Annotated in this window: 55 protein-coding genes (2 of these 55 cut by a window edge); 9 read left to right on the top strand and 46 right to left on the bottom strand. The window is 52.1% G+C overall.

Going from position 1 to position 57671, the window contains the following annotated elements; all coding sequences use genetic code 11:
* From LKD70_RS06395 to LKD70_RS06365, 7 genes are all read right to left on the bottom strand, one after another.
* Positions 1-281, bottom strand: partial view of a phosphoglycerate kinase gene (locus tag LKD70_RS06395; RefSeq protein WP_227707198.1) — the 5' end (the start) only. The gene continues 919 nt to the left of window position 1, outside the view; 281 of the gene's 1200 nt are visible here — the first part of the coding sequence; it begins with the start codon at positions 279-281; its stop codon lies beyond the left edge, outside the window.
* Positions 282-477: 196 nt separating this feature from the next.
* The gene (gene gap, locus LKD70_RS06390; protein WP_227707197.1) at positions 478-1497 is read right to left on the bottom strand and encodes a type I glyceraldehyde-3-phosphate dehydrogenase; all 1020 of its coding nucleotides are present in this window, start codon (positions 1495-1497) and stop codon (positions 478-480) included.
* 195 nt (positions 1498-1692) lie between these two features.
* On the bottom strand, positions 1693-2559 hold the full coding sequence (locus tag LKD70_RS06385; RefSeq protein ID WP_227707196.1) for a histidinol-phosphatase HisJ family protein: 867 nt from the start codon (positions 2557-2559) through the stop codon (positions 1693-1695).
* Positions 2556-3626: a tRNA 2-thiouridine(34) synthase MnmA gene (gene mnmA, locus LKD70_RS06380; protein ID WP_227707195.1), complete on the bottom strand. Its 1071-nt coding sequence runs from the start codon at positions 3624-3626 to the stop codon at positions 2556-2558. Before mnmA ends, LKD70_RS06385 begins: the two co-directional genes overlap by 4 nt.
* A complete protein-coding gene (gene nifU, locus LKD70_RS06375; RefSeq protein ID WP_191415573.1) occupies positions 3626-4069 on the bottom strand; it encodes a Fe-S cluster assembly scaffold protein NifU in 444 nt (147 codons plus the stop codon). Before nifU ends, mnmA begins: the two co-directional genes overlap by 1 nt.
* Before the next feature lie 71 nt (positions 4070-4140).
* Positions 4141-5328, bottom strand: coding sequence for a cysteine desulfurase NifS (gene nifS / locus LKD70_RS06370; RefSeq protein ID WP_227707194.1), 1188 nt, complete (start codon positions 5326-5328; stop codon positions 4141-4143).
* 82 nt (positions 5329-5410) lie between these two features.
* The gene (locus tag LKD70_RS06365) at positions 5411-5866 is read right to left on the bottom strand and encodes an RrF2 family transcriptional regulator (RefSeq protein WP_227707193.1); all 456 of its coding nucleotides are present in this window, start codon (positions 5864-5866) and stop codon (positions 5411-5413) included.
* A 136-nt stretch (positions 5867-6002) separates the two neighbouring features.
* Between LKD70_RS06365 and LKD70_RS06360 the strand changes: the two genes are divergently transcribed.
* Positions 6003-7340, top strand: a complete 1338-nt coding sequence (locus LKD70_RS06360) for a putative polysaccharide biosynthesis protein (protein ID WP_227707192.1) — start codon at positions 6003-6005, stop codon at positions 7338-7340.
* Here the strand turns inward: LKD70_RS06360 and LKD70_RS06355 are convergent.
* The 8 genes from LKD70_RS06355 to LKD70_RS06320 form a co-directional block, all read right to left on the bottom strand.
* The gene (locus LKD70_RS06355) at positions 7315-7854 is read right to left on the bottom strand and encodes a stage II sporulation protein M (RefSeq protein WP_227707191.1); all 540 of its coding nucleotides are present in this window, start codon (positions 7852-7854) and stop codon (positions 7315-7317) included. The genes LKD70_RS06360 and LKD70_RS06355 overlap by 26 nt on opposite strands.
* Positions 7855-7955: 101 nt before the next feature.
* Positions 7956-8498: an NUDIX hydrolase gene (locus LKD70_RS06350; protein ID WP_227707190.1), complete on the bottom strand. Its 543-nt coding sequence runs from the start codon at positions 8496-8498 to the stop codon at positions 7956-7958.
* 204 nt (positions 8499-8702) lie between these two features.
* The gene (gene rny / locus LKD70_RS06345) at positions 8703-10262 is read right to left on the bottom strand and encodes a ribonuclease Y (RefSeq protein WP_407690918.1); all 1560 of its coding nucleotides are present in this window, start codon (positions 10260-10262) and stop codon (positions 8703-8705) included.
* 97 nt (positions 10263-10359) lie between these two features.
* Positions 10360-10974 carry a regulatory protein RecX gene (locus tag LKD70_RS06340; RefSeq protein WP_227707189.1) on the bottom strand — a complete coding sequence of 205 codons (615 nt, stop codon included), beginning with the start codon at positions 10972-10974 and terminating at the stop codon, positions 10360-10362.
* On the bottom strand, positions 10971-12116 hold the full coding sequence (gene recA / locus LKD70_RS06335; RefSeq protein ID WP_227707188.1) for a recombinase RecA: 1146 nt from the start codon (positions 12114-12116) through the stop codon (positions 10971-10973). Before recA ends, LKD70_RS06340 begins: the two co-directional genes overlap by 4 nt.
* Before the next feature lie 373 nt (positions 12117-12489).
* On the bottom strand, positions 12490-15045 hold the full coding sequence (locus LKD70_RS06330; RefSeq protein WP_227707187.1) for a heavy metal translocating P-type ATPase: 2556 nt from the start codon (positions 15043-15045) through the stop codon (positions 12490-12492).
* 15 nt (positions 15046-15060) lie between these two features.
* Entirely contained in the window at positions 15061-15375 is a 315-nt protein-coding gene (locus LKD70_RS06325; protein ID WP_227707186.1) for a metal-sensing transcriptional repressor, read from the bottom strand.
* A 127-nt stretch (positions 15376-15502) separates the two neighbouring features.
* On the bottom strand, positions 15503-15853 hold the full coding sequence (locus LKD70_RS06320; RefSeq protein WP_227707218.1) for an arsenate reductase family protein: 351 nt from the start codon (positions 15851-15853) through the stop codon (positions 15503-15505).
* Between the two features lie 203 nt (positions 15854-16056).
* Between LKD70_RS06320 and LKD70_RS06315 the strand changes: the two genes are divergently transcribed.
* A complete protein-coding gene (locus LKD70_RS06315) occupies positions 16057-17259 on the top strand; it encodes an FprA family A-type flavoprotein (RefSeq protein WP_227707185.1) in 1203 nt (400 codons plus the stop codon).
* Between the two features lie 65 nt (positions 17260-17324).
* Positions 17325-17810: a cytidylate kinase-like family protein gene (locus tag LKD70_RS06310; protein ID WP_227707184.1), complete on the top strand. Its 486-nt coding sequence runs from the start codon at positions 17325-17327 to the stop codon at positions 17808-17810.
* Between the two features lie 84 nt (positions 17811-17894).
* On the opposite strand, the gene LKD70_RS06305 is transcribed toward LKD70_RS06310, so the two are convergent.
* From LKD70_RS06305 to pth, 3 genes are all read right to left on the bottom strand, one after another.
* Complete coding sequence (locus LKD70_RS06305) at positions 17895-19025, bottom strand: SurA N-terminal domain-containing protein (RefSeq protein ID WP_227707183.1); 1131 nt, start codon at positions 19023-19025, stop codon at positions 17895-17897.
* A 181-nt stretch (positions 19026-19206) separates the two neighbouring features.
* Positions 19207-22581 (bottom strand): transcription-repair coupling factor, encoded by a 3375-nt coding sequence (mfd, locus tag LKD70_RS06300; protein WP_227707182.1) that lies wholly within the window; start codon positions 22579-22581, stop codon positions 19207-19209.
* A gap of 15 nt (positions 22582-22596) precedes the next feature.
* On the bottom strand, positions 22597-23181 hold the full coding sequence (pth, locus tag LKD70_RS06295; RefSeq protein WP_227707181.1) for an aminoacyl-tRNA hydrolase: 585 nt from the start codon (positions 23179-23181) through the stop codon (positions 22597-22599).
* Between the two features lie 171 nt (positions 23182-23352).
* Between pth and LKD70_RS06290 the strand changes: the two genes are divergently transcribed.
* Positions 23353-23787, top strand: coding sequence for a hypothetical protein (locus LKD70_RS06290; RefSeq protein ID WP_227707180.1), 435 nt, complete (start codon positions 23353-23355; stop codon positions 23785-23787).
* A 16-nt stretch (positions 23788-23803) separates the two neighbouring features.
* On the opposite strand, the gene LKD70_RS06285 is transcribed toward LKD70_RS06290, so the two are convergent.
* From LKD70_RS06285 to LKD70_RS06265, 5 genes are all read right to left on the bottom strand, one after another.
* Positions 23804-24067 carry a glyoxalase gene (locus tag LKD70_RS06285; RefSeq protein WP_227707179.1) on the bottom strand — a complete coding sequence of 88 codons (264 nt, stop codon included), beginning with the start codon at positions 24065-24067 and terminating at the stop codon, positions 23804-23806.
* Positions 24039-24734, bottom strand: a complete 696-nt coding sequence (locus LKD70_RS06280; RefSeq protein ID WP_227707178.1) for an HAD family hydrolase — start codon at positions 24732-24734, stop codon at positions 24039-24041. Before LKD70_RS06280 ends, LKD70_RS06285 begins: the two co-directional genes overlap by 29 nt.
* 61 nt (positions 24735-24795) lie before the next feature.
* A complete protein-coding gene (gene sigG, locus LKD70_RS06275) occupies positions 24796-25578 on the bottom strand; it encodes an RNA polymerase sporulation sigma factor SigG (protein WP_227707177.1) in 783 nt (260 codons plus the stop codon).
* 118 nt (positions 25579-25696) lie between these two features.
* Positions 25697-27301: an MBL fold metallo-hydrolase RNA specificity domain-containing protein gene (locus LKD70_RS06270; protein ID WP_227707176.1), complete on the bottom strand. Its 1605-nt coding sequence runs from the start codon at positions 27299-27301 to the stop codon at positions 25697-25699.
* A gap of 25 nt (positions 27302-27326) precedes the next feature.
* Positions 27327-27977: a histidine phosphatase family protein gene (locus tag LKD70_RS06265; protein WP_227707175.1), complete on the bottom strand. Its 651-nt coding sequence runs from the start codon at positions 27975-27977 to the stop codon at positions 27327-27329.
* A gap of 101 nt (positions 27978-28078) precedes the next feature.
* On the opposite strand from LKD70_RS06265, the gene LKD70_RS06260 reads away from it, so the two are divergent.
* Complete coding sequence (locus tag LKD70_RS06260) at positions 28079-28558, top strand: S-ribosylhomocysteine lyase (protein WP_227707217.1); 480 nt, start codon at positions 28079-28081, stop codon at positions 28556-28558.
* Here the strand turns inward: LKD70_RS06260 and LKD70_RS06255 are convergent.
* From LKD70_RS06255 to LKD70_RS06245, 3 genes are read right to left on the bottom strand one after another with little or no spacing between them, the layout of a single operon-like run.
* A complete protein-coding gene (locus LKD70_RS06255) occupies positions 28535-29146 on the bottom strand; it encodes a DUF5662 family protein (RefSeq protein ID WP_227707174.1) in 612 nt (203 codons plus the stop codon). The genes LKD70_RS06260 and LKD70_RS06255 overlap by 24 nt on opposite strands.
* Entirely contained in the window at positions 29143-30933 is a 1791-nt protein-coding gene (locus tag LKD70_RS06250) for an alpha-amylase family glycosyl hydrolase (protein ID WP_227707173.1), read from the bottom strand. The genes LKD70_RS06255 and LKD70_RS06250 overlap by 4 nt, the downstream gene beginning before the upstream one ends.
* A gap of 14 nt (positions 30934-30947) precedes the next feature.
* Entirely contained in the window at positions 30948-31952 is a 1005-nt protein-coding gene (locus tag LKD70_RS06245; protein ID WP_227707172.1) for a substrate-binding domain-containing protein, read from the bottom strand.
* 172 nt (positions 31953-32124) lie between these two features.
* Here LKD70_RS06245 and LKD70_RS06240 point away from each other — a divergent pair, with 172 nt between their 5' ends.
* The gene (locus LKD70_RS06240) at positions 32125-32445 is read left to right on the top strand and encodes a DUF1292 domain-containing protein (RefSeq protein ID WP_227707171.1); all 321 of its coding nucleotides are present in this window, start codon (positions 32125-32127) and stop codon (positions 32443-32445) included.
* 3 nt (positions 32446-32448) lie between these two features.
* Here LKD70_RS06240 and LKD70_RS06235 read toward each other — a convergent pair whose 3' ends face one another.
* From LKD70_RS06235 to LKD70_RS06155, 17 genes are all read right to left on the bottom strand, one after another.
* On the bottom strand, positions 32449-34287 hold the full coding sequence (locus LKD70_RS06235; protein WP_227707170.1) for an ATP-dependent helicase: 1839 nt from the start codon (positions 34285-34287) through the stop codon (positions 32449-32451).
* Complete coding sequence (gene gltX, locus LKD70_RS06230) at positions 34274-35740, bottom strand: glutamate--tRNA ligase (protein WP_227707169.1); 1467 nt, start codon at positions 35738-35740, stop codon at positions 34274-34276. Before gltX ends, LKD70_RS06235 begins: the two co-directional genes overlap by 14 nt.
* Before the next feature lie 28 nt (positions 35741-35768).
* A complete protein-coding gene (locus tag LKD70_RS06225; protein ID WP_227707168.1) occupies positions 35769-36509 on the bottom strand; it encodes an SIR2 family NAD-dependent protein deacylase in 741 nt (246 codons plus the stop codon).
* Between the two features lie 118 nt (positions 36510-36627).
* Positions 36628-37821: an ICP22 family protein gene (locus LKD70_RS06220; RefSeq protein ID WP_227707220.1), complete on the bottom strand. Its 1194-nt coding sequence runs from the start codon at positions 37819-37821 to the stop codon at positions 36628-36630.
* A gap of 151 nt (positions 37822-37972) precedes the next feature.
* Entirely contained in the window at positions 37973-39406 is a 1434-nt protein-coding gene (gene purB / locus LKD70_RS06215; protein WP_227707167.1) for an adenylosuccinate lyase, read from the bottom strand.
* 89 nt (positions 39407-39495) lie between these two features.
* Positions 39496-40923: an amidophosphoribosyltransferase gene (gene purF / locus LKD70_RS06210; RefSeq protein WP_227707166.1), complete on the bottom strand. Its 1428-nt coding sequence runs from the start codon at positions 40921-40923 to the stop codon at positions 39496-39498.
* A 133-nt stretch (positions 40924-41056) separates the two neighbouring features.
* Positions 41057-41842, bottom strand: a complete 786-nt coding sequence (locus LKD70_RS06205; RefSeq protein WP_227707165.1) for an amino acid ABC transporter ATP-binding protein — start codon at positions 41840-41842, stop codon at positions 41057-41059.
* A 12-nt stretch (positions 41843-41854) separates the two neighbouring features.
* Positions 41855-42541 (bottom strand): amino acid ABC transporter permease, encoded by a 687-nt coding sequence (locus LKD70_RS06200; RefSeq protein WP_227707164.1) that lies wholly within the window; start codon positions 42539-42541, stop codon positions 41855-41857.
* A 58-nt stretch (positions 42542-42599) separates the two neighbouring features.
* Positions 42600-43451 carry a transporter substrate-binding domain-containing protein gene (locus LKD70_RS06195; protein ID WP_227707163.1) on the bottom strand — a complete coding sequence of 284 codons (852 nt, stop codon included), beginning with the start codon at positions 43449-43451 and terminating at the stop codon, positions 42600-42602.
* Between the two features lie 164 nt (positions 43452-43615).
* On the bottom strand, positions 43616-44383 hold the full coding sequence (locus LKD70_RS06190) for a hypothetical protein (RefSeq protein ID WP_227707162.1): 768 nt from the start codon (positions 44381-44383) through the stop codon (positions 43616-43618).
* Complete coding sequence (locus tag LKD70_RS06185; protein ID WP_227707161.1) at positions 44358-45641, bottom strand: DUF5716 family protein; 1284 nt, start codon at positions 45639-45641, stop codon at positions 44358-44360. Before LKD70_RS06185 ends, LKD70_RS06190 begins: the two co-directional genes overlap by 26 nt.
* 15 nt (positions 45642-45656) lie before the next feature.
* Positions 45657-48950, bottom strand: coding sequence for a DUF5717 family protein (locus tag LKD70_RS06180; RefSeq protein ID WP_227707160.1), 3294 nt, complete (start codon positions 48948-48950; stop codon positions 45657-45659).
* A 159-nt stretch (positions 48951-49109) separates the two neighbouring features.
* Entirely contained in the window at positions 49110-49577 is a 468-nt protein-coding gene (locus LKD70_RS06175) for a GNAT family N-acetyltransferase (RefSeq protein ID WP_227707159.1), read from the bottom strand.
* 230 nt (positions 49578-49807) lie between these two features.
* A complete protein-coding gene (locus LKD70_RS06170; protein WP_227707158.1) occupies positions 49808-51808 on the bottom strand; it encodes an ABC transporter permease in 2001 nt (666 codons plus the stop codon).
* Positions 51801-52568 (bottom strand): ABC transporter ATP-binding protein, encoded by a 768-nt coding sequence (locus tag LKD70_RS06165; RefSeq protein ID WP_227707157.1) that lies wholly within the window; start codon positions 52566-52568, stop codon positions 51801-51803. The genes LKD70_RS06170 and LKD70_RS06165 overlap by 8 nt, the downstream gene beginning before the upstream one ends.
* A 156-nt stretch (positions 52569-52724) precedes the next feature.
* A complete protein-coding gene (locus LKD70_RS06160; RefSeq protein ID WP_227707156.1) occupies positions 52725-53732 on the bottom strand; it encodes a sensor histidine kinase in 1008 nt (335 codons plus the stop codon).
* Positions 53733-53745: 13 nt separating this feature from the next.
* Positions 53746-54417, bottom strand: coding sequence for a response regulator transcription factor (locus tag LKD70_RS06155; protein ID WP_227707155.1), 672 nt, complete (start codon positions 54415-54417; stop codon positions 53746-53748).
* Between the two features lie 233 nt (positions 54418-54650).
* Here LKD70_RS06155 and LKD70_RS06150 point away from each other — a divergent pair, with 233 nt between their 5' ends.
* From LKD70_RS06150 to LKD70_RS06140, 3 genes are read left to right on the top strand one after another with little or no spacing between them, the layout of a single operon-like run.
* Entirely contained in the window at positions 54651-54977 is a 327-nt protein-coding gene (locus LKD70_RS06150; protein ID WP_227707154.1) for a PadR family transcriptional regulator, read from the top strand.
* The gene (locus tag LKD70_RS06145) at positions 54964-55548 is read left to right on the top strand and encodes a DUF1700 domain-containing protein (protein WP_227707153.1); all 585 of its coding nucleotides are present in this window, start codon (positions 54964-54966) and stop codon (positions 55546-55548) included. Before LKD70_RS06150 ends, LKD70_RS06145 begins: the two co-directional genes overlap by 14 nt.
* Positions 55545-56585, top strand: a complete 1041-nt coding sequence (locus LKD70_RS06140; RefSeq protein WP_227707152.1) for a DUF4097 family beta strand repeat-containing protein — start codon at positions 55545-55547, stop codon at positions 56583-56585. The genes LKD70_RS06145 and LKD70_RS06140 overlap by 4 nt, the downstream gene beginning before the upstream one ends.
* 81 nt (positions 56586-56666) lie before the next feature.
* On the opposite strand, the gene LKD70_RS06135 is transcribed toward LKD70_RS06140, so the two are convergent.
* The 3 genes in view from LKD70_RS06135 to LKD70_RS06125 are tightly spaced (at most 53 nt apart) and all read right to left on the bottom strand, a layout consistent with a single transcriptional unit that may run on beyond the window.
* On the bottom strand, positions 56667-57038 hold the full coding sequence (locus LKD70_RS06135) for a SocA family protein (protein WP_227707216.1): 372 nt from the start codon (positions 57036-57038) through the stop codon (positions 56667-56669).
* 53 nt (positions 57039-57091) lie between these two features.
* Positions 57092-57631 (bottom strand): type II TA system antitoxin MqsA family protein, encoded by a 540-nt coding sequence (locus LKD70_RS06130; RefSeq protein ID WP_227707151.1) that lies wholly within the window; start codon positions 57629-57631, stop codon positions 57092-57094.
* 26 nt (positions 57632-57657) lie between these two features.
* Positions 57658-57671: the end of a hypothetical protein gene (locus tag LKD70_RS06125; RefSeq protein WP_227707150.1), read on the bottom strand. The gene runs 406 nt beyond the window's last position; only the last 14 of its 420 coding nucleotides appear in the window; the start codon falls outside the window, past its right edge; the stop codon is at positions 57658-57660.

Raw genomic sequence — 57671 nt, 5'->3', positions numbered from 1 at the left:
GCGAATTTTACTTCCTGTCCGAGGAGCTCGGAAAGTCTCACTGCAACCGGCGCGAGAGAAAGCTCCGGCTTCGGCTCTCCCTTCGGTTTTCCGAGGTGTGAGCAGAGGATCACCTTTCCGCCGTCAGCGATCAGTTTTTTGATCGTCGGGAGTGCTGCAACGATACGGTTCTCATCCGTGATCTTTCCGTCCTGAAGCGGTACATTGAAGTCGCATCTTACAAGGACTCTCTTGCCCTTCACATTGATATCGTCCACTGATTTTTTGTTAAGTGCTGCCATTTTCATAGCCTCCTGAAATTATTACTTACCTGCTGCAGAATGCGCGCCGCGGCGCACATTGCAGAGAGTGCTGCTTCGCGGGAATCCGGATTTCCGCGAAATGAAAAACAGGATCCGGTCCAACAATAAGACCGGACCCCATTGTGAGTCAATGATTCAGAATCATTTCCTGACTGCCTGTCCTCTATGCGGAGAATTAAGCCTCAAGAAGTTTTCCGAAGTATTTGATTGTTCTTACCATCTGGCTTGTGTAAGAGTTCTCGTTGTCATACCATGAAACAACCTGAACCTCTGTTGTGCCGTCGCCAACCGGAAGAGCCATTGTCTGTGTAGCATCGAACAGAGAACCGTATGTCATACCAACGATATCGCTGGAAACGATCTCGTCTGTGTTGTATCCATAGGACTCGTTAGCTGCTGCCTTCATAGCTGCGTTGATCTGATCAACTGTAACTTCGCCCTCAACAACTGCTGTCAGGATTGTTGTGGATCCTGTCGGAGTCGGAACACGCTGAGCAGATCCGATGAGCTTGCCGTTCAGTTCCGGGATAACAAGGCCGATAGCCTTAGCTGCTCCTGTGCTGTTCGGAACGATGTTGCATGCTGCTGCACGTGATCTTCTCAGATCGCCTTTTCTCTGCGGTCCGTCAAGTGTCATCTGATCGCCTGTGTAAGCGTGGATTGTGCACATGATACCGGATTTGATCGGTGCAAGATCATTCAGAGCCTTAGCCATCGGTGCAAGGCAGTTTGTTGTACAGGATGCTGCGGAAATAATGTCGTCATCCTTTGTCAGTGTGTCGTGGTTTACATTGTAAACGATTGTCGGAAGGTCATTTCCTGCCGGAGCGGAGATGATAACCTTCTTAGCGCCTGCCTCGATGTGAGCCTGTGCTTTTGCTTTGGATGTGTAGAATCCTGTACACTCCAGAACTACGTCAACGCCGATCTCTCCCCACGGAAGCTCTTTAGCGTCAGCTTTTGCGTAGATCTTGATCTCTTTTCCGTCAACTGTGATGGAGTCTTCTCCAGCCTCAACCTTGTCAGCCAGTGCATATTTGCCCTGTGTTGAGTCATATTTCAGTAAGTGAGCCAGCATTTTCGGGGATGTCAGGTCGTTGATAGCTACGATCTCAAATCCCTCAGCTCCAAACATCTGTCTGAAAGCGAGACGTCCGATACGTCCAAATCCATTAATCGCTACTTTTACTGCCATGATTAATTCCTCCTAAAAGTTTGAAAAAATATTTTAGCTGAAAACAGCCATAACTAATGAATCCTTATCATGGAGTTTGTTAAGGATTCATCAACTGACATAATTGTACTAAAACAGGAACAAAAATTCAAGACCCAATTATATTTTTCTCATTCCGGGCCCTTTTCATGCTCCTGGATTTCCACATTTTCAGGCTCATCCGCCGACCGGATAAAAAACCGGCCTGCGGCCCTCAAACACAGCGTAATAGCGGAACCCGCAGCTGCTTAAGATCTCCCCCGCCCGCTCATAGGCGTATGCCACATGCTCCGGACGGTGGGCATCCGCCCCAACGGTCACGATCTCTCCGCCGAGCTCCCTGTATCGTTTCAGCACGTCCGGATGGGGATTGCAGAATCCAAGTCCGTACTTGAATCCCCCCATATTCATCTCCAGTCCTTTTCCCTCTTCGATGAGCTTTTTTAAGACCGCGTCGATCTCGCCGGCGAATCTTCTGTAGGAATACTCCTGCGCCCTGTTTCTCCCGTAGCGGACTACATAGTCCAGATGTCCCAGGGAATCAAAGTCGCGGACCCGGCTGATGCACTCCAGCGTCTCCAGAAACGCATCCCGGTACACGTCCGCATCGGTTCTGCCTTCAAACGCCTTTCCGTAATAGGGATCCATGCCGTTGACAAGATGGAGAGAGCCGATGACAAAATCAAACGGCCACCGGTTCACGATCTCCTTATACGCCTCCCCCAGATGGGACTGCAGTCCGATCTCAATGCCGATCCTTACATTTAACCTTCCCCGGTACTCTTCCCGGATCCCGCTCAGTGTGCTCCAGTAGGACGCAAGATCCAGCCGGAACGGATCCGGCCCCAGCTCTTCATCCGGCGGAAAATCAAGATCCAGATGATCAGTGATGCACACCGAGTCAAGCCCTCTTCTCACCGCCTCGTCGAGCATGCTGCGCACCGGAGTGCTGCTGTCCGTGGAGAATGCGGTGTGCATGTGGGAGTCGCTTGAAACCGGAAGTTTTCCCCGCGCATTTCCCTGCACAGAACATGTATGCGTCATAGTATGGTTCCTCCTCCCAATACATAGTCTCCGTCATAGAACACCACCGCCTGTCCGGGAGTCACCGCCCGAAGGGGCTCTTCAAAGTGACAGACAACCTGATCTTCTCCCGTTTTTTCCACCGTGCACCAGGCGCCCCGGTGGTTGTAGCGGATCTTCGCGAACACCCGCTTCGGCCCGTCCAGATCTTCCACGCTCATGAAGTTGAGCCTGTCTGCGCGGACAGTGTCTGTCAGAGACTCCTCATAGGTGCCGATCACCACCTCGTTTGTCTCCGGGCGGATCTCAAGCACGAAGGCCGGATGTCCCAGGGAGAGTCCCAGCTTTTTCCGCTGTCCTACGGTGTAGTGAATAATCCCTTTATGCCGTCCGAGCACCTTTCCGTCTGCGGTGACGAAATTTCCTTCCGGGATCTCCCGGCCTGTGTTCTCCCGGATAAAGGAGGCGTAATCGCCGTCCGGCACAAAACAGATATCCTGGCTGTCCGGCTTGTCCGCCACGGCCAGACCGATCTTCTCCGCAATGGCCCGGATCTCATCCTTGGAATATGCTCCCACAGGCATGAGTGTGCGCCTTAACTGCTCCTGGGTCAGATTGTAAAGGGCATACGTCTGGTCTTTTGCCGGCGTGGCGGAGCGCTTCAGTGCGTACCGTCCGTTGGGGAGTTTCTCCACACCCGCGTAATGTCCTGTGGCGATGTAGTCCGCTCCGATTGCCAGACTCCGGTTCAGAAGTGCTTCCCACTTTACATACCGGTTGCATGCAATGCACGGGTTAGGGGTACGTCCGCTTAAATACTCGGCAGTAAAGTAGTCGATCACATTCTCGCGGAATTCTTTTTTAAAGTTCATCACATAATAGGGGATCTCAAGCGCCGCGGCCACCCTGCGCGCGTCTTCCACCGCGCTGAGTCCGCAGCATCCGCCGTTTTCCTCCACAGAACAGGCGTCCTCATCCTGCCAGATCTGCATCGTAACGCCGATCACGTCATACCTCTGCTCTTTCAGAAGGTAGGCGGCCACAGAAGAGTCCACGCCGCCCGACATTCCCACGACAACTCTGCTCATCAGTATTCCTCTTCTTCCTCTTCCTCACCCTCGTGGATATCTGATTTCGGTTTCTCAAGTCCTTCGATCTTGATGCCGTTCTTCTCGGCATAATCCCAGAGTGCGGCATGGATCGCCTCCTCGGCGAGAAGGGAGCAGTGAACCTTCACCGGCGGAAGTCCGTCGAGAGCCTCCATAACCGCCTTGTTCGTCACCTGCATTGCCTCCTGGATGTTCTTTCCCTTCACAAGCTCCGTTGCCATGCTGCTTGTTGCAACCGCCGCACCGCAGCCGAATGTCTTGAACTTCACATCCCGGATGATCTGATTTTCATCAATATCAAGATAGATTCTCATGATATCCCCGCACTTTGCGTTGCCGACCGTGCCCACACCACTGGCGTTCTCGATCTCTCCTACATTTCTCGGATGCTGAAAATGATCCATTACCTTTTCTGTATACATCTGTCGTCTCCTCCTTTTATCTCCTGACTTTTCCTACTTTTTCTGACTGTCGGTTTTCATTCCTGGTTTTCTCAGTGATTTCCCTGCTTTTTCACGAAGTCCTCGTAGAGCGGCGACATACTCCGAAGCTGTGCCACAATCTCTTTTAAGCAGTCCACTGTGTAGTCCAGATCTTCCTTTGTCGTATCCGCGCCGAGAGTCATCCTGAGCGAGCCGTGGGCGATCTCATGGGGAAGGCCGATGGCAAGCAGCACATGGGACGGGTCAAGGGAACCCGATGTGCACGCCGAGCCGCTGGATGCGCAGATTCCCTTCATATCCAGCATGATAAGAAGTGACTCTCCCTCAATAAACCGGAAGCTGAAATTCACATTGTTCGGAAGACGTTTTGTCCGGTCTCCGTTCAGTCTGCAGTACGGGATCTCGCTCTCGATCCGGCCGATCAGATAGTCTCTGAGCTTTGTCTCTTTTTCCGATCTCTCCTTCATGGACGCTGCCGCCAGTTCCACCGCTTTTCCAAGTCCCACGATGCCAGGCACGTTCTCTGTACCGGCGCGGCGTTTCCTCTCCTGGGCTCCGCCGTGGATAAAGGAACGGATCTTCACTCCTTTTCTGATATAGAGGAATCCGATCCCCTTCGGGCCGTTTAACTTGTGCCCGCTTGCGCTTAACATGTCAATGCAGCACTCGTCCACATTGATCGGCACCTGGCCGAACGCCTGCACCGCGTCTGTGTGAAACAGGACGCCGTGCTCTCTTGCGATCTTTCCGATCTCCCGGATCGGCTGGATTGTCCCGATCTCATTGTTGGCAAACATGACAGAGATGAGAATCGTATCCGGACGGATGGCAGCCTCCACTGCCTCCGGATCCACCAGTCCGTTCTCATCCACATCAAGGTACGTCACCTCACATCCCCGTTTCTCAAGATACTCACATGTGTGAAGGATGGCATGGTGCTCGATTCTGCTTGTGATGATGTGTTTTCCCTTCGATGCGTACGCCTCTGCCGCGGCAGTCAGCGCCCAGTTGTCCGACTCGGTTCCGCCCGCCGTGAAATAGATCTCATTGGTCTTTGCCCCGAGAACGCCTGCAATAATCTCCCTCTGCTGTGTGATTACTTCTTTATTCGCGGCAGCAAACCCGTAAACGCTGGACGGGTTGCCGTAATGTTCTGTAAAATACGGCAGCATCGCCTCCACAGCCTCAGGCGAAGTCTTTGTCGTCGCCGCATTGTCAAGATAAATCAGTCTGTCCATTTCTGTACCTCCATATCTGGATTTCATGCCTGTTTTCCGGATTTCCGTATCCCTGATTTCTTCATGCATGATTCCTGTATTTCTAATTTCTGCACACTCTTTTATCTGTGCCGGAACAGCAGTTTTTCCGGCTCTCCTCCACAAGCTGGTCGAGCATGATCTCGTCCACCGTGCGGCTGATGCTCTCGTTGATTCTCTGCCAGACATACTTTGTCACACAGCTGTCCGAAATGCTGCACTCGCCGTCCGGGTCAAGCCCCGCACATTCCACGGGTTCCAGACTGCCCTCCAGAGCGCGGAGAATATCTCCCACCGAGATTTCCTTCATATCTTTCGCCAGAACATATCCCCCTGACGCGCCGCGGATGCTTTTCACAAGCCCCGCTTTTTTCAGCATGGACATCAGCTGTTCCAGATAGCGCTCGGAGATATCCTGACGGGCCGAGATGCTGGCAGTCGAGACCGGAGCCTCCCCGCAGTTCCCGGCAAGATCGATCAGAGCGCGCAGACCGTATCTCCCTTTTGTAGACAGTTTCAATCTCTCACCTTCTTCGGAAGTCTATTTCCTACTTTTTTACTAGGATTTACTTTTGTAGAATATCACCCGCTCACTGTTCTGTCAAGACGTTATCCGACATATGCTGTAAAAAGTCTGCCAAAAGGTGGATGATACAATGTCTGTCAAACAAAAACTTTTCCGGGGTGCCGCAATTCTGACGGCCGCCGGACTGATCAGCCGCGGGATGGGATTCTTTTTCCGGATCTTTTTAAGCCATGCTTTCGGCGAGGAAAACGTAGGGCTCTACCAGCTGATCTTTCCCGTCTACACGCTCTGTCTCTCCGTCACAACAGGAGGCATACAGACTGCGGTATCCCGCATGGTCGCAGAAAAAGTTTCTCTCGGGAAGCAAAAAGAGGCAAAAAGCGTGCTCATCACCGCTCTTTGCCTCTCACTGGCACTGTCTGCTATCGGGCTTCTTCTGATTCAGAGAAACGCCGCGTTCATCGCGGACACCTTTCTGGGCGATCCGCGCTGCGCGGAAATGCTCCTGATCATCTCCTATGCGGTTCCCTGCGCTGCGGTTCACAGCTGTATCTGTGCCTACAGCTTCGGGCTCCAGAAGACAAGTCTGCCTGCCGCCAGCCAGCTGGTCGAGCAGACTGCCCGGATCCTGTTTGTGCTCCTTGCCTTTCTCGCCATAGACAAAAGCGGGCGTGTTCCCTCCGTCAGTCTGGCCGCAGCCGGAATCACTGCGGGAGAGTTCTTTGCCGCTCTCTTTTCCGCCCGGGCACTTTCCCGCCGCGCCTCTTTGCCGAAACCTCCTGCGCGCGGGGAAGCCCGGAAGAACTTAAATGAACTGCTCCGTCTCTCCCTTCCTCTGACTGCAAACCGGACAGCCGTCACGCTGCTTCAGAGTGTGGAGGCAGCTTCCATCCCCGCCTGCCTGAAACTCTCCGGACTGACAGGAAGCGAAGCATTAAGCCTCTACGGAGTGCTCACCGGGATGGCGCTTCCGTGCATCCTGTTTCCTTCCGCCATCACAAACTCGGTGGGTACGGTCCTCCTCCCCGCAGTGAGCGCCACGAGCGCATCCGGAAACAGAAGCGGCGTCTTCCGCCTGCTCAAAAGAGCCGCCGGAAGCTGTTTCATCCTCGGACTTGGCAGCTGTCTTTTCTTCCTCCTCTTCGGCGAACTCATCGGGACGCTTCTGTTCCACAGTGACACAGCGGGGAAATTCATACTGACACTAGCCTGGATCTGCCCGTTTCTGTACACGAATTCCGCGCTGATCAGCGCCATCAACGGACTGGGGAAAACCGGCGCCACCTTTCTGATCAACATGACCGGGCTTCTCATCCGCATCGCAGGCGTATTTCTGATGATTCCGCGTTTTGGAATCACCGGGTATCTGTGGGGGCTGCTTGCAAGCCAGTTTGTCATCACAGGACTTGCCGCGGCAGTACTGATTCTTCCAAACCGTTCTCTCACAGGGCGGACAGAAAGATCTTAAGAAGAACCGGATTTACATACAGCTCCAGAAGAATTCCTGCTGACATCGTCAGTACCACAAAGACTGTCTTCTGCCGGTTCCACCGGCTCCCCGGCGCCATCCAGCAGTACATAAGAATCACAAGATATGCGGGAACATAGAGCAGAAACTGGGGCAGAAGCGCCACCACGCATAAAATGCTGCCCCGGATTCCCATATTCAAAGCAGCATCGGAGATCAGAATTCCGCCGGTTATGCCCGTCCAAACAAGGAACAGCGCAGCAGAGATCCTCCGGGCTTTCGTCATGGAAAGACCGCCCAGGACAAGCAGCGGAAGCACTCTCAGCCGGAGGAGATACCAGATATACTCCTTTTCTTCAATCTTCATCCCGGCAAACTGTTCCAGAAAATAGTCGCTGAAAATCACCGGCTCAGCCATATATTTTTTTGCGATGAAATTCACATAAATAATGCCGAGAAGAAACCCCGGCATAAAGAAAGCAAGCAGCTGCTTTCCTGTACGAAACATCTTCATGGCGCCTCCTTTTTCGATCGGTCCGCGCAAAACCGCACGCCCTGTCGGATATTTCATTATATGCCGGGGTATTTCCATTATGCTTATTATGTTTATTATACTTATTTTCCGTATTTCACAGCATAGGCCATAAGAGATGCCACTGTCTTCGAGTCTTCGATCTCTCCGCTGAAGATCTTTTCCTTCAGCTCATCCAGAGAATATGCTTTCAGATCGATAAACTCATCTTCGTCAAGGTGCTGCTTTGACGGGATCAGATTTTTCGCCACATACACCTCGATCCGCTCATTGCAGAAGGCAACGGTTGTGCGCAGCGTAATCAGCCATTCCAGATCGTCGCTTCGGTATCCGGTCTCCTCCTCCAACTCTCTGGACGCGCATTCTCTCCCGGGCTCGTTCTCCTCATCGAGGGCGCCCGCCGGAATCTCAAGCGTATACCGGTCGAGGGCATTGCGGTACTGGCGTACCATGAGAATCTTTCCGTCGTCTGTCACCGGCACAACCGCGGCTGCACCCTTATGTTTGATAAAATCCCATATAACTGTGTGACTGCCGTCAACCTCGATCGTATCCTGATAGAAATCGATAATTTTCCCCTTGAATTTCAGTTCCCGGTTCAGTCTTTTAATGTGCTGCTCTCCCATAATCTTTCTCCTTTTCCTACTCTAAAATCTTTTCTTCTAAAATCGCCTGTACAATCACCGGAAGTGCCTGACGGCACGTTCCGGGATTGTAAGCGGTCGCCAAGGCCTCGGGCAAGCCCGGGCTTTGTCTCGTCGCCTGTACAAAAAGAAAGCCCTCGTCTTTCGACAAGGGCTGATCTTGCATCTGTCTGTTATGATCCATAGTTATTTTGCATAATCTGTCGCCCGTGACTCACGGATTACATTGACTTTAATCTGTCCCGGATATTCAAGCTCGAATTCGATCTGCTTTGCTATATCCCTGGCCAGAAGCACCATATCATCATCAGATACCTGCTCTGGAACTACCATAACACGAATCTCTCTTCCCGCCTGGATGGCAAAAGATTTCTCCACACCTTTAAACTGGTTGGTGATCTCTTCTAACTGTTTCAATCTGTTGGTGTATGTTTCAATTGTCTCACGCCTTGCGCCCGGCCGTGCCGCCGAAATTGTGTCGGCAGCCTGCACAACGCAGGCAATCAGCGTCTGAGGCTCTACATCGCCGTGATGCGCCTCCACCGCATTAATCACCGTTGCGGACTCCTTGTACTTTCTGCAGAGATCCACACCGATCTGGATATGTGACCCTTCTACGTCGTGGTCAATCGATTTTCCTATATCATGCAGCAGTCCGGCACGTTTCGCCATTCTGACGTCCAGCCCGATCTCGGCTGCGAGCAGTCCCGAGAGCTGCGCAACCTCGATGGAATGTTTCAGCGCATTCTGTCCGTAACTTGTTCTGAACTTCATGCGCCCGAGGAGCCGGATCAGCTCCGGATGGATACCCGGCACTCCGACTTCGAGTGCTGCGGCCTCTCCCTCTTCCCGGATCATGGCGTCGACTTCCTTCTGTGCCTTCTCTACCATTTCCTCAATTCTCGCCGGATGGATACGTCCATCCACGATCAGCCTCTCGAGTGCAATTCTTGCCACCTCGCGGCGAATCGGATCAAATCCGGATAAGACAACTGCTTCCGGCGTATCGTCAATAATCAGTTCCACGCCTGTCAGTGTCTCCAGCGTCCGGATATTTCTTCCCTCGCGGCCGATGATACGTCCCTTCATCTCATCGCTCGGGAGCTGTACGACGGAGATCGTCGTCTCTGCGACATGGTCCGCGGCACATCTCTGGATGGCGTTGACAACATACTCTTTCGCCTTCTTGTCAGCGTCCTCCTTCGCCTGAGCCTCAAGCTCTCTGACTATCTTCGCAGTGTCATGCTTCACATCTTCTTCAACAGTTTTCAACAGATATTCTTTTGCCTGTTCGGAGGTAAGTCCTGAGATTCGTTCCAGTTCCTGCACACGTTTCTGACTCAGTTCTTCTACCCTGGCTTCCCGCTGGCGAAGTTGTTCTTCCTTAGACGCAAGCTTCGATTCTCTGTGTTCCAGAACATCGGAGCGCTTGTCAACTGCCTCTTCCTTTGCGAGCACTCTCTTCTCATAGCGCTGCAGTTCCGCTCTTCTTTCCTTCGTCTCCTTCTCGAGATCGTTTTTCGTCCGGATGGATTCTTCCTTCACCTCAAGAAGAGCTTCCTTCTTCGTTGTTTCAGCAGTTTTCACAGCATCGTCAATGATCTCTCTCGCTCTTGTCTCCGCGTTTCCGATCTTGCTCTGAGCGTTTTTCTTCAGATTAGAGACCGTTGCAAAGTGCGAGATAATCCCAACTATCAATGCGAGGGCCACGGCAATTGCTATACATAAGCCTAAACTTATCTGCACAGGAGCACCTCCTTATTCAGTTTTCATTGTACATAATATTTTGATAACATAATATTTAAATACAACAGTTAAATTTTATACTGTTTTCACAACAATGTCAAGCATCCTCATTATAATTTTGTATTACTTGACGGACGGTCTCGCAGCGGAATCCTTTTCTCGCAAAAAAACCGTATATTTTCTGCATCTGAGCGTCATCGGCACTGCGCAGGTCATACCCTTTTTTCCGGATCAGGCGGCGCACCGCCTCCTCCTCGCCGCCCTCCTCACAGCACAACTCAAAGGCGAGACTGATCTGTTCTTCACTGACTCCCTTCTGAAGCAGAGCCGCACGGATTTCCTTTCTGCTCTTTGTCCCCTGTCTGCTTCTCACGTAATTCTCGGCATACCTGGCGTCGTCCAGATATCCGAAAGACCGCACGTATTCGATGGCTCCGTCCACCGCATCCGGAGGATAGAGCCCCTGCCTGAGCTTTTCCCTCAGGGCGGACTCTGTCCGGTCCATATCGCTTAAGAGGTGCAGGGCCCGCAGCCTGGCCCGTTTCTGTACGACTTCTGTCCTGATCGTTCCAACGGTTTCAGAAGAGATCTCCTCTCCCTGCCGTATTCCAAAGCGGGAGAGCTCGCCTTTGTAGAGCACAAAGGCAAACTCTCCGTCCAGATCCACCTTAAACCGGGTCTTTGTACAGGGTTCTATCTTCGTTACGATCATTCTCTGGCACCGCTCTTAAGGGCAAACTCACTCTCCGTCTCCTTTTTGCCCGCGCCTGCTGCTCCGGCCTGCGCCTTTGCCCCGGCTGTCTTTTTCTGTGCTCCGGTGTCCTGGCCTGCCTGCCCTTCCTGTTCTTCTCCCTCACCGTTTAAGTGATAGTGGGCGCGCACTTTCCTGTCCAGTTCCTCCATCAGTTCCGGGTGATTCTCCAGGTAGAGTTTCGCGTTCTCCCTGCCCTGTCCGATCTTCTCTCCCTCATAGGCGTACCACGCTCCGCTCTTCTTGATCAGGTCGATCCCGGTCGCAAGGTCCAGGATATCTCCGGCTCTTGAGATCCCCTTTCCGAACATGATGTCAAACTCCGCCTCCTTAAACGGCGGCGCGATCTTGTTCTTCACAATCTTCACACGGGTCCGGTTTCCCACCATCTCCCCGCTCTGCTTTAATGTCTCGATTCTTCTGACATCCATCCGCACGGACGCATAGAATTTCAGGGCGCGGCCTCCGGTCGTGGTCTCCGGATTTCCGAACATTACCCCGACTTTCTCCCTGAGCTGGTTGATAAAGATCACAACACAGTTGGACTTGCTGATCACCGGGGTCAGCTTCCGGAGTGCCTGGGACATCAGTCTTGCCTGCAGTCCCACATGGCTGTCGCCCATATCGCCCTCGATCTCCTGTTTCGGAACAAGAGCTGCCACAGAGTCAATTACAATAATGTCGATCGCACCGGAGCGCGCCATCGTCTCCGCAATCTCCAGCGCCTGGTCACCGCTGTCCGGCTGGGAGATATAGAGTTCATCGATATCGACCCCGATGTTCTTCGCGTAGACCGGGTCAAGGGCGTGCTCCGCGTCGATAAATCCGGCGATTCCGCCCTGCTTCTGCACTTCCGATATCATATGGAGGGCCACCGTCGTCTTACCGCTGGACTCCGGTCCGTATATCTCGATCACACGTCCTCTCGGGACACCGCCCAGTCCGAGAGCCAGATCAAGGCTTAAACACCCTGTCGGCACCGTCTCCACCGCAACCTGCGCGCTGGAATCCCCCAGTTTCATAACCGCACCTTTTCCGAAATCTTTCTCCAGTTTCGCAATCGCCGCCTCAAGGGCTTTCATCTTTTCTTCATTTCCTGCCATAATTCAATTCTCCTTCTCCGTATCGAACAGTTGTTCGCATCTGGTTAATATAGTATTATACTCTCCGCAAAATGTCAACACCATTTCGTCTTTTAGATTCTACATTCACACATGTACAATAAAAAGGACTCGCTGTGAAACCCGCTTCGATCTGAAGCTTCGAAAATAAGAAGCCTTAACGGCTGTGACATTCGGCTGCAAGAGCGCCTCCGGTATCAGTAAAGTAACGATAGCACAGAATGAAAGAAAAAGCAATGAAAAAGTCGGAGATCCCGGGCAAAATCTGACTGCTCCGCCCTATACGTAAGCGGACCGCAAAACAATTCCCGGGATCTCCGGCAAAATAAATTTCTCTGCCGCTGAACAGCTTCGTTTACTCGATTCCAACCACGTTGTAATCCTTGTCCTCCACCGTCTTTTTCAGCACATCGTCCGCAAGATCCGCATTCAGCGTCACAACCGCGGTTCCGGCCTCGTGGCTCACCTCCGCGGACTCCACTTCCGGAAGCGCCTCCAGCGCCTTCTTCACCGTCGCCTCACAGTGTCCGCACATCATGCCTTCGATTTTCATTGTCTTCGTCATTTCTGTCTCCTCCTTTTTCTTTCTGACTTTTATTTTTTTATCTCTGCCGGCGTCATACATCTTAAACCAGTTGAGCCGCAGTGCATTGCTGACCACACAGAAGCTGGAAAGACTCATGGCCGCCGCCCCGAACATGGGGTTTAACTGCCATCCGAACACCGGAATCCAGACTCCTGCCGCCAGCGGGATGCCGATTACATTGTAGAAAAATGCCCAGAACAGGTTCTCGTGAATGTTCTTAAGCGTCGCCCTGCTTAACCGGATCGCGGCGGGAACATCGCTTAAACGGCTCTTCATGAGCACCACGTCCGCCGCGTCGATGGCAATATCCGTCCCCGCGCCGATGGCGATTCCCATATCCGCCCTCGTCAGAGCCGGGGCATCGTTGATGCCATCGCCCACCATGGCCACTTTTCCTTTCTTTTTCAGGGCGCGGATCACGCTCTCTTTGCCGTCGGGAAGCACGCCCGCGATCACTTCGTCCACGCCCGCCTGGGCGCCGATTGCCTTTGCCGTGCGCTCATTGTCTCCCGTGAGCATGACGACGCGGATTCCCATGTTCTGGAGTTCTCTGACTGCCCGGGGGCTGTCTTCCTTGATCACGTCCGCCACGGCGATAATCCCTTCAAGGTTTCCGTTTCTTGTAAAGAGAAGCGGTGTTTTTCCCTGGCCTGCCAGCGCTTCCGCCTTTGCTTTTAACTCATCCGGGACAGAAGCTTTCTGCGCGATAAACTTCATGCTTCCTCCGAGCAGGACTTCTCCGTCTATTTCTCCGGAAAGCCCGTTTCCCGGAAGCGCCTGAAACGCTTCTGTCTCTTTTCCTTCGCGTTCAAAGGTCTCTTTTATTCCGGACTCCTCTGCCTTCATAAGAACAGCCCTTGCCAGGGGATGCTCGCTTTTTCGCTCCAGTGCGTAGGCGCATGAGAGAAGCTCTTCTTCCGACACGCCTTCTGCGGGGATGAGATCCGTAACCCGGGGCTCCCCGCTAGTGATCGTCCCGGTTTTGTCAAGGGCGACGATCTGGGTCTTTCCTGTCTCCTCGAGAGAGACGGCTGTTTTAAACATGATTCCGTTCTTCGCGCCCATGCCGTTGCCGACCATAATGGCCACCGGAGTGGCAAGGCCGAGGGCACACGGACAGCTGATGACAAGAACCGAGATTCCTCTTGCAAGGGCGAATCCCACGCTCTCTCCCGCAATCAGCCATACAAGGATTGTCACCGCCGCGATGGCAATCACCGCAGGCACAAACACACCGGACACACGGTCCGCAACCTTCGCGATGGGCGCCTTTGTGGCCGCCGCATCGCTGACCATCTGAATAATCTGGGAGAGGGTCGTATCCTCGCCCACCCGCGTCGCTTCACAGCGCAGGAAACCGGACTGGTTGAGGGTGGCCGCCGAAACCGCGTCCCCCGCATTTTTGTCCGCCGGAATACTCTCTCCGGTGAGCGCGGATTCGTTGACCGCGCTTGTTCCCTCGAGCACAACGCCGTCCACCGGGATATTTTCCCCGGGCCGCACGACAAATACATCGCCTTTTCGCACCTGATCCACCGGCACTTCCTCTTCCGCGCCGTTTCTCACCACTCTGGCCGTCTTCGGCGCAAGCTTCATCAGGCTTTTCAGCGCGTCCGTCGTCCTTCCCTTTGAGCGGGCTTCCAGCATCTTTCCGACGGTGATCAGCGTAAGGATCATGGCCGCTGACTCAAAGTAAAATTCGTGCATATAGGACATCACGCCCGCCGCGTCGCCGCGCATCTGCGCATCAGTCATCGCAAAGAGGGCGTAAACGCTGTATCCATAGGACGCCCCCGCCCCGAGCGCAACCAGGGTGTCCATGTTCGGCGCCCGGTGGATCAGCCCTTTGAATCCGCTGATAAAAAACTTCTGATTAATCACCATGACGGCCGTTGTAAGAAGGAGCTGGATCAGCCCCATGGCCACGTGATTGCCTTCCAGAAAAGACGGCACCGGCCAGTTCCACATCATATGCCCCATGGAAAAGTACATCAGCGGGAGCAGGAAACACAGAGACGCGATCAGCCGCCGCTTCATCTTCGGCGTCTCCCGGTCCTTAAGCGAATCCTCCGCCTCGGACACGGAAATCCCGCTGCCCGCGCGGGCACTTCCCGCCGCGTTCTTCGCCCCTTTCTCGCTGGCTCCGTATCCGGCTGCCTCCACAGCCGCGATAATCTCAGACGGGGCCGCCGTTCCCTCCACGCCCATGGAGTTGGTCAGAAGGCTTACGGAACAGGACGTCACCCCCGGAACCTTTGACACGGCCTTCTCCACTCTGGCACTGCAGGCGGCACAGCTCATGCCTGTCACATTATATTGTTCCATACTTGATTCCTCCCGTCATTTCATCAGTTTCTGAAGGACAAGAACCAGTTCGTCGATCGTCTCCTCATTGCCTTCCCGGATATCTTTCGCCACACAGGTGCGGATGTGATCCGCAAGAAGAACTTTGTTGAAGCTGTTCAGTGCCGCGTTGACCGCGGATACCTGGATCAGGATGTCGGGGCAGTACGCGTTTTCTTCCACCATCCTCTTGATTCCCCTCACCTGTCCCTCGATCCGGCTTAACCGGTTCATCATGTCCTTTTTCTCTTTTTCTGTACGTTCCTTTGTCCTGTGCTCACAGACAGGACAGACTTTATTTGATTCTGCCATACCGGTAATTCCTTTCTTTCCATTATTTCTGTCTTTCCCCGGAAATATAAAACCCCCGAGGGGTATTCATCGCTACACTGCGATTATATACCTCTCAGGGGTATAATGCAAGACTTTTTGCAAAATTTTATGCAAATGTCTCTTCCCACTCTTTCTCCTTAAACCCGACAAGGACTTTTCCGCCATCCACAAGAATCGGACGTTTCACAAGCATCCCGTCCGAGGCAAGAAGAGAAAACTGCTCCTCCTCGCTCATATCTGCAAGACGGTCTTTTAAGTTCATCTGCTTGTACAGATTGCCGCTCGTATTGAAAAATTTCTTTAAGGGAAGCCCGCTTAATTCGTGCCATTTCTTCAGCTCGTCCGCCGACGGATTGTCGGTTTTGATATCCCTCATCTCATACTGTACTCCCTTTTCATCCAGCCATTTCCACGCTTTTCTGCATGTGCTGCATTTCGGATAACATAAAAACAACATTTTCATTTTACCTCTCTTTTTTTGATAGCGCCGGTGTGCAACCGCCAACTGATATTATCATAACAGTTCCTTGTACGAAAATAAATACGCGTATTGCGAATTTTCACTTTTATGATAGAATAAAGGTTACGGGTTGTCCCGTATGAACACAAATTCATTCACAGATTGTTTGATTCAGAAATAATATAAGGAGGAAATCGACAATGCACTGTTTCAGAAAAGTAACGGATGACTTATACTGGGTCGGCGCAAGTGATCGCAGAATCGAGCTGTTTGAGAATATTTTTCCGCTCACAAAGGGAGTATCCTACAACTCCTATCTGCTGCTGGATGAGAAGACAGTTCTTTTCGACTCGGCTGACTACGCCGTCGGACGTCAGTTTCTCGAAAATGTGGACGCCGTACTTAACGGCCGTTCCCTCGATTATCTGATCGTCAACCATATGGAGCCGGACCACTGCGCGATGATCGATGAACTGGTGCTCCGCCATCCCGGCCTTCAGATTATCGGAAACGCCAAGACTTTCCCCATGATCGACCAGTTCTTTGATTTTGATCTGGAAGGAAGAAAGATCGTCGTAAAAGAAGGAGATACATTCTCATCCGGAAAGCACACGCTTCATTTCGTCATGGCTCCCATGGTCCACTGGCCGGAGGCAATGATGACTTACGATGCAGAGGGCAAAATCCTCTTTTCCGCAGATGCGTTCGGAACGTTCGGCGCTTTAAACGGCAACATTTTCAACGATGAGCTTGACTTTGACAGAGACTGGCTCGACGAGGCGCGCCGCTACTACACAAATATCGTCGGCAAGTACGGAATGCAGGTACAGAATGTACTGAAAAAGGCCGCAGGGCTTGACATCAGCATGATCTGCCCGCTGCACGGCCCCATCTGGAGAACCGATCTTTCCTATATTATCGGAAAGTATGATCTCTGGAGCAAATATGAACCCGAGGAGAAAGGCGTCATGATCGCCTACGCGTCCATGTACGGAAACACGGAAAACATGGCGGAGATCCTCGCAGCGATGCTTGCGGAGGCCGGTGTGAAAAAGATCCGCATGCACAATATCTCCAAGACGCACGTGTCTGAACTGATCTCGGACAGCTTCAAGTACAGCCACATCGTACTCGCTGCGCCCACCTACAACAACGGCATCTATCCGCTGATGGATAATTATCTGGAGGACATGAAGGCGCTGGCGCTTCAGAACCGCACGGTTGCCGTTCTCGGAAACGGAACCTGGGCGCCCCAGACAACCAAACTGATCTCCGCGAAAGTCGGCGAGATGAAAAACATGAATCTGATGGAAGCTGCTGTCACAATCAAATCTTCCGTAAAAGACGCGCAGATGGAAGAGCTGAAAACTCTCAGCAGACAAATTGTGGAAGAAGTGTTATAATAAAATTTAATTCAGCCGGTTATCCGCTGATTATCACTTTTCACATGTACGAAGGAGGAGTTCTTATGAAATTAGTAATCACCATGAGCCGCCGTTTTGGAACCGGAGCAAGTGTCATCGCAGAAGAACTTTCCAAACGGCTTGATATCCCTGTCTACGACAAAGCCTATATTGAGCAGAAGTTAAGCGACCACACGTATGAAAACGAGGCGGAAGCAATCCGCAGGCTTGCGGAAAAGCCGTGCATCATCCTCGGGCGCTGCGCTTCCGATATTTTAAAAGACAGAATGAATGTCCTCAATATCTTTGTCTGCGCGGACAAGGAAGACCGGATCCGCCGGATCATGGCAAAGGAAAACATAAGCTATGACGAAGCGAAAGAAGAAGTGGAGACAACTGATGAGCAGAGAGCTTCCTACTATTACGAGCACACAGGAAAAACATGGGGCGATGTGAACGACTATCACATGATTCTCGATACGACCCAGCTCGGGCTTGAAAACTGCCCGGATATCCTGATGCACTATTTTGAGAAGTGTGAATATATTTAAGATTTTGAAAAAAGTTTTGAAAAGAATTTATCTCAGAACTGATGAGAGCCAGGCTGAAAAGCCGGGCTCTCTCTTTTTATTCGTTTATTCTGTGCTGTCCTCAGCCGTTCCGGACGCATCTTCTGTACCGTCAGCTGTGCCGTCCTCTGTGCTCTCCTCGCCGCTGCTCTCGGATGTATCCTCTTCCTCTGAGGTGATGATTGTGATTCCCAGATCCTCAAAGTCAAGCTTGTTCCACACGCTCTCGTTTACACTGATCTCTGCAGCAGAACGCCACTCTTCCAGCAGAGAGTCATACTGGTCCTGCCTGCGCTGCTCGACGATTGTCTCTTTTTCCTGATCTGTCGCCTCACGGTCAAGAAGCGTCGTAAGACGCGCCACGTAGATTCCGCTGTCTGTCTCAACCGGATCTGTCACATCGCCTTCCGCCTCAAGGGCATCCGCCGCAGCGATGAGATCGGAATTAGGCGTCGTTGACTCTGAGTCAAATGTCGCATCGGAAGCCTGATATCCAAGCTCCGTCGCAACCGCCGATATATCCTCTCCGTTTCTCACGCGGTCGGCCAGATTCTGGGCTGTTGTCTTGAGCGCCTCTTTCTCCTCGTCTGTGAGCTCTGTAGAGCTGCCCGAGTCATCTGTCGCCGTGTAGGAGAAGAACACATACTGCATTCCCTTCTGGGCCGCCTCTTCATCGGAGACTTCCTCGTCCACACCCTCTCTCATCTTGCTGTCCATCTTATTCTGAATGGTAACAAGTTCCAGATATTTCTCAATATCCTTCTGGTAGCCGTAAGCGTACTCTTTCGCATCCTCCGTATTGTCCGCGTCAAACTGCTCCGCGGTATCCGTAATCGCCTTCCGCTCATCCTCTGTAAGAGAGACATCATATTCTGACGCGTGCTGGGAAATCAGATAAAGATTCTCCACAGATTCCAGAATACTGTCTTTTAAATATTCCTCATACGTCTGCTCCTCATCCGCCGCCTGGGACCACATATCCGCCGCGGTCATTCCCATCATCTGCGCGTAATATGTCTCATACTGTCCCTGGGTCATCCTCGCATAGAAGCCGGCGACTCCCATCGTAATCTCTTCCCCGCCGACTGTCGCCACCACTTTATCCGAGTCAACAGTGCTGCTGCACCCTGTGACCGTCATCGCCGCGAGCACTCCTGCCGCTGTCAGAACTGCCGCCTTTTTTCCAAAACGTACCATAATAGCCTCCTCTTTTACGTCATCCTGCCCCGCAGTCTTTTTGTTCTTCCTGCGGACGGACGCCGGTTCCCGGCGCTTTCTCATTCTCTGCAAGCCGTTCCGGTTCCCGGATACACTGATACATTATAACGTGTTTTGCCCGAAGTAACAAGTGGAAAACACAAATGAATCACGCTTTGAATCATGCTTCCGGCATTTTCAGCTTCCGTATCCCCTCCAGCACGCGTTTTACCGTATCGAGAACGTTCTCCGCCGTCTCTCTTCCGCTTCTTCCCTTCTTCTGATAGAGGAAATACGGCGGTTCCTCCGTGCGGAACACAAGATCTCTTCCGTATTCCTGAAGCAGCACCGGTATCTTCCGGGGATCGATCTTCGCCCTCTCATACAGAGTGAACCGGATCGTCTCCCCCTTCTGCTCTACAGCCGTCACATAGGCAGAATGAGCCAGTGATTTGAGCGCCGCAATGTGGAGAAGCTGCTGCACCTTCTTCGGGATATCCCCGAACCGGTCGATGAGCTCCTCTGTCATGTCGTCCAGCTCTTCCTCATTTTCGATCGCTGCGATTCTCTTGTAAATGTCCAGTTTCTGATACTCGTTTCGGATATAGGACTCCGGAATATAGGCGTCGATGTTCAGATCGATCACGGTTGAGAAGCTCTCTTCATGGGTCTCCCCTTTCAGTTCCAGCACTGCCTCGTTTAACATCTTGCAGTACATGTCATACCCCACGGCCTCCATGTGGCCGCTCTGCGCCTCGCCCAGCAGGTTTCCCGCGCCGCGGATCTCAAGATCCCGCATGGCGATCTTGATTCCGGATCCCAGCTCTGTAAACTGGCGGATGGCGGACAGCCTCTTCTCCGCCACTTCCTTTAAAAGCTTATCCCGTCTGTACAGAAGGAAGGCGTAGGCCATCCGGTTGGAGCGTCCCACTCTGCCCCGGAGCTGGTACAGCTGGGAGAGGCCGAAGCGGTCCGCATCCTGTATGATCATGGTGTTGGCGTTCGGAATGTCAAGTCCGGTCTCAATAATGGTCGTGGAGACAAGCACGTCGATATCCCCGTTGATGAAATCATACATGATATCCTCCAGCTCCCTCTCCCGCATCTGCCCGTGGGCAAAGGAGATGTTTGCCTGGGGAAGAAGCCTCTGAAGCCGTCCTGCCACATCCGCGATGTCGCTGACCCGGTTGTACACATAATATACCTGGCCGCCGCGGGAGAGCTCTCTTTCAATGGCTTCCCTGACCATCTCGTCATTGTACTCCATGACATACGTCTGGATCGGCATCCTGTCCTGGGGCGCCTCCTCCAGCACGCTCATGTCCCGGATTCCGATCAGGCTCATGTGGAGCGTCCGCGGAATCGGCGTCGCGGTCAGCGTCAGCACATCGATATTCTCCCGGAGTTTTTTGATCTTCTCCTTGTGGGTGACGCCGAAGCGCTGTTCCTCGTCGATGATCAGAAGGCCCAGATCTTTATACCCCACATCCTGAGACAGCACTCTGTGGGTTCCGATGACAATGTCGACCATGCCTTTTTTCAGGTCTTCCACCGTCTTTTTCTGTTCATAGGGCGTGCGGAACCGGCAGAGCAGGTCAATCCGCACCGGGAAATCTTTCAGTCTCTGCACGAATGTATTGTAATGCTGCTGTGCCAGAATCGTCGTCGGAACAAGGAATACGACCTGTTTTCCCTCCTGAACGGCCTTGAACGCGGCGCGGATGGCCACCTCGGTTTTTCCGTAGCCCACATCCCCGCAGATCAGACGGTCCATGATCTTCGTGCTCTCCATGTCATGCTTCGTATCTTCGATAGCCTGAATCTGATCGTCTGTCTCCTCAAAGGGGAACATCTCCTCAAACTCTTTCTGCCAGACCGTATCCGGCCCGTAGACGAACCCTTCGGACTGCTGCCGCACCGCATAGAGTTCCACCAGATCCTTTGCCACGGTCTGGACCGCCTTTTTCACCTGGCTTTTCGTCTTGCCCCACTGGACGGTTCCAAGCTTGTTAAGCCGGGGCTTTTTGGCGTCCGCTCCGGCATATTTCTGGATCAGATCCATCTGCGCCACAGGGATATAAAGCACGCCCCCGTCCGCGTAGGAGATTTTCATGTAATCTTTGACAATCTTCTCCACTTCGATCTTTTCGATTCCATGATAAACGCCGATTCCATGATTTTCATGCACCACATAGTCGCCCGGCTTCAGTTCCGCAAAATCCTGGATCTTCTGTCCCTCATATTTCCGGCGGCGCTTCTTCTTTTTCTTCCGCCCGAAAATATCTGTCTCGGAAATGACCATGAATTTAAGCATGGGGTACTCATACCCCTCCGCCATATAGCCTGAGGAAACCATGATTTCGCCCGGACTTACCGTGCGCTCCATATCCTCGCTGTAAAAGCTGCTTAAGTCATAGTCCCGCAGATCCTCCGCCAGACGCCTTGCCCTTGTCCTGGAGCCGGAGAGAAGGATCACCCGGTATCCGCTTCTCTTTAACCGCTTCAGATCCCTGGTAAGGAGCTCGAAACTGTTGTTGTACGGATTCACTCCCTTTGCCTGGATGCTGTATGTCTGGCGCACATGGAAGAGGCCGCACTTTGACTCCAGCGTGGTCAGGCCGATCCCGCTGTAGCGGTTCATGGCGGCAATGATATTCCTTGTCTCAAATACGCGGAGCTGTTCTCTTCCGTCCTCATTCAGATCGGAGTGGAAGGAATCCGGATTTTCCGCCCTGCGCTCCAGACTGTCGAAATACTCCTTCTCCACTTCCTCCGCTGACTCCTGAAGCCGCTGAGGTTCATCGAGGAAAAGAAGTGTCTTCTCCCGCGGAAAATACTCCAGAAAGGAGACTGCGCGCAGATCCTCCCGCCAGTTTTCCGACGCCGGATAGATGACGATCTCTTCCAGATTCTCAACTGACCTCTGGCTCTCCACGTCAAAACTGCGGATGGAGTCGATCTCATCCCCCCACATCTCAATCCTCACCGGCAGTTCCTCGGTCAGCGGAAACACGTCCAGGATCCCGCCCCGGACGGAGAACTGCCCCGGACCTTCGATCTGGCTCTCCCGCTCATACCCCATTCGGGAGAGCTTCTGCTGAAACTCCGTCAGATCGAGAACATCACCGCCTTTTAAGGCAACCCGCTCTGCGAGGATCTCATCCGGTCCCGGAAGCCCGTCCAGAAAGGCGTCCATGGTCGCAATCACAGTGACCGGATTCTCCCTGTGCTCAATGAGGACCCGCAGCACTTCCATCCTGCTGTCCGTAAGCGTCTTTCCCTTGATATCCGCATGGTAAAATAAAAGGTCCCTGGCCGGATAATACCACACGTTCTCCGTGAAGATCCGGTACTCCTCGTATGCCTTTTTCGCCTTTTCCTCACTGGAAAAAGCGATGACTCTGTAATCACAGCCATCGCCAAGCGCATACATCAGATGGGTCTTCTGCGAATTTACGCAGCCCGCAATCTGGATGAGTCCTCCTTCTTTTCTCCTGTTTTTCAGAATTTCCTGATAATCCGCAAGTTCCGCAAGCGGAGACAGTAAAGCCTGCATATCCCCATCTTCCCTCTATTCATTATTCCTGTTTTTCTTCCGGTTGTACTCTGTCATTGCGTCTCCGATTCTTCCCGAAAGGATCATCTCCGCAGCCCGGACCGCATGATCATAGCCTTCCTCCATCATCTTTTTCTCCCCGGATGAGAAGTGGCCGAGCACATAATCTGCCAGATCATATCCTTTCGGCTTCTCCCCCACACCCACACGGATACGCGGAAACACCTGGCCGCCCAGATGGGCGATAATGTTTTTGATCCCGTTATGTCCGCCTGCGCTTCCCTTCTCGCGGATACGCAGCTGTCCGGGTTCCAGATTGATATCGTCATAGACGACGATCAGCTCATGCTCTTCGTCCACCCGGTAGTAGTCGATCAGGCTGCGGATGCTCTCTCCGCTTAAGTTCATATACGTCTGGGGCTTTGCGAGAATCACTTTCTGCCCCTCGATGACGCCTTTTCCGATCAGCGCCCTGTGCTTTTTTGCATCCACCGCTATATTGTATTTGTCCGCAAGTCTGTCTATTACTTCAAACCCGGCGTTGTGCCGCGTTCCCTCATATCTTTTCTCAGGATTCCCAAGTCCTGCTATGATAAACATTTCAACTTCATCCTTCCTGCATTCTCTTTTTCTGCCGCAAAGGCTATTGTACAGGAAACCCTGTCTTTTGTCACGCATTCCCCGTGAATATTTTTCCTTTTTCAGTCATACACTTATAAAAAAGCGAACCGCCGAATTCACCGGCAGTCAAATCAATCAGGAGGTAACTCTATGGGTACCAGAACTAAAATCGTTGTCCTGCACATGAAGGAGATCATCTACACTGCCATCTTTGCGGCACTGGGAATTCTGCTGATCGTCCTTCTGATCATCATGTTCCGGCCGGGCAGCGGCGAAACGGGCGCAAATGCCGAGAAGAAATACAATCCCGGCATCTACACTTCATCGCTCACGTTAAACAACACCAACCTGGAGGTGGAAGTGGCTGTGGACTCTTCCAGCATCAATTCCATCCGTTTTTCCAATCTGGACGAGACAGTGACTGCCATGTTTCCCCTTATACAGCCTGCAATAGAAGAGATTGCAGATCAGGTCTACGAGACACAGTCTCTGGACGACATCGAACTCTCCGAGGATACTCCGTACACGTCGCAGATCATCCTCGACGCAATAAAAGAAGCCGTTGACAAAGCCGCAGTCGGATAAACTGCGGCCTTGTCTTTTATCCCTCCACGATCAGGTATGTTCCGTCCGGAAGTTTAAAGACTTCGGAGGCGTCCTCAAGCTCATCCTGCGACATGTGATCCACATCCACGCCTTCCTCTTCAAAATATTCCCTTACTTCCTCAATGGAATCGACCACCACGGCCATACAGTCCTCAAGGAATGCCTCCGCCTCCTCGAGAGTCTCCGCAACCGGTTCGTCAAACAGTTTCTCCTGATCTTTTAAAAATGTCTTAAGGCATTCTTCGCTGTAGCTGCTCATCTCTTTTCCTCCTGTTTTTCATGATCTCAACGATCTCTTTCGTACTGTCCGCAATCCAGGACGGCCCCGCCTCCTCAAGCACCTCTCTGGAGCGGAATCCCCACGTCACCAGCACCGTGTCCATGCCCGCCGCCTTTCCGGTCGCCGCGTCCACCTCGGAATCCCCGATGTAGAGCACTTCCGACGGTTCTGCCTGAAACGTTTCCGCGATCAGAAGGGAGGCCGACGGATCCGGCTTTCTTGGGAAATCATCCCTCTGGCCTCTGATCAGGTCGAACGTTCCCTTTCCGAATACCGTCTCCACAACATGCACCGCCTGGCGGTCCGGTTTGTTCGAGAGGACTCCCAGTTTCATCCCCTCCTGCTTCATCTCCTGAATCAGATCCGGAATCCCGTCATACGGTTTCACGTGCCATGTGCAGTTCTCATCAAACACTCTCAAATACACCGCGAGCGCTTCCTCGAAGCGGGACAGATACTCCTCCCCCGCCTTTTTCAGCGTCTTTTCGATCAGCACCGCAGAGCCGTTGCCTACGAACTGCCGGCACTCCTCCCTAGTAATGCCCGGAATTCCGAGCTCTTTCATGGCCAGATTGACAGAATGCGCCAGAGAATCCAGCGTGTCCGTCAGCGTTCCGTCCAGGTCAAATATGCATGCCTTGTACATCTTTCTTCTGTAATCCTTTCTCCTCCGGGGCCGCCGCGCTCTCCCCTTCTTATTTCATCCTCTACTCTCCCAGCAGGTAACGCCGCATGGTCTTTAAGGCGTTTTTCTCCAGCCGGCTTACCTGGGCCTGGGAGATGCGGATCTGCTCCGCCACCTCCATCTGCGTCTTTCCCTCGAAAAAGCGCAGGGTAATAATATACCGCTCACGCTCGTTGAGGCGCTCCATAGCCGCCTCAAGGGAGAGCTCCTCGACCCAGTTCTCTTCTTTATTCTTCTTGTCGCTCACCTGATCCATGACATACAGCGTATCTCCTCCGTCGCTGTACACCGGTTCCTGCAGGCTCATGGGCATCTGTATGGCGTCCAGGGCGAACACGACGTCCTCCTTCGCGATGCCGATCTCGTCGGCAATCTCCTGAACCGTCGGCTCTTTCAAATGCCGTCGGATATACCCCTCCCTGGCATAGATCGCCTTGTAGGCCGTGTCGCGCAGAGAACGGCTCACCCGGATGGGGCTGTTGTCTCTTAAATATCTCCGGATCTCGCCGATAATCATCGGCACGGCATATGTGGAAAATTTCACCAGTCTTGTGGGATCAAAGTGATCAACCGCCTTCATCAGCCCAACGCAGCCGATCTGAAAAAGATCGTCCGCGTTCTCGCTGCTTCCCTCAAACCGCTTGATCACACTGAGGACGAGTCTTAAGTTGCCCTTGATATAGGTCTCTCTCGCCTCCTCGTCACCGGCTTTGATGCGGGCAAAGAGCTCCTCTTTTTCTTCCTCTTTCAGAAGCGGGAGCTTCGACGTATTCACCCCGCACAGTTCCACCTTGTTCACCATCATTGCAAGAATCCTCCTAAGCATTTTCTACTTAGAATGATTCTCACTCAGACGGCAGGATATTCCGGAAGCCCGAAAATTTTATAAACTTTTGGACCTTGACAGGCAGGTCAGCTTCCCGTCACTCTTCCCATTTGTCCGCCAGATTGTTGATCTGCGACTCGAATTTCGCCTTGTCCTTGTTGGTAAGGCCTTCGTTTCTGTAAATCACGTCAAGCAGGCGTTTTCCTGCCGCCACGAGCCGGTCAAACGCAGCGTCCGCACGCTTCTGTGTCGCCTTCTTTGCCTTCACCGGAATGCGCACGCCTTCTTTTATAATTTCATTTGCCGTCAGGTCCGCCTCGCAGGACGGATAGGGCGCCCAGGCGCTGTACCCGAACTTTTCCTCAATCATCGCGGCGAATTTCTCCGTCACCTCATCCTCGCCGTGTACGACGAAGACGCGCTTCGGCGGTGTCCGGAACGCGCCGATCCATTTTAAAAGTCCGTTCATGTCCGCGTGGCCGCTGACTCCGTGAAGGCTCTCGATCCGCGCGTGAACTTCGATGGCCTCCCCGAATAGCCTGACGTCCTTCTCGCCTTCCAGAAGTTTTCGGCCAAGCGTACCCGCCGCCTGATATCCGACGAAGAGAATCGTACACTCCGGTCTCCACAGATTGTGTTTGAGATGGTGCCTGATTCTTCCCGCGTCGCACATGCCGGATGCGGATATGATCACCTTGGGCTTTTCGATAAAATTGATCATCTTTGAGTCATCGCTTGTGGTGGATGTGTGAAGTCCCGGAAACACCAGCGGATTGATCCCCGCATTTACGAGGGCGAGCGCCTCCTCGTCAAAGCATTCCTTCATATTCAGGGTAAACACTTTTGTGGCCTCAATGGCCAGCGGGCTGTCCAGATACACGTCAAAATCCGCATACTCCGGAAGCAGGTTTTTCTCCTTGATCTCCCGGATAAAGTAGAGAATCTCCTGGGTTCTTCCCACTGCGAAAGAAGGGATTACCACGTTTCCGCCCCGGTCGAACGTCTCCTTTAAAATACCGGTAAACTCTCCCACAAAATCCGGCTTTTCCGCCGTGTGGACACGATCCCCGTAAGTGGACTCCACAACCACGTAGTCCGCCGTATCCGTGTAGGTCGGATCCTTGATGATCGGCTGATCCAGATTTCCCACATCGCCTGAAAAGACGATCTTCTGCGTGTCGCCGTCCTCCGTAGCCCACACTTCGATACTGGCCGAACCGAGCAGGTGTCCCACATCCGTAAAGCGGATCCGGATGCCGTCGCAGATCACGATCTGCTCCCCGTACTGACAGGGCACGAGCAGGTCAATCGCGTCCAACGCATCCTGCATCGTATAGACCGGCTCATACTCCGGTTTTCCGGCTCTCCTGCCTTTCCTGTTGCGCCATTCCGCCTCAAACTCCTGGATGTGGGCGCTGTCACGAAGCATGATTCTGCACAGATCCGCCGTGGCGTATGTGGCAAAGATCGATCCTTTGAACCCGTTTTTAGCGAGTTTCGGAAGCATTCCGGAATGATCGATGTGGGCGTGCGTCAGGAACACGTAGTCCACATCGGATTCCGGAATCGGAAGCCCGAAGTTCTCGTAGAGATCCGGCCCCTGCTCCATTCCGCAGTCGATCAGGATGTTTTTCCCTGCCGCCTGAAGGAAATGGCAGCTTCCCGTCACCTCATGGGCAGCTCCGACAAATGTAAGTTTCATAATATTTCACCGCCTTCCGACTTTTTTATACGGTTTTCCATTTTTTTACTTTTTCCCGGTAAAAAATCATGCCTTCCTTCACAATCTCCATCTGTCCGCCGCTTACACGGACCATTGTCACAGAGCAGTTCGGAGGAACTTCGTTCTTCCAGAACCCGGATACGGAAACGTTCCCCCGAATCCGGTTCAGAATCGCGGTCATGGCAGCTCCGTGGGTGGAGATAAGGATACTTTTCTCTGCCAGATCCGTCTTCTCTCTGTCGGAGAGTTCCCGCAGAAACTCCCCGGTTCTGGCGTAGAGATCCTCCACACTCTCCGCCCCTTCCGGCGGCAGGTAGTTTCCCGTATCCGTAAAAAAGAGGTCGAACGCCTCACTTTCCGGGCTTCTGCATTCCCCGCCGCTTAAGACCCCTTCATAGCATCCGAATCCGATCTCCTGAATCCGGGGCTCGTCAATCAGCGGCACGTCCCGCTCTCCCAAAATAATCTGCGCGGTCTCGCGGGCTCTGAGAAGAGGGCTTGTAAAGGCCATGTCGATTTTCACATCCTTCATTCCCTCCGCTGTTTCACGGGCCAGATGCCTGCCGTAGTCATTTAACGGGATGTCCGTGTGTCCCTGTACTCTGTGCTTCCGGTTCCAGTCTGTCTCACCGTGGCGCACAATATATAGCATCATATATGTCTTCTCCTTTCAGGCATTGTCTTTTTCCTTCCGCAAGTCTATAATAGACAAGACAGAGATAAAGATCGGGAAAGGAATGATTACAGACAATGAACATGAATAAAATCACCAGCTTCACCATCGACCACATCCGCCTTGTGCCGGGCCTCTATGTATCAAGAAAGGACCGTGCGGGGGATGCCGTCATCACCACCTTCGATATCCGTATGACGAATCCCAACGAGGAACCGGTCATGAATACGGCCGAGATACACACGATCGAACATCTGGGAGCAACTTTTTTGAGAAATCATGAAAAATATAAAGATCAGGTTCTCTATTTCGGGCCCATGGGGTGCCGGACCGGATTCTATCTTCTCCTTGCCGGAGACTTTGGTTCCCGCGACATTGTTCCCCTTATGAAGGAGATGTTCGAGTTCATCGCATCCTACGAGGGCGAGATTCCCGGGGCGTCCGCAAGGGACTGCGGAAACTACCTTGATATGAACCTGCCGATGGCGCGCTTTCTGGCGAAAAAATATCTCTCCGATGTGCTGACGGATATCCAGGATTCACAGCTTTACTACCCGGAATGATCCTGCCGGACGTTTTCTATTAAGTCTCTTAAGCGGGCGGAGCCGAAAGCTCACCCGCTTCCTTTTGAGAACTTCTCTCCGGATATACCGGTACGTCCGCTCTTCCCCGTATTTCGCAAGCATGTGAAGAAGACGCTCAAGGAGCGCTCTTGTCTCCGGATGCATCAGTTCGCCCGCTTTTCCGTTCTCGTAGTATTCCAGAGGATCGCTGTCTTTATATGCGTTTCCCTTGTACACCTTGCTCGCCGCGATCCGGTCAAGAAACATCTCCACCACATACCGGACCGGCATCTTCATACCCGCCAGCAGTCTCTCCCCGTCCAGGCTGTAATCGATCCAGTACTCGTAGTGATGTTTGTTTCTCCCCTTATGGTGAAGCCATGCGGAAGAATAGCCTTTGTCCTCCCGCTCGGCATTGTTGGGGCTTCTCGTCCCCTGATAGTATTTACACCCGACACGGAACTCGGTAAGACTGTATTTCGAGAGGTCATGGAGAAGTCCCTGGCGGTACAGCCCCACCTTGAAACACTCTCTCATGACGATGATTTTATGTTTTGTGATTGTGCAAAAATGCCTGATTGCTTTCATTGTCTCTCCTGTTCTGGCTCTTTCTTCTCCGGAGTTTTCTTTGTTCCGGACTTTTCCCTTTTCGGCGGAAGCGGCCTCTTTTCCGTCTTCGCGCTCACCAGAAGCACAATACTCCTCTCTTTCAGCTCAATGCTTTTCTGATTATCCAGTGCGGCCGGCTGATCCAGAAATCCCTGCCGTGTGTCCGCCGCCAGACACCAGTGTTTCCCCTTTCCCGGAGAAGGAAGCGCGTACGTGTGCGGCAGCCAGTGCATATTATATGCGGCAAAGCACTCGTCGTCATTTACGCCGGCTCCGGAGTAGAGAACTCCCAGCTGCCGGCTGGACACATCGGCTTTGACCTGCCATGCGTTTTCTCCGTGGTAGGATACGTCCGGAACTCCGCAGGCTGTGCGGTCCAGCCCTTTCAGCTCCTCTTTTCTGTGGAGACAGGGATGTTTTTTCCGAAAAGCGATCAGTGCTTTCACGTAGCAAAACAGAGAGTCATCCGACTTCAGCCTGCTCCAGTCCACCCAGCCGGTTTCATTGTCCTGACAGTATACATTATTATTCCCTTTCTGACTGTTGCAGAACTCATCTCCCGCAAGAAGGCAGGGCGTTCCCTGGGCAGTAAGGAGAAGCTGGAAGGCATTTCTCACCTGGCTGTTCCTTAAGTTCTGTACGGCCCGCTTTCTGCTGGGGCCCTCAGCGCCGCAGTTCCAGCTGTAGTTATAATCCGGGCCGTCTGTGTTGTTCTCCCCGTTTGCCTCGTTATGCTTGCTGTCATAGGATACAAGATCCCACAGGGTGAATCCTGTCTGCGCGGTGATATAGTTGCACTTCCCGTCGGATGCGGAGTTGTGCCGCAGCGCCCACATCACATCGCTGACCATATTTTCATCACCTTTGAGGAACCGGCGCATGACATTCTGAAAGGCGTCGTCTTTCCTCATCAGCTTCACGTCCTTTAAAAGCGGGTCCTCATTCATCATCTCCCACGGCACGTTGTACGGATTCAGGACAAAACCGTCCACATGGTACTCCAGCATATAGAAACGGAGGCACTCCAGAGCCGTCCCCGCTCCTATTTCCGGGACAAACGGCATCTCCAGCACCACTTCGATCCCCTCTTTATGGCAGGCCTTTATCATGTCTTTTAATTCTTTTACAGCAGAGCGGCCTGACGCATACGCCTCTTTCGGCGCAAAATAATAAGCCGGGCCATATCCCCAGTAATTGATCTTTGTTCCGGTACACTCCTCAAACTCGTAAACCGGCATACACTGAATCTGGTTGATGCCCAGCTCCTTCAGATAGGGGAGTTTTTCCACAATTCCGAGATACGTGCCTTTGTGGCGCGCCCTGGATGAACTGTGTTTTGTAAAACCTCTCACATGAAGACTGTAGGCAACCACTTCATTCCACGGAAGATGGAGCCTTTTATCGTTCTCCCAGTCGTACCCGGGAGAAACGATCTTCCCCCGGATCTCATGTTCTGCTATCTCTTTCTTTTTCCCGAACGTCTTCTTTCCCGCAATCTCCCTGACATACGGGTCCAGACATACCTTTCCCCCGATTCTGTAATTATACTCGTATTTCTCCGCATTGATCTCTGCAAGACACATGAAGCGGACTTCGCCGATGCCTTCCTCTTCCGGCATCTCGAAGACATGTTCCGGCTCCTTCTTTCCTTCCCGGTACAAAAGAAGTTCACACGATTTCCCCGCGGGCACCTGAACTGCAAAATTCACGCGCTGCCCCTCAACCGCCGCGCCAAAAGGCTGCGGCTTTCCTCTTTCTTTTCTCATTCTCCGTTCCTTTCTCACTGCCAGCCATCTGTTCCATACATGTCAATATTGTCTCTGTTAATAAAGAACGTCTCTACATAGGTTTCTGCTTCATACACGCTGCCGTCCAGAACCGCCATCGCGGTTTTCGCCGCTGTCTTTCCCATATTGATGGGTGAAAGAGCGCCCGTCCCTTCCATGGGGCTCGAATAATCCGCAATAGCCGCCTTGATATCCGGCGCGCCTCCCACACTGTACACGAGAACATCGTTTCTTCCCGTCTCCTCGAGCACATCGAGCACTTCCAGGGCCATTTTATCATCCCCGCACATAATCGCGTCCAGATCACCTTCTGCGAGCACCTGCGCAAGTCCGCTTTCGATCACGCTCATATCCCCTTCCACGTCAATTCTTGCAGCGACTTCAAATCCGCTGTTTGACACCGCTTCTTCAAACCCTGTAATTCTCTCGTTGACAAGATCTACCGAGGGGCTCTCCACAATCGCAATTTTTCCCCCGTCCGGAAATTTCAGCTTCAGATCATCCCCGCAGACTTTCCCTGCGTTATAGTCATCCGCGCCGATATACGCCTCCACAAGATCCGTATTTTCCACGCGGGTGGACAGGTTGACCACAGGGATATCCGCCCCGTCAAGCGCTTCCAGTGCTGATGTAATCTCTGACGGATCAGCAGGACACACAAACACAAGATCTACCCCTTCGTCGATCAGTTCCTGGATCTGCGTATTCTGCTGAACGGGATCTCCTCCCGCATCTTTTACAGACACCTGCCCGCCTTCCTCTTCCACCGCGGACTTCACCGAATCACGCAGCACCTGGTAATAGGGAACGGACAGATCAGGCATACTGATTCCGAAGACCCGACCTTCCTGTGTCAGTCTGTCTTCCGTTTCCCCCTCATCCTCTGTCTCTTCTGAAACCGGATTATCCTCAGGCGTACCCACATTCTGCTTGCATCCTGAAATAAAAACTGCCGCAAAAACTGCGAGCAATAAAAAAAACATACTCTTTTTTTTCATCTGATTTCCTCTTGTCTGTATATTTTCCAATGTCCATATTTTCATTCTACCGTGTTTCGGGGGAATGTCAATAGATATTGGGATGCATGTTGTCTCTTGCTTTTTCCATTTCCATCTGCTACCATCAAGACAGAAAACCGCCTGCGCGGGCACCATAAAAAGGAGAAAAAACATGAATTACAACGAACTGGAATCACTCACCGTAACACTGACTCTTGACAACGACGAGGAGCTGGAATGCGAAGTTCTGACCGTTCTGGAGACGGAAGGACAAAGCTATATCGCGCTTTCCCCAACAGGCGGCAGCGATGAGGGACAGGTCTATCTGTACCGTCTGATCGACCGCGGCGAAGACGAGGAGCCGGATATTGAGAACATCACTGATGACGATGAATTCGAGCGGGTATCCGCGGCCTTTGACAGCTGGGCGGAAAGTCTGGAATTCGGCGATATCGACCTGGATGAACTGGACGAAGAAGAGGAGACAGAGTAAAATTTATGCCTCCTCTTCAGAGAGCAGCTCATCTACAAAGCGGGAGGGAGAAGTCTCTTTCCCGCTTTTTTCTGCCGTGCAGCAGATTTTCAGTACTTCTTTTGCCCGCGTCATCCCCACATAAAACAGCCTTCTCTCCTCTTCCGTCTCCCGGTCCGTCTTCGCCTTTCTGTAGGGAATTCTCCCCTCGTTCGCCTGAATGAGAAGCACCGTGTCAAACTCCAGCCCCTTGGAGGCGTGCAGTGTCATAAGCCGGACACCCTCTCCGCCGCTGTTTCTCCGCCGCTCTTTCTGCCGCAGCATCTCCGTGTACTCCTCGATATGCCGAAACCACGCCTCAATGGTGGAAAACGGCCTGGCCGCCTCCGCGATCTCGGCGAGGATTTCATTCAGATCTGACCGCTCCACGTTGTGAGTGTAGGCGTAATCTTTCAGATAATCATCATATCCGATGCGCTTCCGGATATACTGGATGGCCGCATAGGGGGCCATGCGCGAGAGCATTTTCACGTCCCACTCAAACTGATCGATACGGTCCATCATCCAGTCTTTGTCACAGTAGAATTTGCGCAGGCTCTCAAAGGACGGCTCCCCGCCGGACAGGCTGTCTCTGCCGATGTACCGTTTCGGCCGGTTCATGACAAGCAGGAAATCGCTCCTGTTCCGCTCTCCCGACGCCAGCCGCAGATAGGCCCGGATGTCCTTTGCAATAAAATGGTCGTACAGATTCGGCAGGCGCTCCTTCATCTGAAACGTGATATGCCGCTTTACCAGTTCCTCCGCCACGGGCCTTGCATCCGTATGAATCCGGAACAGGACGGCGATTTCCTCAGGCGGAACCCCCTCGTCGATTCTCTTTTCGATCTCGTCCGCCGCATACTGCGCCTCCTCATTCGGATCTTTGAGCTCCTGGACATGGACATACGCTCCGTCGCCTTTCGCGGCCTTAAGATCTTTCTCGAAACGCACCTCATTGTTCCGGATCACTTTCAGGGAGTTACGGACAACGTTGCCTGTGGAGCGGTAATTCGTGGCCAGCGTGATCTGTTTCGCCTCCGGATAGTCCTTCAGAAACTGAAACATCAGCTCGGAATCCGCACCCCGGAACCCGTAGATCGCCTGGTCATCGTCCCCCACTACAAAAAGATTGTTCTCCGGCAGCGCAAGCATCCGGATCACGTCGTACTGAACCCGGTTGATATCCTGAAACTCATCGATAAGGATATACCGGAACTTCTTCTGCCAGAGCGCGAGCACGTCCGGCCGCGACACAAAAAGCTCCCGGCATGTCACAAGCATATCGTCAAAATCGATCTTTCTCATAGATTTGCGCTGCGCCTCATACTCGCGGTACAGATCCCGGAAATTTTCCGCCGGACACTTTGACGAGACAAACTCTTCAATATCAAGCCGGTTATTTTTGACCTTCCCGATCTCTCCGGCAATGTCCCCCAGGAAGTCCTCCTCCTCCGGAACTTCGATCTCAAGCCTGCCGATGACAGATCTGAGAATCTGGTATTTTTCCTCCTCCGAGAGAATATTCTCCTGTCCGATCCGGTACGCCCACTTCAGAATCCCATAATAAATCCCGTGAAACGTACCAGCCGTCACGGGAATATTCTTTCTGCCCATCAGATCGCAGAGGCGTTCTTTCATGCCGGCCGCAGCGTATCTGGTAAACGTGACGACCAGGATCTCTTCCGGCTTTACGCCGCAGTCTTCGATCAGATGCCGGATCCGGCTCACGATTGTAAGCGTCTTTCCGGAACCGGGCCCTGCCAGTACCTGGCAGGGCCCCTTTTCATGCATAACCGCTTTTTTCTGTGCTTCATTCAGTCCCATGCAGCTTTTCAATCCCCTTCCGGATCCTGCGTAAAGACTCTTCTTTTCCGAGAACCTCCATCAGCTCGGTGGCGCCGCCCGGTGTGTTCTGTCTTCCCGACACAGCCGTGCGCAGAGGCCACATCACGTAACCGATCTTATATCCCTTCCCGTCTGCAAACGCTTTGAGCGTCTCGAACAGCGCGTCATTTCCAAAGTCTTCCTGTGCCTCAAGAATCGGCAGCACCTCCTCAAGAAGCGCAAGCCCTTTCTCCGGATCCGTCTTCATCTTCTTATGTCTGTAAAGCTCATTGTCATATTCCGGCAGTTCCTCGAAGAAACCGATCTGCTCCCGGATATCCGGGAAGATCTCGATTCTCGTCTTCACAAGAGCCGCGATTTTCTTCAGGTCATAATCTTTTGTCACCGTCTCTTTGATGTACGGTTCCGCCATCTCATAGAACCGGTCAAAATCCATCGCCTTTAAATACTCCCCGTTCATCCAGCGGAGCTTCACCGTATCGAATACCGCAGGCGACTTGCTCATCTGCCTGTAGTCAAACGCCTCCACCAGTTCCTGCAGGGAAAAGATCTCCCGGTTGTCTGACGGACACCATCCGAGAAGCGCCACGTAGTTGACGACCGCCTCGGAGACAAATCCCTGGTCGATCAGGTCCTCGTAGGAGGAATGTCCGCTTCTCTTGCTCAGCTTTTTGTGGTTCTCATCGGTAATCAGAGGACAGTGCACATACACCGGGATCTCCCATCCGAACGCCTCATACAGTCTGTTGTATTTGGGTGCCGAGGACAGATACTCGTTTCCTCTCACCACATGGGTAATCCCCATGAGATGGTCGTCAATGACGTTGGCGAAGTTATAAGTCGGGAATCCGTCGGATTTGATCAGAATCATATCGTCCAGCTCATTGTTCGGAACGGTAATATCCCCGTAAATCTCGTCGTGAAAAGTCGTCTCGCCTTCGTTGGGCACGTTCAGACGGATCACCCACGGTTTTCCCGCCGCCAGGTTCGCCTCCACTTCCTCTCTGGAAAGTCCGAGGCAGTGCTTGTCGTATACAACGATGTCTGTCCCGTCCCCGGAGACAGAAGTCTTTAAAGACTCCAGACGTTCTTTGTCACAGAAACAGTAGTAGGCGTCTCCCTGCTCCACAAGCTGCTTCGCGTACTTCAGATAAATACCGGAAGCCTGGCGTTCGCTCTGCACATAAGGGCCGTATCCTCCGTCCCTGTCCGGGCCTTCATCGTGGATCAGCCCGGTCTTTTCAAGTGTCCGGTATATAATATCGGTTGCGCCCTCCACATACCTTTCCTGGTCGGTGTCCTCCACCCGGAGGATAAAGTCGCCCCCTTCATGTTTTGCGATCAGGTACGCGTAAAGCGCCGTCCTTAAATTTCCCACATGCATCCGGCCTGTCGGGCTCGGAGCGAATCTGGTTCTCACTTTGTTGCTCATTTTTTCTCTCCAATTCAAGTCTGTATTTTTATTTCACGCATTCGGCGGCAAGGCCGGACAAAAACTCGTCGCATCTTCCGTAAACGACAATATCCGCCTTCTCATCCGAATAATGCTCGGAATCCGTCACAAGGATCAGATTGGATCCCGTGTAATACTGAAGCATCTGACTGCACAGCGGGGTTGTAAGATTGGATCCCAGCACAAGCAGTACATCCGCTTTTTCCACCTCATAAGCCGCCCGGGTCATGATCCCGTTGTCTATCATCTCGCCGAACAGACATACCTGCGGACGAATCGCCACAAGACATTTTTCACAGAGCGGAACACCCTTCGCGTCCCTTACATACTCCATGGAATAATGTCTGCCGCAGGACGGACACACATTGTCGTACACCGTCCCTTTCATATTCACCACGTTTGTGCATCCCGCTCTCTCCTCAAGCGCAGCGATGCGCCGGGTAATAATCGAGTGGATCAGCCCGTGATCCTGAAGGGTTTTCAGGGCAAGGAATCCCTTTCCCGGGGGAGTCTCCATGGCCTTTAAGATCACTTCTTTATAAAAACGGAAAAAAAGGTTCTTTCTCGCGGAATAAAATCCGCTGCTGAAAATCTCTTCAAAAGAATAACCGTACTTTTCCTCAATCTCATAGGATTCCGCTCCGTCCCGCAGGAGCGGATACCCGCTTTCTCCAAGAAGACCGGTCCCGCTTAAGACAACCGTATACGTGCTGTCTTTCAATATCTGAAGCATGTTTTTCTCTTTCATCCAAGAACCCTCCTTTCTGCCGCTGTAATACTCTCAGCAGATGATTTTTATACCCAATAGTATAATACAAATCCGGGAATTCTTCAATAAAATTGCTTGACAGTGTCGGGAAGATCTCTCACGGGACTTCGCCGTCCCGCACCGGAAGGATCACCTCTATGTATTCCGGGAGGACGGACACATCAAGCTGTTCACATGCCCTGATATCAAGCTTTGAAAGCTGGGAACCTGCAAACGCGCCCGGCGCGATTGCGGCTACGCCTGACGGGACATAGTAAGTATCCGTCCTTGCCGGAGGAAACGCAAACAGGCATGTCCCGCCCGCTGAGAAGATAACTCCGTTTTCTGTGAAAAACTCTCCCGACGGTTCCATCTCATACCACTCCACTTCCGTGAATCCCGAAAATGCGCCCTCTTCTATGTATGTAATATTGGCCGGAATATACACTTCCCGCACGCCTTCGGGTACTGCGGCAAAAGCATCCGCGGAAATGCCGCTGCACCCGGAGGACGGAAACGTCATACAGGAGTCTGACACAACAGCCGCCGGATCTGCAATCCCGCATATCACTCCGCTCTCACTGACATAGAATCCGTTCAGGATGGTCATTCCGGCATCGGAGCCGGTATTGTCCCCGTTTTCATCCTCAGTATCACCGCCTGCCGGAAGGTCTTCCGCCGGATCATCTTCCGCCGGAATATCCGTATCAGGAATACCCGCATCAGGAATATCCGTATCAGGAATACCCGCATCCGGAATATCCGCATCCGGAACATCTGCATCAGGAATACCTGCATCAGGAACACCTGTATCCGGAATACCTGCATCAGGAATATCCGGACCCGGATTGTTTTCCTCCGTATTGCCGGTATTTCCGCCCGGGATATCCACGCCCGGGACTGCGGTATCCGCAGCTTCTGTGTCAGCAATGCCCATGCCGGGAGCGCCCGTATCAGGATCAAATTGAACGGCCAAATCTTCCGTCTCAGCCTCCCGTTCCGGCGGGGCAGTCTCTGCCGCCTCTGTTCCGGGCAGAATAGCAGACGCTGTCAGTATATTTCCGGACAGAGTTCTCTCCGCGATCCCTCCGGGCGCCCCTGCGCCCGACACGGAAAGCGGCTCTTGCTCTTCCGGAATCCTGCTGTTCACACTAAACGTATTCTCCGAAGGCTTTACAGCATGTCTCCCGGCTGTTCCATCTGTACTCAGAATAAGCAGGCCGAGTGACAGCATCACCGATGCGGTTCTCGCAAGCCGCCTCATATAATGTTCCTGTTTCTTTCCCTCATAAAATTCCAAACACCATTCCATGATTACCCCATTCCTTTCTTCACCCGGGCGTCCCCCGGAAATATTTTCCAGTTAGAACACCCCAACTGATAAAGTATCAAAGAAAAAGGAATGCCGCAATCCTCTGCAACATTCCTTTGCATTTTTTTGCTCATGTACTGGTATTCCGGGATCAGACGCTGATCTCCGCCTTCATTCCAAGCACGTCCTTATTCTTTTCAAGCAGCGGGCGGATAACGTTCGCAAGATAAGCCTCCACCTGCTCTTTCGCCCGTCCGGTATATCTGGAAGGATCCATCGTCTTTTTCAGATCCTCCTCGCTTAAGTTGAACGCAGGATCCGCCGCGATCAGCTCGAGAAGGTTGTTGTCAAGCCCCTTTCTCTTCACATTGTCGCCTGCCTCCATGGACAGCGTACGGATTCTCTCGTGGAGTTCCTGACGGTCTCCTCCCGCCTTTACGGCATCCATCATAATATTTTCTGTCGCCATAAACGGAAGCTCGGCCATCAGATGCTTCTCAATCACTTTCGGGTACACGACAAGGCCGTCCACCACGTTGAGACACAGGTCGAGAATTCCGTCGACGGCAAGGAATCCCTCCGGAACGCTCAGGCGCTTGTTGGCCGAGTCGTCCAGTGTTCTCTCAAACCACTGGGTGGCGGATGTAATCGCCGGATTCAGCGCGTCAATCATCACATATCTCGAAAGGGAAGCAATACGTTCACTCCGCATGGGATTTCTCTTGTACGCCATGGCGGAAGAGCCGATCTGCGTCTTCTCAAAAGGTTCCTCCACCTCTTTCAAATGCTGGAGAAGACGGATGTCATTGGAAAACTTATGGGCGCTGGCCGCGATTCCGGCCAGGACATTGAGCACTCTTGTGTCCACCTTTCTGGAATATGTCTGCCCGGACACAGGATAGCATGCTTTAAATCCCATCTTTTCCGCAATCATCGGATCGATCCGGTCGATTTTCTCCTGGTCTCCGTCAAAGAGCTCCAGGAAGCTTGCCTGGGTACCCGTCGTTCCCTTTGAACCGAGAAGCTTCAGGCTTGAGAGCACATAGTCCAGGTCTTCCAGGTCCATTTCAAACTCCTGCATCCAAAGCGTCGCTCTCTTTCCCACCGTAGTCGGCTGTGCCGGCTGGAAGTGGGTAAACGCAAGGGTCGGCTGTGACTTCTGCTCATCTGCGAACTTCGCCAGTTCCGCGATCACGTTGATCAGCTTTCTGCGGACGAGTTTAAGTGCCTCGGACATAACAATAATATCTGTATTGTCGCCCACGTAGCAGGACGTAGCCCCAAGGTGAATGATCCCCTTTGCCTTCGGGCACTGCACGCCGTAGGCGTAGACATGGGACATGACGTCGTGGCGCACTTCCTTCTCCCTCGCCTTTGCGACATCATAATTGATGTCGTCCGCATGACTTTTAAGCTCCTCGATCTGCTCATCGGTAATGTCCAGTCCCAGCTCTTTCTCCGTCTCGGCAAGGGCGATCCACAGTTTTCTCCATGTTCTGAACTTCTTGTCCGGAGAAAAGATGTACTGCATCTCTCTGCTTGCGTACCGCTCGGAAAGCGGGCTTGCATAACGGTCATTCGACATATGTGTATCCTCCTTTATTTCATGTTATTAACATTTAACATTTTATAACATCCACCGCCCTTCGCCTCTGGCCCGCGCCCGGTGAGCGCTCACTCAAATGCGTGGCTGATGTCTTCGCCGGGGACTTCCATCGGATAATTTCCTGTGAAGCACGCATCACAGTACTTCAGATCCCCGACCATGTTTTTCAGTTTGTCAATCTCCATATATCCAAGGGTATCGGCGCCGATCATCTCCCGGATCTGCTCCGTTGTGTGGGAGTGGGCGATCAGCTGCTCATTGGACGGCACGTCTGTCCCGAAATAGCACGGGTAGAGAAACGGCGGTGAGCTGATGCGCACATGCACCTCCGTGGCCCCGGCGCTTTTGAGCATCCGGATAATGTTGGCGCAGGTCGTTCCTCTAACGATTGAATCATCCACCATCACGATCCGTTTTCCCCTGACGACCTCGGGGATGACATTCAGCTTGATCTTGACGCTGGACTCCCGGTCGCTCTGCTTCGGCTTGATAAACGTCCTTCCCACGTAGCTGTTCTTGTGAAACGCCATGCCGTACGGGATTCCGGAATACTCCGAGTAGCCTTTGGCCGCCACCAGCCCGGAATCCGGCACTCCCACCACAAGATCCGCCTCCACCGGGAATGACTCCGCCAGAGCCCTTCCCGCCAGGATGCGCGCGTGGTACACTTCCACCCCGTCGATCCTGCTGTCGGTTCTCGCGAAATAAATATATTCAAAGATGCATCTCGCCTGCTTTTCCTCCGGCATCGCCATACTCATGTCGGATGCAATACCGTCAGCGGTGATCGTTACGATCTCTCCCGGCAGAACGTCGCGGACAAACTCCGCATCCACCGCCGTAATCGCGCAGCTCTCGGAGGCAAGGAAATAAGTATTGTCCCGACGGCCGATACACAGAGGTTTGAGTCCGAAGGGGTCTCTCGCTCCGATCATCTTCCGCGGACTGCTGATCACCAGCGCATAGGCGCCCCTGATCTTTTTCATCGCCCGTTTCACCGCCTCCTCGGCAGTCCTGGAATTAAGCCTCTCTCTGGCGATATGGTAGGCGATCACCTCGGAATCGATGGTCGTCTGGAAAATCGCTCCCGTGTACTCCAGTTCCTTTCTCAGCTCGATGGCGTTGACAAGGTTTCCGTTGTGTGCAATGGCAAGTGCACCTTTCACGTAATTGATGACAAGGGGCTGCGCATTCTCCACTCTCGTTCCTCCGGCAGTAGAATAGCGCACATGCCCGACGCCCAGGTTGCCCTTGAGCTCCTCCAGCGTCCCCTCATGAAACACCTCATTTACGTGTCCCAGCCCTTTTCTCGACAGGAATCTGCGTTTTCCTTCCGTGTCTGTCACCGCGATTCCGCAGCTCTCCTGTCCTCTGTGCTGCAGTGCAAAAAGTCCGTAATAAATGGACGGCGCAACATCCCGGCCATCCATGTCATAAGCTCCGAAGACTCCGCATTCCTCGCCGAGTCCCGTGGAAACTCTCTCTAAATCTGTCATATAAGATTCCGCTCCTTTTTCTTTTGCGCAACTCCGATTATAATATAAGGCAGAGGGAAAATCAACATTCCCTCTGCCTTCCTCCGTCGGACGTTCATTATTTTATTCGCCGCATATTTATAAGTATTTTTAATCAACCGTTTGTAAAGCGCGACAGGAACTGTCTTGTTCTCTCTTCCTGCGGGTTTTCAAACACCTGCGCCGGGGTTCCCTGCTCGAGAATGCATCCCCCGTCCATAAAGATAACCTGACTGGACACATCTCTCGCAAAAGCCATCTCATGGGTGACAATAATCATCGTCGTCTCCTGGTCAGCCAGGCCTTTGATTACTTTAAGCACTTCGCCCGTAAGCTCCGGGTCCAGCGCGGATGTAGGCTCATCAAAACAGAGAATATCCGGCTTCAGCGCAAGGGCACGGGCAATCGCCACTCTCTGACACTGACCGCCCGAGAGCTGGTGGGGATAGTTGTCCATCCGGTCGGCAAGGCCCATCTGGGTAAGAAGCATTCTGGCCTCCGCCTCGATCTCCTCGTGAATCTCCTTTTTCTTTGCCTTATAGTCCGGCTGTTCCTTCGCCAGAAGCTCCTTTGCCAGCATCACATTGCCGAGGGCCGTGTACTGCGGAAACAGATTGAACGACTGAAAGACAAGTCCGAAATGCAGTCTCTTCCTGCGGATTTTATCATCCTGGGCCGTCACCGGATCGTTTGCGTCAAAGAGTGTCTCCCCGTTTACACGGATCGTGCCGCCGTCCGGCCTCTCCAGAAAGTTCAGGCACCGGAGGAGCGTCGTCTTTCCGCTTCCCGAGGACCCGATAATGGAGAGCACATTTCCTTTCTCCAGAGAAAAAGTGATATCTTCCAGGACTTCCGTGCGGTCAAAGCTTTTGCTTAAGTGTTCCACTTCAAGAATTGCCATATGCTCCACCTCCTACCTGAAATAATCAAGCTTCTTCTCGAGCCGTCCCAGCAGCACTGTGAGAATACCGTTGAAAATAAGATAATACACTGCCGTGAAGAACAGCGGCCAGATCACTCCGGCGATTCCCTGGGATCCCTTGAGGAACGACTGTCCCGCCCAGATAATCTCCTGGAGGGCAATAATCCTCGCAAGGGAAGTATCCTTGACCAGAGTGATAATCTCATTGGACATCGGAGGTACAATGCGCTTGATCATCTGAAGAAGCGTGATCTTAAAGAAAATCTGGCTTCTCGTCATGCCGAGCACAAGACCTGCCTCTTCCTGTCCTTTCGGAACTCCCTGGATTCCTCCTCTGTAGATCTCCGAGAAATAGCAGGCATAGTTAAATATGAAGGCGACTGACGCCGCCATGAATCTGCCGCTTTCGCTGCCGCCCCAGAAATTAACCCCCAGGACAATACCCGGGAAGTAAAAAATAATCAGAAGCTGGATCATCAGAGGGGTTCCTCTGATGATCCAGACAACAATCTTCGCCAGAATACTTAACGGTTTAAACCGGGACATCGAGCCGAAGGAGATCAAAAGTCCCAGCGGAATAGCCCCGAGAAGCGTCACAAAGAACAGCTTCAGCGTCTGCAGAAAACCGATATTCAGCGCTCTGAAGACAACAGGAAATTGTTCAATTATCAAATCCATGTCACAACCCCGTCTCTTTTGTTTCTTGTCCGCCGCGCTGATGCGCGGCCGCTTTGATTTACTCCTGAATCAGCGCAGCCTGCACGCCGTATTTCTCCGCGCACTCCTGCAGGCTTCCGTCCGCATAGCTGTCCGCGAAGAACTGATTCAGCTCTGCACAGAGATCAGAACCCTTTCTGAATCCGACTCCGTACTCCTCACTGTTTAAACTGATCGTATATGTCAGATCCGAGTAGCTTGTGCCCTCTCCGATCATCGCTGCCGCCATAAGCAGGTCGATCACCGCCGCGTCGGATGTACCTGCCGCGACCTCCATAAGAGCGTCCGCCTGAGCTGTCACCGGTGTGTAATTCAGCCCGAGCGCGCTGACCTCGTCCTCTCCCGCGCTTCCGGCCTCAACCGCAAAGCTTAAGTCGGAAAGGCTCTCCTCATCCTGATACTGATCCGCCACATCAGCGGGAACGACAACTACCTGCGCGTTCTGCAGATATGCGTCCGTACACTCCATGGCGCTTGTCACATCCTCTGTCAGTGTCATTCCGTTCCATACGCAGTCGATCGTCTTTCCGTCAAGCTCAAGAATCTTGTTGTCCCAGTCGATCTCGACAAACTCGACCTCAACGCCGAGACTTTCCCCGAAAGCTCTTGCCATGTCAGCGTCAAATCCGATCCACTCTCCGTTTTCGTCCTGGTAATCCATGGGCTCAAAGTTTGTGATTCCCACCACAAGCGTCCCCTTGTCCTTTACATACTGCATATCGCTCTCTGTCTCGCCGGACTCGTCCGTTCCCGTATCAGATGTCTCAGAACCTGACTGCGTATCTGTTCCAGAATCCGAAGAACCGCATCCCGCAAGCATGGAAACCGCCATTGCCGCACAGAGCAATACACTGACTGCTTTTCTTTTCATAATTCATCCCTCCACTGCCGGGAATCCCGGCTTTGCTTTTTTTCTCTACCAATGAGTCACTGCACTACAGTAAAGTTACCGTTGTATTCTACCACACAGGCACACCCCTGTCAACCAGAAAGAGCGCACACGGCCCCGCCGTTAAAAGCGCTCCCCTTCCGCCGCTAGGAATGGCTTCTTCTGTGCTGGCGTTTCCACTTTTCCAGCATTTCAGGCCCTGCGTCCGCGGGCATGGCTGCACGGACCTCTTCAATCTCCCGCCGCATCTGGGCATTGATCTCCATATATTCCTCCTGCTTTGTGATCAGGATATGATACTCTTCCAGAGACATGTACTTATAGGAAGCGTAGAGATAGGGCTTGATCAGAGCCTTGTCCTGGCAGATCTGATACGCCCTGTCATACATTCTGGCAGATTCCTGGTAAAGAAACAGGCGTCCGTAGGCAGCCCCCAGCCCGGCATAGATCTTCCCGTAGAATTTATCGTCAACAGACTCGTCCTTCTCCTGATTCAGGATCGCCTGGTAGACGATAATCGCCTCCTCCACCTCGCCGCTTTCAAGAAGGTTGTCGCCTTTGAACTTCTGGCGCTCGATATCTTTCTGGTTTTTCAGATGCTCCAGCACGTTCTGGATACGGATCATCTCAGGGTCTCTGTAGATCTTCGACGCCTTTAGTATCGTCAGGACAAACTTCTCCACAGATCCCTTAAGCCTTAACACGTCCTTAAGCTCCGCGGCGAGCCTGTCCATCCCGAGTTCCTCGTCAAGCCACTCGCAGAGCTGTCCGTTCATGATCGTGTAGTCGATCAGATAGAGATTGTTGCACAGATAGTAGCACAGTTCTTCAATCGTGAATATCCGGCAGTGAATCCTCGTGATCTCATAAGGGTGCGCCGCATGTCTGTCATGACAAAGAATTAAATTTCCCATCATTGCCTCCTAAATGTATGATCTTCTCCGCGTGAAAATCCGTAGCCGGGAAGAAATCGCCGAATCCGGCGTCCCTCACCGTGATCCTGCACGTCTTCTCATCAAGGAACAGCGTCTCGATCTGAAGCCGCATGGAATACTCCGCCCTCCGCGGGAACCGCTCAAGAGAGATCTTCTCCGTCCTTACATTGCCCTGAATGAGAGATTCGATGTGAAACTCAATGTCCTCTACATTCTCCATGAGGACTTCCCACTGATTGTTCGACTCGTACCAGTGCGCTCCCCAGGAGACAATGGGATACCACATCTCCTGTCCGTCCACTCTCATGTTCACCGTAATCTGATCCGTCAGCTTGTCCTCCGAGAGATAGACCGGATTTTCAATATGCATAAAGAGCTTTCTGTAGGCCGTGTAGCAGGCTCCCTTGCTGTACAGGTTGTTTCCGATAAACGCCCTCCGCCCGTTGCAGAGCACGCGGAGCGCCTTCGGATACCAGTTGTTCTCAAACCCTTCCCCGGTCAGGAATACCGAGGATACGATCCGCTTGTCAAACACGCTCTCAATAAACTTGCAGAACATGGCGTCCGCCTCCTTGGCCTTATCCTCGTTGAGAACCGGGTAGACCATGGCCAGCTCCTTCATATGAGCGCTCGCCACTTCGTCCACTGTCACGAAGGTCGTCTTTCCTCCGCCGAGCCCCGGTTTCAGCCGCCGGAGCATGTATGCGCGGATCTCGTTTCTGTCGCAGGAGAAGAGCGCCGCGTCATACTGCCAGAGTTCCTTGGACTGATAGAAAAGATAGTTGCAGAAACTCTCCTTGTAGTCCTGAATGAAGATATGCCTTTTGTCGATATTCATACGCACCGCGATGCCCCTTAGCATCTGGGCCAGTTCCTCCGTAAGCGATGGGACTGTAAAGACAATCCCTTCGATCTCCGGGAACGACTGCAGCGACATCTGTATAAACTGGGACAAAAGCCACACCGCGTCGTATGTCTCCTCACCGAATTCAATCTTGTCCCCTGCAAGACTCTTGCTTAAGAGCCGCGTGACAGTGAATCCCTCTTTGATCGAGACGAGGCGCTTGGCCTCCTTCCCGTATGCCCATGTATCTCTCAGCTTTCCGATGATCAGGGGAATCTGATAGTTATCCGTATCCACCTCCAGCGTATCCGGCTCCATCTCCTGATCATTGTAAAAACTGATCTGACATGTCTTTTCATTTATCTCATAACCAATGATACTGCCCTGTCCCATGGAAAGACATCCTCCTTACTCTTGTGTAAACATATGGGCTGCCACCGCGTCTTCCAGCGCGTACGCCTGCATTTTTTTCTTTCTCTCATTCTCATTTTTCTCTGTCAGGATATCGTTGAGCCTTCCGTATCTGCCCTGTTCTCCCGGGACCGTCTCCCGCATGCACGTCTCTTTGTCGCTGCGGTAGGAATTGCCGTCGATTGTCTCCTTAAAATAGTATTTCAGCTGTTCGTTGGCAAACAGAACAAATTTCTTCACATACAGGTTCTCATACATTGGTGTCAGCACCTCTGTCGAATAGTCCGCCTGCTCTCTGCCGCCCTTCTGAAGCTGGTAGTAAAGCATGACCCTGCTGCCCTTCTGCCCCTTGTACTCGATCAGAGTCTTGTCCCAGAGCTGAAGCTCGATCAGCCAGTCTTTCTCATACGAGAGGAAAAACGGAAAATAGATCTGCTTTCCGCACAGTTCCTGAAGGAACTTCTTCAGCGTCTTCCTCATCTGCGAATTGTATTCCCTTGCGGAATAGTATTTCAGCACCGCGATCTTGCACACGTCGATCGTCTCCTCGCCCTTTTCGTACTCACGGCAGATAATGTCGATGACGCTGCGGCTGATCTTCCGGTCCTCCACCACATATTCTCTGGACACATACGCCAGATACGCCTGCTGAAGCCGGAAGTAGGCTCCTTCCGCATAATACTGCTCAAAGATCTGTGCCTCCTGGAACAGTTCTTCGGAAAACAGCATCTGCGTCAGAATACGCTCGGCCAGCTTGTGGGTGTGCACCTCATAATCCCGCGCCTCTCTCCAGAGCGTCTTCATATCCGGAGTCGCGCCGCAGTAATAGTTCGCCAGATAGGTAAGAATCACCTTGTCATACTGCTGCTTTTTGAACAGGTCAAAGCAGACATAGGTGAGGAAGTCGTCATTCTCGTAATTGTTCTCACGGATCGTCCGGCTGCACAGTCCGAGGATCTCATCCTCGGGATAGTTCTCAAGCCCGTTCTCCTGAACGATCTCCAGCGTCAGTTCCTGTGACTGCTCCTCCTCATGGCTGCGGCGGAGTCCGTTAATATATTTTCTGCACATATCCATGTACCGAAGTTCGTAGAAAAGCCGTTTGCTCTCATAAGGAATGGAATCCGTATAATGTCTTCCGTCTCTGGATTCCCATACAAGCCGGTCTGTCTTGGAATAGAGGAATACCCTCGCGCTTCCGTCCATGTACGGCGCTTTCTGCGTGATCGTCCCGTCCTCCGCAATCACATGGATGTATTTCATATTCGGAACCTTCGTCGTGATCCAGTACGCATGGCACACGTCGTAGAGCGCCTTGATGCGTTCCGGATTCATCGAAGACTCCACCACAAATCTCTTATAGATAATGCGGAGCTGGTCATCAATGTTTCTCCGGTCAAGCTGATTCCACGCGAAAGCCTCCATCTCGTCTCTGTAATGGGCGTAAATCTCGCTTGACTCATCCTCATAGGTGATCAGGTTGGAGTAGAGGAAAGCGCACTTGTGATAATCCAGCGAATTTCCGTGCATGAAATACAGATACACGGATCTTGGCAGAGGTTTGTGGAACTGATCCGGAATCACGGACGCCATATAATACTCATAGAGCTGAGCGATCTTAAGCTCCGCCTCCACTGCTTTTTCATACCACTTAAAGTAACACGTATCCACGCAGTTTCCCTTGATAAGAAGGGTACAGATCGCGGTCAGGATCATGGATTCATTGTACATTTTATACGCGAGCACAAGCACATCGTACAGATGGCGGTCGAAAACCTTCATCTGGCTTGCAAGGTTGGCCGTATAAAGCGCCAGTTCTCTTGTCATCAGCTTGTATTTCACTGCAAAAAGGAGTACTCTCACCTCAAACATCCCGAGCTTTTTAAGCGAGGAACTCTTGTCCCTGAAGCACTTAAACGCCTGCAGGTAAAACCAGATGCTGTGTGACTTATCTTCATAAAACTGCTTTTCCAGGGCCCGAAGCCTCTCGCTGTAGATCTTGTACTCCGCGTCAACGTCCACCAGCATACAGAGAATCTTCCAGCTGTCCGGGTGCTTCATAAAGGATTTTGACAGCTCTTCCGCCACTTTCCGCTGACCGATCGTATCGTTTGAGAGAAATGTGGTCAGATACAGATAGTAGGAGCTGAGTTCCACATCTTTCCCGATGGCGAACCGGTTGTAATTGTATGATTCCAGCAGCTGCTTGGCCTCTTCCGTCTTCCCGCCGATCAGGCAGATCTGGGCATGGGCAAGGAGATAGTACTCATTGCGCTCATCCATATTTCTTAAATGGCTGATTCTCCGGAGCGCCTCACCGACCCAGTCGGAGAGCTGCATCTGTCCGGCCTCATATTTCAGATAATTTTTCACAATCCCGGCAAATTCACGGTCATTCGCCCTTCTCTCCTCATCCCTTACGACGTCCTTTTCCACAACGACCTCGTAAGTCAGCGTCTCATAAGGGGATTCCAGTATAATCCTGCCGAAGTTGCTTCCTTTGTGGAGCGCTTCTGTGTTAAGAAAATACTCAAGCCTGTAGGAATTTCCGATAAACTCCTCCGTTGTAATCCGGGTGTGCTCTACCGTGAGGAAATCCCCTTCCGTCTTCACGTCGATCTCCAGATATCCCCATGTATTTTTCTTGATTGTGAACGTCTCCTTGCGCGCTTCCGTAAGGGACATAAACGCCCTGCTCTCCTCCTCGAGAGTCAGGAATATCTTCTCCTTCTGCTTGCAGCCTACAAGGAACTCCTCCAGCGCCTGCTGGTCGAGCTCCCATCTGCGCATATTATCATAAAGCGCCCGGATACGCCTGTCCTCATATTTAAGGATCTCATAAAAATCACGGGATCTGAAAAGCTTCACCGCCTCCGCCGCGTCGCGGAAGGAAAGCTTCTTAAAGTCTTCCAGACTCTGGATCTTTCCGTAGCTGGTCATCACATAGGGTTTCTCGATAATGGCGGTAAAAGCGATATCGTACTCCCCTCCGTTGCAGACGATCGTAAACTTCCCGTGCTCCACATGTCCGGGGCGCAGTCCGGTTCCGTCGTATGTATAATAGATATTCACCGGATTGCAGTCAAACCCCTGCTCATCACAGTGGACACGATAAGAAGAGGGATAGACAAGACCTCTTATAGTCCCTTCCCCCTGGTTCTGAAGCGAGAAGCTTCCTCTGTATTTTTCTCCTTCCCCCACGCGCATGACAATCCTCGTCTCGGGGAAAATGATCTCCGGCTGGGGGATATGGAAATCCCCTTTCGCGAAACGTTTGATCTTGTTTTTCAAATGGTTCACCTACTCACAATTCTTTTGTAACAGTTCAGGGCAAAAATTCGCTACTTTGAATTATAGCTCATTGCCCTGTAACATGCAACGGTAGGATTAAAAGATTTTTCGCGGATTGTATACTTGTATACTTTTCTCTTGCCTGTATCTTTCTCTGCCTTATCTTGCGCCCGTGCCTGACGGATCCCTGCTATCCTTCACCATCTGCACGTAATCAAGCACCTCATATCCGAGCCGTTCATAGAGCGACGCCGCTTTTCTGTTGTCCGCCTCCACTTCCAGGCGCAGGCGCGTCACATCACTTCCCTTATTCTCATCCAGATACCGGAAAAACTCCTTTCCAAGCCCGCGGGAGCGGTACGCTTCCCTTATATAGATCTCCTCGATCCAGATCACGAATCCTCCCGCTTCCTGAGAGAACGTCTTTGCCGTGAGCGCGTATCCCGCCGGTTTTCCTTCATACTCCAGCAGATAAATGCCGGCATAGTCGCCTGAGCGGAGCGCCTCGTCCGCAGTCCGGACAAAATATTCATCCGGAACCGGATGGAGCACCGCGTCTGAATGATAAAATTCATGGGCCATCTCAATGTAAAGCTCTCTGTCTGCGTCTGTCAGTTTTCGTATCATCGTTCTGTCTCCTGTGTCTTTTTTCTGTTATTCTTCCGGAAACGCCGGAAAAGGGCAGCGCCGGTCTAAAGCCGGTACTGCCCTCAGTGTACCATATGCCTTATGCACGAACAAGCCCTGTCTCTCACTCCCCTGTCCCAGGGCTCAGCCCACCCGGCAGCTTAAGCCCGCACCGTTCGTAAACCGCACTTTGCGCTTATTATGGCTGCTGCCGGACAGCTGAGCCGGTATCATCTCACAATCCGGTAATACTCTCTCGACGTGACCGCGTATATGATCACGTAAAATACCGCAAACACTGCCGACACCGCCGCCGTGCACAAAAGGAACAGGCGGTCATTGCTCATATACATCATGGAAAGCAGCATAGACATCACACGGAAGGCAAAGGCCACATGGAGCACCGCAGCCGCCAGAGGGAGAAAGAACACGGTCAGAATCTGTGTCCGGATCGCGCCCCTTACTTCTCTTTGGTCCATTCCCACTTTCTGCATGATCTGATAGCTTTCTCTGTCATCATACCCTTCCGAGATCTGCTTGTAATATATGATCATCACCGTAGAAATGAGAAACAGCATCCCGATGAACACTCCCAGGAACAGAACGCCGCCGTTCTGCACATAGACATCCAGCCTGTTTTCCGCCTTGGACTGTATCTCGCCGGAGACTCCCGCGGTGCTCATCTGTTCTCTCAGCGCATGAATCATCTGTTCACAACGTCCGCTTTCCCCGTTTAAGTCAAACCAGAACGTCCATCCCGCATGGTTCTCCCCTTCGTCCAGCAGGCCGTAGTTTCCCGCCAGTTCATCCACGGACTCAAGATCCGGAAGAATCAGATAGATTGTGCCGATCATTCCCGACATCGTATCTCCCGTCTCGAAACCGATCTCACGGATCCGCTCCTTTACGCTCCACGTCCTATCTCCGAGAAGAAGTTCCTCCGTATCCGCAGAGAAATCTTTGTCCCCGGCGCAGAGAAGAAGTTCTCCGTCCGAGAGAGATACGTCCGTTCCGTTCAGGCGGTTATAGTCTGCAAGGGGAAGGAGCACCATCCCTCTGAACTGTTCCGAAAAGTGCTCCGCTCCAAGCGCAGTCTGGGCGTTTCCGAAGATCACTCCGTCCCCGTTTATCACACAGGGCAGGGTAAACGACCGGTAATATATCACATCCTCTACGGAGACGCCGTTCTCTGCCGCCGCATCCGCGATCACCTGCTCTGCCGTTTCCCGGCTCTCCTCAGACGAATCCGCCATGCTCACGCACACATCCGCCGGGAACTGCTTGTTTATGGTATCTTCAATCCCCGCATAGAGAGACACACAGATGGACAGAACGACGATCACGGCCGTACTCATGATACAGATGCTGGCAAGTCCCGCCGCATTCTGTTTCATCCGGTAAAGAAGTCCCGAGACCGCAGTAAAATGTCCGGTCTTATAATAGAAGTTTTTGTTTTTCTTAAGCGCCTTCAAAAAGACAATGCTTCCCGAGAGGAAGAGCATATAGGTGCCGGCGATGACAAGGAGCACCGCAAGGAAGAAGATGTTGACCGCGCTTAAAGGGGATTCGGCCGTCTGCGCCAGATAATATCCGCCTGAAAGCGCCGCCGCGCCGAGAACAGCAATTATCACTTTGCCCTTCGGCTCCTTCTCTCCCGCCTTTGCCGCGCTGATCAGCCGGGACGGACTGCTCCTCCACACAGAAACCAGATTATACGCGAGGCTTAAGGCAAACACTGCCGCAAACAGCCTGACCGTGGAAACTAAGGCTTCCGGTTCAATTGTAAAATCAAGAGGCACCGGAAAATGTACAACCTTTAAAAAAATCAAAAACACAAGCTTTCCGAACGCAAGCCCCAGGATCAGCCCTGCGCCGATACTGACAGCGGCCGTAATCAGGCTCTCCCACAGCATCATATGGCCGAGGTTGCCCCGGCTCATGCCGAGTACCTGATAAAGCCCCAGCTCTTTCCTCCTCTGTTTGATAAGGAAACTGTTCGTATAGAAGAGGAAGATAACGACGAACCCCGCTGCGACGCCGGACACCCACTGCATCACTGTACGGATAAAATCTCCTCCCCGCATCTGGTCAAGCCCGGAATTTCTCCCGATGGCTCCCATTGCGTAGAACATCATCACCATAATCACGCAGGCAAAAATATACGGCAGATAGATCCGGAAATTCTTTTTCAGATTGGACACGGCCAGTCTCGGATAAAACAGCTTACTCATGCCGCTCACCTCCCGAAACGAGCACCGTCAGCGCATCTGATATTTTCTGGTACATCTGCTCATCTGTCTGCTCTCCCCGGTAGATCTGATGGTACACTGCCCCGTCCCGGATAAAGAGCACCCTTCCCGCGCTGCTCGCCGCCTTCACGCTGTGCGTCACCATAAGGATCGTCTGTCCCTCCCGGTTAATCCGGCCGAACAGCCGCATCAGCTCATCCGCTGCTTTGGAATCCAGCGCCCCGGTCGGTTCATCGGCAAGAATAATCTGCGGCTTTGTGATCAGCGCCCGGGCCACAGCCGCCCTCTGCTTCTGGCCTCCGGATATCTCATAGGGATATTTCCTAAGCAGTCCCTGTATTCCGAGACGCGACGCAAGGGGCTCCAGGGCCGCCTGCATCTCTTTATATTTTCTCCCCGCCAGAACCATCGGAAGAAGGATATTGTCCTCCACGGAAAAAGTATCAAGAAGATTGAACTCCTGAAACACGAATCCAAGCTGTTTTCTGCGGAAAGCCGCTGCTTCCCTGTCCTTTACCGTTGCCAGGTCACGGCCGTTTAAAAGCACCTTTCCGCTGGTCGGCTTATCCAGCGCGGCCAGGATATTTAAAAGTGTCGTCTTGCCCGAGCCGCTCTCCCCCATGATTGCCACGTACTCTCCTCTCTCCACGGAGAAGGTGACGTCGGAAAGAGCCTGCACCTGTGCGCCCCCGAATCTCGTTGTGTAGATTTTTTTTACATTTTTCACATCCAAAAGCGGCATGTTTTTACCTCCTGTGTTCCTGTCATTTTTTTGCGCCGGGGCTTATCTGTTTCCCTGACACCAATCATTATAGAAAAACAGGAGCTTCCCTTCCATAACTCTGGCTTACATCTGAACCTCCAACCTTACACTGTTGTCACTTTCGGGCAGCCGGCGCTACTCATGCCGGAATTCCTTCCGGGACAGATCAAGCCGCACGGTTGTCCCCTCCCCCGGTTTTGAAGAGATGGAGATAGCATGGCCGAGCCGCTCACAGATCATCCTGCACAGGTAAAGCCCGATTCCCGTCGCCTTCTTGTCCTGCCGCCCGTTGTAGCCGGTGAATCCTTTTTCAAACACTCTGGGGAGATCTTCCGGCTGGATGCCGATTCCCGTATCCCCGATCAGCACCACGCCGGGGTTTTCCGCCTCCCCGCGGATGCGGATCATGCCCGAATCCGTATATTTCAGAGCGTTAGAGAGAATCTGTCCGAACACAAACACAAGCCATTTCTCATCCGTGAGGACCTCCGCATTCAGCGGCTCGTACTCGAGTTTCAGCTTTTTCAGAATAAATACTTTCGAGTAATTTCTGACCGCCTGCCGGATCAGGTCATCCAGCGGGTATCTCTTCATCACAAGATCCGATGACATATCCTCCGCTCTTAAATAGGTAAGCACCATATCCACATACTGCCGGGTCCGGAAAAGTTCCATTTTCATCTCTTCCCCGGTACGGCTCCCGCTGAAATCCGAAGACTGAAGGAGCAGGTCCATGGCCGCAAGGGGCGTCTTGATCTGATGTGCCCACAATCCGTAAAACTCCATCATCTCCGTCCTGGCCACACCTGTATCCGTCTTAAGGCGGATATACTCTCTGTACAGATTTTCAACTGCGTCCTGATACATTTTCTCCGTCAGGTCACAAGAAGCCGACATACTTTTCATTTCAAAAGGAAGACCGCCAAATGCCGCTTCAAGCTCCCCGGCCTTCCTCCTGTACAGAAGGAAATCCACTGTCCCCAGAAACAGAAACACAAGAAAGGAAAGAAAGGCGATATAATTCAGCGCGTCCGCCCTCACGCCGTACAGGTAAAGCACAAAATAAAAAATACCGAGAAACAGCAGATAGAACAGAACCGTCTTTCTGTTTTTCCTGATAAATGAACGTATGATCACTCCCATCGCCCGGTCCCCCTTACTGGATAACATATCCGCTGCCCTTTTTCGTCTTTATAAAACCGGTAATTCCGATCTCCTCCAGCCTCTTCCTCAGCCTCGTCACGTTTACGGTCAGTGTGTTGTCGTCGATAAACTCATCGCTCTCCCAGAGACGCTGCATCAGTTCGTCCCGGGATACAATCTTCCCTGCGTTTTCCATCAGCATCTGAAGGATCTTAAAATCATTTTTCGTAAGCTCCATCTTCTTTCCCTCAAAGCTTACACAGGCATCAGAGAGGTTCAGAATCACGCCGTCATGCTCAATCAGGTTCATCTGGCCCTGAAACGCATAAGCCCGCCTGAACATTGCCTGAACTTTCGCTGTAAGCACATTCAAATCAAAGGGTTTCTCGATAAAATCATCCCCGCCCATGTTCATCGCCATGACAATGTTCATATTGTCCGCCGCCGATGAGAGGCACAGGATCGGTACTTTCGAGATCTTCCGGATCTGGGTGCACCAGTGGTAGCCGTTGTAGAAGGGAAGAAGAATATCCATGATCACAAGCTCCGGCTCAAACCGCGCGAACTCTTCCATAATCCCCCTGAAATCTCCGGCGCACTTCACGTCATAGTCCCATTTTTCCAGATGTTCCTTCAGAGTCCGCGCGATCACCGCATCGTCCTCTACAATATATATCCTGTACATGGCACTCTCCTTTTCGCACAAATTTCCAGATCATTATACGTTTGCCTCCGAAAAGTTGTCAATATGGTTCAATATGTATTGACATTGTATATTATATAAAATATAATATATATAAATTAAGATATATATTTTTATCAGATATATCTCTTCTGCCGTCTGCCGCTTCACAGACAGACCTTGCAGACAAACTCTGAAAAACTTTGCAGAAAGACTGAACAGAAAGGACTGAGGCTATGACATTTTCACTGAACGCTCCCATGCTGGATTTTCTCGTTCTGTCCGTCATCGCGGAAGGCGACGCCTACGGCTACCAGATCAGCCAGATCATCAAGCGTGCCGCCCGCACAAAGGACTCCGCCCTCTACCCGATCCTGAAGCGGCTTCAGGAGAACGGTTACGTGGAGACATACGACGAACAGTACCAGGGACGCAACCGCAGATACTACAGGATCACCGATTCCGGACGCATCCGGCAGAAAGAACTTTTAAAGGAATGGGAAGAGTACAAATTCATTATCAACGATATTGTAAAAGGAGGGTTTTCTGATGAAACGAAGTGAATATATGAAGCGGCTGACCCACTGCCTCCGCCGGCTGCCGAAGGAGGATTATTACAGAGCCGTAGAATATTTTGAAGAATATTTTGACGAGGCGGGACCGGAGAACGAAGAACAGGCCATCCGCGATCTGGGTGATCCTGAAGATGCGGCGAAGGCGCTTATCATGGATCTTGCCGTACGCAACGCAAAGGAACCGCCGAAGACCGTGAAACGCGGGTTTTCTGCCGTGTGGATCGGTATCCTTGCCGTGTTCGCGGCGCCTGTGGCCATTCCTCTGGCGCTTGCCGCGGTCATTATCCTCCTGACGCTTCTCGCAGTCGCAGCCTGCATTATCCTCTGTGTCGTGCTGACCGCCGTGTGCGTGTGCGCCATGGGAGTCTTAAGCGTTGTCGGAGGAGCTGCTCTCCTCTTTCAGTCGTTCGCCGACGGACTGTCCAACATCGGAATCGGACTGTTCTTTGCCGGAATCGGCATACTGATCGTATACGGAGCAGCGAAACTGTTTCTCTGGATTGTGAGGAAAATTGCCGCCCAGTTCGGGAAAATGATGAAAGGAGGAAAGAAACAATGAAGCCGGTTACAAAAAAAATTCTTATTTTATCCTCATGCTTTATGGGCGCAGGAGTCATACTGACCGCCGCGGGAATCTTCGCGGGAGGACGCCCCGGATTCATGTTCACGGAGGAGGGATTTGTCTCCGCTTCTTCCGCCGCGTCAGAGACACGGGAAAACTACCGTCTTGAAAAGACAGCGATTGATCCCTTCACCGGGATTGACCTTCGTCTTGACTCCCGGGCGGATATAGAGTTTCTTCCCTCAGAGGACGGACAGTTCTATCTGGAGTATTCCTTAAGCGGATACGCCGGCAGACCGGAATGGAACGTATCCGGAGATACATTTACCTTGAGCCAGGAGGAACAGGTCGTTCAGGGCTTCTACCTCTTCGGTCCTGATTTTTCCATTCCTTCCGCTCCATCAAGCCCCTACATCCGCCTGTACATCCCGGAGAACTGCGTTTTCTCAGAGGTCGGCCTGACAAGCGGCTACGGGGATCTCTCCATGGCCGGCTTCCATGCCGAAACCCTTTCCATTTATCTGGACTTCGGCAGTCTCACTCTGGAGAATATATCTGCCGATACGATCTCCTGCAGCCTTGACTACGGAGACATGGAGATGAACGGGTGCAGCTTCACAGATGCAGATGTCCAGCTCTCCGCCGGAGATCTGGATGCGGCAGATTCCTCCGCGGACACACTGAATCTGGTGAATGAATACGGGGACAGCTCCTTTGAGAACAGCTCCATCCGCGCCGCCGACGTCACCGTGGAATTCGGCGACCTGACTCTGGATGTATCCGGGCTTGAGACACTGACCGGGGAAAACGAGTACGGAGATACCCTGTTCACTCTCCATGAGCCGCTTGATATGTTCTCCTTCCTTCTGAACACAGAGTTCGGAGCCATCCGCCTGCCGGACGATGCTTCCGGACGGCTTACGTCCAATGAATATTCCGATGAGATGTCCTACGAGACAGACTCCGGCAGCCGGAAACAGATAGAATTTACCGCAGCGGACGGGGATATTGAGATCCAGTATGAAAGGCAGTAAATATGAAAGACAGTAAATTCGTGAATTTATAGAAGAGAAGCAGCCGCACCTGTGATATCTGCTCACCGGCGCGGCTGCTTCTCAAAATTCCCTTATTTCCTTTGCCAGAGAAAACGGAATAATATCTCCTGGTTTTGTCTCAGTATACGCTTTTTCTTCATGCATATAATCAATAATATCTTTTGCCCTGTAATTTTTAAATTTCTTAATTACCTTGTCTATGATTTTCTTTTCATCGACAGTTAAAACAGAATAATCCATTCCTTTTGTCGGATAAATATGCAGCATTGAATCATATCTGTCACTCTCTTCCTCGCGAACATCCAGATTTTCCAGATTCATAAGACTATAATGTCCAACAGGAAGCGCTCCCATATCATTATGCCGGTAAACCATACCCGTTACAGCGCATCCGCTCATTTTATAAGAAAAAGCATCCACATACCAGAGCATTTTCATAAGTTTTACTTTAAACAGATTTGACACGTTTTCAGCAATATAGGAGATTACAGCTTCAATCTTATCAGGTACTCTTTCCCATAAGAATCAAGCTTTTCTACAATTCTGCTTCTTATTTCCGTTCGTTTCAGTCCGGAAAATTTATCGGCATTTTTTTTAAGAAATTCTAATGCTATTAACGGATTATCCTTGATAAGGCGAAGCATTGTATCATAAGCCTCATCCTGAATGGATTTACTCTCATATCTTGAAATTGTGGCTTCTCCCCATCCAAGCAATCTTGCAAGATCAACCTGTGACAGACCATAGCTTTCTCTTATTGCAACGATCTCATCAGAAGTAAGCAAGCCGTGTTTTATGCGGTAGGCATTGCGGGCATTCATAAGATTCGCATTTGTCATAGAGCCTGTTTCAAATTCATTTTCATCCGCGTCCGCATTTGCACAAAAATAAAACCTCTCTTCGTAGGTTACTTCCTCTCCCTTCAGCGTAACTGTCACAAAACGTTTTCTTTCTTCTACTTCATGCGTCTTGTCACACAACGGACAATTCATATGAACCTTTCTGATCAAAATACTGGTCTCCATTGTCCTTCCTCCCTTTTCATCTCCAATTATGCATACGGAA

This window comes from Ruminococcus turbiniformis, from assembly GCF_020687545.1.
In the GTDB taxonomy this organism is placed as follows: Bacteria; Bacillota; Clostridia; order Lachnospirales; family Lachnospiraceae; genus Mediterraneibacter; species Mediterraneibacter turbiniformis.
The sequence above is the reverse complement of the archived record's forward strand: the minus strand, read 5'-3'. Positions and strand labels throughout refer to the sequence as shown.

Coding starts and splice junctions, on each gene's coding strand:
- LKD70_RS06240 (WP_227707171.1), top strand. CDS start 32,125: ATGAATTACAACGAACTGGAATCACTCACCGTAACACTGACTCTTGAC.
- LKD70_RS06200 (WP_227707164.1), bottom strand. CDS start 42,541: ATGGATTTGATAATTGAACAATTTCCTGTTGTCTTCAGAGCGCTGAAT.
- LKD70_RS06130 (WP_227707151.1), bottom strand. CDS start 57,631: ATGGAGACCAGTATTTTGATCAGAAAGGTTCATATGAATTGTCCGTTG.
- LKD70_RS06270 (WP_227707176.1), bottom strand. CDS start 27,301: ATGAAACTTACATTTGTCGGAGCTGCCCATGAGGTGACGGGAAGCTGC.
- LKD70_RS06340 (WP_227707189.1), bottom strand. CDS start 10,974: ATGATCGTAACGAAGATAGAACCCTGTACAAAGACCCGGTTTAAGGTG.
- LKD70_RS06170 (WP_227707158.1), bottom strand. CDS start 51,808: ATGAGTAAGCTGTTTTATCCGAGACTGGCCGTGTCCAATCTGAAAAAG.
- LKD70_RS06175 (WP_227707159.1), bottom strand. CDS start 49,577: ATGATACGAAAACTGACAGACGCAGACAGAGAGCTTTACATTGAGATG.
- pth (WP_227707181.1), bottom strand. CDS start 23,181: ATGTTTATCATAGCAGGACTTGGGAATCCTGAGAAAAGATATGAGGGA.
- LKD70_RS06220 (WP_227707220.1), bottom strand. CDS start 37,821: ATGGAATGGTGTTTGGAATTTTATGAGGGAAAGAAACAGGAACATTAT.
- LKD70_RS06205 (WP_227707165.1), bottom strand. CDS start 41,842: ATGGCAATTCTTGAAGTGGAACACTTAAGCAAAAGCTTTGACCGCACG.
- LKD70_RS06280 (WP_227707178.1), bottom strand. CDS start 24,734: ATGTACAAGGCATGCATATTTGACCTGGACGGAACGCTGACGGACACG.
- LKD70_RS06195 (WP_227707163.1), bottom strand. CDS start 43,451: ATGAAAAGAAAAGCAGTCAGTGTATTGCTCTGTGCGGCAATGGCGGTT.
- gap (WP_227707197.1), bottom strand. CDS start 1,497: ATGGCAGTAAAAGTAGCGATTAATGGATTTGGACGTATCGGACGTCTC.
- LKD70_RS06325 (WP_227707186.1), bottom strand. CDS start 15,375: ATGGCAGAATCAAATAAAGTCTGTCCTGTCTGTGAGCACAGGACAAAG.
- purB (WP_227707167.1), bottom strand. CDS start 39,406: ATGTCGAATGACCGTTATGCAAGCCCGCTTTCCGAGCGGTACGCAAGC.
- LKD70_RS06135 (WP_227707216.1), bottom strand. CDS start 57,038: ATGCTCTGGTATGTGGATGCTTTTTCTTATAAAATGAGCGGATGCGCT.
- LKD70_RS06305 (WP_227707183.1), bottom strand. CDS start 19,025: ATGGTACGTTTTGGAAAAAAGGCGGCAGTTCTGACAGCGGCAGGAGTG.
- LKD70_RS06185 (WP_227707161.1), bottom strand. CDS start 45,641: ATGGGACAGGGCAGTATCATTGGTTATGAGATAAATGAAAAGACATGT.
- recA (WP_227707188.1), bottom strand. CDS start 12,116: ATGGCAGGAAATGAAGAAAAGATGAAAGCCCTTGAGGCGGCGATTGCG.
- LKD70_RS06310 (WP_227707184.1), top strand. CDS start 17,325: ATGAAATTAGTAATCACCATGAGCCGCCGTTTTGGAACCGGAGCAAGT.
- LKD70_RS06250 (WP_227707173.1), bottom strand. CDS start 30,933: ATGAGAAAAGAAAGAGGAAAGCCGCAGCCTTTTGGCGCGGCGGTTGAG.
- LKD70_RS06360 (WP_227707192.1), top strand. CDS start 6,003: ATGTCTGTCAAACAAAAACTTTTCCGGGGTGCCGCAATTCTGACGGCC.
- LKD70_RS06235 (WP_227707170.1), bottom strand. CDS start 34,287: ATGGGACTGAATGAAGCACAGAAAAAAGCGGTTATGCATGAAAAGGGG.
- LKD70_RS06165 (WP_227707157.1), bottom strand. CDS start 52,568: ATGCCGCTTTTGGATGTGAAAAATGTAAAAAAAATCTACACAACGAGA.
- LKD70_RS06285 (WP_227707179.1), bottom strand. CDS start 24,067: ATGAGCAGCTACAGCGAAGAATGCCTTAAGACATTTTTAAAAGATCAG.
- LKD70_RS06330 (WP_227707187.1), bottom strand. CDS start 15,045: ATGGAACAATATAATGTGACAGGCATGAGCTGTGCCGCCTGCAGTGCC.
- LKD70_RS06160 (WP_227707156.1), bottom strand. CDS start 53,732: ATGGGAGTGATCATACGTTCATTTATCAGGAAAAACAGAAAGACGGTT.
- LKD70_RS06190 (WP_227707162.1), bottom strand. CDS start 44,383: ATGGGAAATTTAATTCTTTGTCATGACAGACATGCGGCGCACCCTTAT.
- nifS (WP_227707194.1), bottom strand. CDS start 5,328: ATGGACAGACTGATTTATCTTGACAATGCGGCGACGACAAAGACTTCG.
- LKD70_RS06355 (WP_227707191.1), bottom strand. CDS start 7,854: ATGAAGATGTTTCGTACAGGAAAGCAGCTGCTTGCTTTCTTTATGCCG.
- LKD70_RS06265 (WP_227707175.1), bottom strand. CDS start 27,977: ATGATGCTATATATTGTGCGCCACGGTGAGACAGACTGGAACCGGAAG.
- LKD70_RS06140 (WP_227707152.1), top strand. CDS start 55,545: ATGAAGCCGGTTACAAAAAAAATTCTTATTTTATCCTCATGCTTTATG.
- LKD70_RS06320 (WP_227707218.1), bottom strand. CDS start 15,853: ATGTTGTTTTTATGTTATCCGAAATGCAGCACATGCAGAAAAGCGTGG.
- nifU (WP_191415573.1), bottom strand. CDS start 4,069: ATGTATACAGAAAAGGTAATGGATCATTTTCAGCATCCGAGAAATGTA.
- LKD70_RS06385 (WP_227707196.1), bottom strand. CDS start 2,559: ATGACGCATACATGTTCTGTGCAGGGAAATGCGCGGGGAAAACTTCCG.
- LKD70_RS06315 (WP_227707185.1), top strand. CDS start 16,057: ATGCACTGTTTCAGAAAAGTAACGGATGACTTATACTGGGTCGGCGCA.
- LKD70_RS06245 (WP_227707172.1), bottom strand. CDS start 31,952: ATGAAAAAAAAGAGTATGTTTTTTTTATTGCTCGCAGTTTTTGCGGCA.
- LKD70_RS06225 (WP_227707168.1), bottom strand. CDS start 36,509: ATGAAAGAGAAAAACATGCTTCAGATATTGAAAGACAGCACGTATACG.
- sigG (WP_227707177.1), bottom strand. CDS start 25,578: ATGATGGTGAACAAGGTGGAACTGTGCGGGGTGAATACGTCGAAGCTC.
- LKD70_RS06145 (WP_227707153.1), top strand. CDS start 54,964: ATGAAACGAAGTGAATATATGAAGCGGCTGACCCACTGCCTCCGCCGG.
- LKD70_RS06290 (WP_227707180.1), top strand. CDS start 23,353: ATGGGTACCAGAACTAAAATCGTTGTCCTGCACATGAAGGAGATCATC.
- mfd (WP_227707182.1), bottom strand. CDS start 22,581: ATGCAGGCTTTACTGTCTCCGCTTGCGGAACTTGCGGATTATCAGGAA.
- LKD70_RS06255 (WP_227707174.1), bottom strand. CDS start 29,146: ATGAAAGCAATCAGGCATTTTTGCACAATCACAAAACATAAAATCATC.
- LKD70_RS06155 (WP_227707155.1), bottom strand. CDS start 54,417: ATGTACAGGATATATATTGTAGAGGACGATGCGGTGATCGCGCGGACT.
- mnmA (WP_227707195.1), bottom strand. CDS start 3,626: ATGAGCAGAGTTGTCGTGGGAATGTCGGGCGGCGTGGACTCTTCTGTG.
- LKD70_RS06350 (WP_227707190.1), bottom strand. CDS start 8,498: ATGGGAGAGCAGCACATTAAAAGACTGAACCGGGAACTGAAATTCAAG.
- LKD70_RS06150 (WP_227707154.1), top strand. CDS start 54,651: ATGACATTTTCACTGAACGCTCCCATGCTGGATTTTCTCGTTCTGTCC.
- LKD70_RS06260 (WP_227707217.1), top strand. CDS start 28,079: ATGAATAAAATCACCAGCTTCACCATCGACCACATCCGCCTTGTGCCG.
- purF (WP_227707166.1), bottom strand. CDS start 40,923: ATGACAGATTTAGAGAGAGTTTCCACGGGACTCGGCGAGGAATGCGGA.
- gltX (WP_227707169.1), bottom strand. CDS start 35,740: ATGAGCAACAAAGTGAGAACCAGATTCGCTCCGAGCCCGACAGGCCGG.